General features: G+C 63.1%; 51 protein-coding genes and 1 tRNA gene (1 of these 52 cut by a window edge). 38 read left to right on the forward strand and 14 right to left on the reverse strand.

From position 1 onward, the window contains the following. From GIB19_RS16370 to GIB19_RS16395, 6 genes are all read left to right on the forward strand, one after another. The coding region (locus tag GIB19_RS16370) for an immunoglobulin-like domain-containing protein (RefSeq protein WP_274887220.1) at positions 1 to 3,649 on the forward strand (3,649 nt) is incomplete at its 5' end. A 163-nt stretch (positions 3,650 to 3,812) separates the two neighbouring features. Further along, positions 3,813 to 4,154, forward strand: a complete 342-nt coding sequence (locus GIB19_RS16375) for a hypothetical protein (protein ID WP_027595105.1) — start codon at positions 3,813 to 3,815, stop codon at positions 4,152 to 4,154. Between the two features lie 200 nt (positions 4,155 to 4,354). Further along, complete coding sequence (locus tag GIB19_RS16380) at positions 4,355 to 5,254, forward strand: TauD/TfdA dioxygenase family protein (RefSeq protein ID WP_274887221.1); 900 nt, start codon at positions 4,355 to 4,357, stop codon at positions 5,252 to 5,254. Between the two features lie 18 nt (positions 5,255 to 5,272). Next, positions 5,273 to 6,292, forward strand: coding sequence for an ABC transporter substrate-binding protein (locus GIB19_RS16385; RefSeq protein WP_085273906.1), 1,020 nt, complete (start codon positions 5,273 to 5,275; stop codon positions 6,290 to 6,292). A 6-nt stretch (positions 6,293 to 6,298) separates the two neighbouring features. Beyond that, the gene (locus GIB19_RS16390; RefSeq protein WP_265970040.1) at positions 6,299 to 7,162 is read left to right on the forward strand and encodes an ABC transporter ATP-binding protein; all 864 of its coding nucleotides are present in this window, start codon (positions 6,299 to 6,301) and stop codon (positions 7,160 to 7,162) included. A gap of 14 nt (positions 7,163 to 7,176) precedes the next feature. Next, the gene (locus GIB19_RS16395; protein WP_274887222.1) at positions 7,177 to 8,040 is read left to right on the forward strand and encodes an ABC transporter permease; all 864 of its coding nucleotides are present in this window, start codon (positions 7,177 to 7,179) and stop codon (positions 8,038 to 8,040) included. A 117-nt stretch (positions 8,041 to 8,157) separates the two neighbouring features. On the opposite strand, the gene GIB19_RS16400 is transcribed toward GIB19_RS16395, so the two are convergent. After that, the gene (locus GIB19_RS16400; protein ID WP_027595110.1) at positions 8,158 to 8,718 is read right to left on the reverse strand and encodes a WYL domain-containing protein; all 561 of its coding nucleotides are present in this window, start codon (positions 8,716 to 8,718) and stop codon (positions 8,158 to 8,160) included. Between the two features lie 206 nt (positions 8,719 to 8,924). On the opposite strand from GIB19_RS16400, the gene GIB19_RS16405 reads away from it, so the two are divergent. From GIB19_RS16405 to GIB19_RS16445, 9 genes are all read left to right on the forward strand, one after another. Next, on the forward strand, positions 8,925 to 9,719 hold the full coding sequence (locus GIB19_RS16405) for a tetratricopeptide repeat protein (RefSeq protein ID WP_085273903.1): 795 nt from the start codon (positions 8,925 to 8,927) through the stop codon (positions 9,717 to 9,719). Between the two features lie 287 nt (positions 9,720 to 10,006). After that, entirely contained in the window at positions 10,007 to 10,459 is a 453-nt protein-coding gene (locus GIB19_RS16410) for a MarR family winged helix-turn-helix transcriptional regulator (RefSeq protein ID WP_085273902.1), read from the forward strand. Beyond that, positions 10,456 to 12,543: an FUSC family protein gene (locus tag GIB19_RS16415; protein ID WP_027595113.1), complete on the forward strand. Its 2,088-nt coding sequence runs from the start codon at positions 10,456 to 10,458 to the stop codon at positions 12,541 to 12,543. The genes GIB19_RS16410 and GIB19_RS16415 overlap by 4 nt, the downstream gene beginning before the upstream one ends. Next, positions 12,540 to 12,752: a DUF1656 domain-containing protein gene (locus GIB19_RS16420; protein ID WP_027595114.1), complete on the forward strand. Its 213-nt coding sequence runs from the start codon at positions 12,540 to 12,542 to the stop codon at positions 12,750 to 12,752. Before GIB19_RS16415 ends, GIB19_RS16420 begins: the two co-directional genes overlap by 4 nt. Then, complete coding sequence (locus GIB19_RS16425; RefSeq protein WP_099428035.1) at positions 12,749 to 13,624, forward strand: efflux RND transporter periplasmic adaptor subunit; 876 nt, start codon at positions 12,749 to 12,751, stop codon at positions 13,622 to 13,624. The genes GIB19_RS16420 and GIB19_RS16425 overlap by 4 nt, the downstream gene beginning before the upstream one ends. Further along, positions 13,621 to 15,039 carry an efflux transporter outer membrane subunit gene (locus GIB19_RS16430; RefSeq protein ID WP_027595116.1) on the forward strand — a complete coding sequence of 473 codons (1,419 nt, stop codon included), beginning with the start codon at positions 13,621 to 13,623 and terminating at the stop codon, positions 15,037 to 15,039. The genes GIB19_RS16425 and GIB19_RS16430 overlap by 4 nt, the downstream gene beginning before the upstream one ends. A 628-nt stretch (positions 15,040 to 15,667) precedes the next feature. Then, positions 15,668 to 15,922, forward strand: coding sequence for a hypothetical protein (locus tag GIB19_RS16435; RefSeq protein WP_274887223.1), 255 nt, complete (start codon positions 15,668 to 15,670; stop codon positions 15,920 to 15,922). Positions 15,923 to 15,938: 16 nt separating this feature from the next. Continuing rightward, entirely contained in the window at positions 15,939 to 16,190 is a 252-nt protein-coding gene (locus GIB19_RS16440) for a DUF3077 domain-containing protein (protein ID WP_274887224.1), read from the forward strand. Between the two features lie 294 nt (positions 16,191 to 16,484). Beyond that, positions 16,485 to 18,428, forward strand: a complete 1,944-nt coding sequence (locus tag GIB19_RS16445) for a cytochrome c/FTR1 family iron permease (protein ID WP_274887225.1) — start codon at positions 16,485 to 16,487, stop codon at positions 18,426 to 18,428. A gap of 27 nt (positions 18,429 to 18,455) precedes the next feature. On the opposite strand, the gene GIB19_RS16450 is transcribed toward GIB19_RS16445, so the two are convergent. Both GIB19_RS16450 and GIB19_RS16455 read right to left on the reverse strand, forming a co-directional pair. Then, positions 18,456 to 18,701, reverse strand: a complete 246-nt coding sequence (locus GIB19_RS16450) for a TIGR02647 family protein (RefSeq protein WP_027595121.1) — start codon at positions 18,699 to 18,701, stop codon at positions 18,456 to 18,458. 69 nt (positions 18,702 to 18,770) lie between these two features. After that, positions 18,771 to 19,070: a hypothetical protein gene (locus tag GIB19_RS16455; protein WP_027595122.1), complete on the reverse strand. Its 300-nt coding sequence runs from the start codon at positions 19,068 to 19,070 to the stop codon at positions 18,771 to 18,773. A 147-nt stretch (positions 19,071 to 19,217) separates the two neighbouring features. Here GIB19_RS16455 and GIB19_RS16460 point away from each other — a divergent pair, with 147 nt between their 5' ends. Continuing rightward, positions 19,218 to 19,880 carry a glutathione S-transferase gene (locus GIB19_RS16460; protein ID WP_085273898.1) on the forward strand — a complete coding sequence of 221 codons (663 nt, stop codon included), beginning with the start codon at positions 19,218 to 19,220 and terminating at the stop codon, positions 19,878 to 19,880. A 123-nt stretch (positions 19,881 to 20,003) separates the two neighbouring features. Here GIB19_RS16460 and argH read toward each other — a convergent pair whose 3' ends face one another. Then, positions 20,004 to 21,398, reverse strand: coding sequence for an argininosuccinate lyase (argH, locus tag GIB19_RS16465; RefSeq protein ID WP_027595124.1), 1,395 nt, complete (start codon positions 21,396 to 21,398; stop codon positions 20,004 to 20,006). A gap of 309 nt (positions 21,399 to 21,707) precedes the next feature. Here argH and GIB19_RS16470 point away from each other — a divergent pair, with 309 nt between their 5' ends. From GIB19_RS16470 to GIB19_RS16500, 7 genes are all read left to right on the forward strand, one after another. After that, the gene (locus GIB19_RS16470; protein WP_027595125.1) at positions 21,708 to 22,451 is read left to right on the forward strand and encodes a LytR/AlgR family response regulator transcription factor; all 744 of its coding nucleotides are present in this window, start codon (positions 21,708 to 21,710) and stop codon (positions 22,449 to 22,451) included. A 125-nt stretch (positions 22,452 to 22,576) separates the two neighbouring features. Further along, positions 22,577 to 23,518, forward strand: coding sequence for a hydroxymethylbilane synthase (gene hemC, locus GIB19_RS16475; protein ID WP_274887226.1), 942 nt, complete (start codon positions 22,577 to 22,579; stop codon positions 23,516 to 23,518). After that, the gene (locus tag GIB19_RS16480) at positions 23,515 to 24,282 is read left to right on the forward strand and encodes a uroporphyrinogen-III synthase (RefSeq protein WP_099428041.1); all 768 of its coding nucleotides are present in this window, start codon (positions 23,515 to 23,517) and stop codon (positions 24,280 to 24,282) included. The genes hemC and GIB19_RS16480 overlap by 4 nt, the downstream gene beginning before the upstream one ends. A 45-nt stretch (positions 24,283 to 24,327) precedes the next feature. Beyond that, on the forward strand, positions 24,328 to 25,428 hold the full coding sequence (locus tag GIB19_RS16485) for a uroporphyrinogen-III C-methyltransferase (protein ID WP_274887227.1): 1,101 nt from the start codon (positions 24,328 to 24,330) through the stop codon (positions 25,426 to 25,428). Next, positions 25,425 to 26,663: a heme biosynthesis protein HemY gene (locus GIB19_RS16490; RefSeq protein WP_027595129.1), complete on the forward strand. Its 1,239-nt coding sequence runs from the start codon at positions 25,425 to 25,427 to the stop codon at positions 26,661 to 26,663. The genes GIB19_RS16485 and GIB19_RS16490 overlap by 4 nt, the downstream gene beginning before the upstream one ends. Positions 26,664 to 26,907: 244 nt before the next feature. Beyond that, positions 26,908 to 27,414, forward strand: coding sequence for a disulfide bond formation protein B (locus tag GIB19_RS16495; RefSeq protein ID WP_274887228.1), 507 nt, complete (start codon positions 26,908 to 26,910; stop codon positions 27,412 to 27,414). 231 nt (positions 27,415 to 27,645) lie between these two features. Beyond that, positions 27,646 to 28,116, forward strand: a complete 471-nt coding sequence (locus GIB19_RS16500) for an Rsd/AlgQ family anti-sigma factor (RefSeq protein WP_027595131.1) — start codon at positions 27,646 to 27,648, stop codon at positions 28,114 to 28,116. Between the two features lie 9 nt (positions 28,117 to 28,125). Here GIB19_RS16500 and GIB19_RS16505 read toward each other — a convergent pair whose 3' ends face one another. Further along, positions 28,126 to 28,776 carry an FKBP-type peptidyl-prolyl cis-trans isomerase gene (locus GIB19_RS16505; RefSeq protein ID WP_085273895.1) on the reverse strand — a complete coding sequence of 217 codons (651 nt, stop codon included), beginning with the start codon at positions 28,774 to 28,776 and terminating at the stop codon, positions 28,126 to 28,128. Positions 28,777 to 29,004: 228 nt separating this feature from the next. Between GIB19_RS16505 and GIB19_RS16510 the strand changes: the two genes are divergently transcribed. Further along, the gene (locus tag GIB19_RS16510; protein WP_274887229.1) at positions 29,005 to 30,075 is read left to right on the forward strand and encodes an AlgP family protein; all 1,071 of its coding nucleotides are present in this window, start codon (positions 29,005 to 29,007) and stop codon (positions 30,073 to 30,075) included. Here the strand turns inward: GIB19_RS16510 and GIB19_RS16515 are convergent. Next, positions 30,051 to 30,533, reverse strand: a complete 483-nt coding sequence (locus tag GIB19_RS16515; RefSeq protein WP_274887230.1) for a TIGR02444 family protein — start codon at positions 30,531 to 30,533, stop codon at positions 30,051 to 30,053. The genes GIB19_RS16510 and GIB19_RS16515 overlap by 25 nt on opposite strands. Positions 30,534 to 30,583: 50 nt before the next feature. On the opposite strand from GIB19_RS16515, the gene GIB19_RS16520 reads away from it, so the two are divergent. Together GIB19_RS16520 and GIB19_RS16525 are read left to right on the forward strand one after the other, a co-directional pair. Then, positions 30,584 to 32,494, forward strand: coding sequence for an ATP-binding cassette domain-containing protein (locus GIB19_RS16520; RefSeq protein ID WP_274887231.1), 1,911 nt, complete (start codon positions 30,584 to 30,586; stop codon positions 32,492 to 32,494). A gap of 315 nt (positions 32,495 to 32,809) precedes the next feature. Further along, the gene (locus GIB19_RS16525) at positions 32,810 to 33,442 is read left to right on the forward strand and encodes a LysE family transporter (RefSeq protein ID WP_027595136.1); all 633 of its coding nucleotides are present in this window, start codon (positions 32,810 to 32,812) and stop codon (positions 33,440 to 33,442) included. 31 nt (positions 33,443 to 33,473) lie between these two features. Here the strand turns inward: GIB19_RS16525 and GIB19_RS16530 are convergent, their stop codons facing one another. Together GIB19_RS16530 and GIB19_RS16535 are read right to left on the reverse strand one after the other, a co-directional pair. Next, positions 33,474 to 34,226, reverse strand: a complete 753-nt coding sequence (locus GIB19_RS16530) for a slipin family protein (RefSeq protein ID WP_027595137.1) — start codon at positions 34,224 to 34,226, stop codon at positions 33,474 to 33,476. 2 nt (positions 34,227 to 34,228) lie between these two features. Further along, positions 34,229 to 35,578 (reverse strand): NfeD family protein, encoded by a 1,350-nt coding sequence (locus GIB19_RS16535; RefSeq protein ID WP_099428046.1) that lies wholly within the window; start codon positions 35,576 to 35,578, stop codon positions 34,229 to 34,231. Positions 35,579 to 35,677: 99 nt separating this feature from the next. Here GIB19_RS16535 and GIB19_RS16540 point away from each other — a divergent pair, with 99 nt between their 5' ends. From GIB19_RS16540 to GIB19_RS16550, 3 genes are all read left to right on the forward strand, one after another. Continuing rightward, the gene (locus GIB19_RS16540; protein WP_027595139.1) at positions 35,678 to 36,136 is read left to right on the forward strand and encodes an aminoacyl-tRNA deacylase; all 459 of its coding nucleotides are present in this window, start codon (positions 35,678 to 35,680) and stop codon (positions 36,134 to 36,136) included. Positions 36,137 to 36,197: 61 nt separating this feature from the next. Next, positions 36,198 to 36,440: a DUF2789 domain-containing protein gene (locus GIB19_RS16545; protein WP_085273890.1), complete on the forward strand. Its 243-nt coding sequence runs from the start codon at positions 36,198 to 36,200 to the stop codon at positions 36,438 to 36,440. A 69-nt stretch (positions 36,441 to 36,509) separates the two neighbouring features. Then, entirely contained in the window at positions 36,510 to 37,148 is a 639-nt protein-coding gene (locus tag GIB19_RS16550) for a hypothetical protein (protein ID WP_027595141.1), read from the forward strand. A gap of 6 nt (positions 37,149 to 37,154) precedes the next feature. Here the strand turns inward: GIB19_RS16550 and GIB19_RS16555 are convergent, their stop codons facing one another. Then, positions 37,155 to 37,592, reverse strand: a complete 438-nt coding sequence (locus GIB19_RS16555) for a CBS domain-containing protein (RefSeq protein ID WP_274887232.1) — start codon at positions 37,590 to 37,592, stop codon at positions 37,155 to 37,157. Between the two features lie 256 nt (positions 37,593 to 37,848). On the opposite strand from GIB19_RS16555, the gene GIB19_RS16560 reads away from it, so the two are divergent. From GIB19_RS16560 to GIB19_RS16570, 3 genes are read left to right on the forward strand one after another with little or no spacing between them, the layout of a single operon-like run. Next, entirely contained in the window at positions 37,849 to 39,414 is a 1,566-nt protein-coding gene (locus tag GIB19_RS16560) for an OmpA family protein (protein WP_274887233.1), read from the forward strand. A 21-nt stretch (positions 39,415 to 39,435) separates the two neighbouring features. Further along, positions 39,436 to 41,052, forward strand: a complete 1,617-nt coding sequence (locus tag GIB19_RS16565; RefSeq protein ID WP_274887234.1) for a hypothetical protein — start codon at positions 39,436 to 39,438, stop codon at positions 41,050 to 41,052. Further along, positions 41,049 to 41,882 (forward strand): hypothetical protein, encoded by an 834-nt coding sequence (locus GIB19_RS16570; RefSeq protein ID WP_027595145.1) that lies wholly within the window; start codon positions 41,049 to 41,051, stop codon positions 41,880 to 41,882. Before GIB19_RS16565 ends, GIB19_RS16570 begins: the two co-directional genes overlap by 4 nt. Positions 41,883 to 42,013: 131 nt before the next feature. Here the strand turns inward: GIB19_RS16570 and GIB19_RS16575 are convergent, their stop codons facing one another. From GIB19_RS16575 to GIB19_RS16590, 4 genes are all read right to left on the reverse strand, one after another. After that, positions 42,014 to 43,744, reverse strand: coding sequence for a dipeptidase (locus GIB19_RS16575; protein WP_274887235.1), 1,731 nt, complete (start codon positions 43,742 to 43,744; stop codon positions 42,014 to 42,016). 160 nt (positions 43,745 to 43,904) lie between these two features. Beyond that, a tRNA-Arg gene (locus GIB19_RS16580) sits at positions 43,905 to 43,981 on the reverse strand. Positions 43,982 to 44,169: 188 nt separating this feature from the next. Then, positions 44,170 to 45,033 carry an ABC transporter ATP-binding protein gene (locus GIB19_RS16585; protein ID WP_274887236.1) on the reverse strand — a complete coding sequence of 288 codons (864 nt, stop codon included), beginning with the start codon at positions 45,031 to 45,033 and terminating at the stop codon, positions 44,170 to 44,172. After that, entirely contained in the window at positions 45,030 to 46,628 is a 1,599-nt protein-coding gene (locus GIB19_RS16590; protein WP_274887238.1) for an ABC transporter permease, read from the reverse strand. Before GIB19_RS16590 ends, GIB19_RS16585 begins: the two co-directional genes overlap by 4 nt. Before the next feature lie 300 nt (positions 46,629 to 46,928). Here GIB19_RS16590 and GIB19_RS16595 point away from each other — a divergent pair, with 300 nt between their 5' ends. After that, entirely contained in the window at positions 46,929 to 47,966 is a 1,038-nt protein-coding gene (locus GIB19_RS16595; protein ID WP_265969196.1) for an ABC transporter substrate-binding protein, read from the forward strand. A gap of 36 nt (positions 47,967 to 48,002) precedes the next feature. Next, a complete protein-coding gene (locus GIB19_RS16600) occupies positions 48,003 to 48,908 on the forward strand; it encodes a TauD/TfdA dioxygenase family protein (protein WP_186681832.1) in 906 nt (301 codons plus the stop codon). Between the two features lie 130 nt (positions 48,909 to 49,038). On the opposite strand, the gene GIB19_RS16605 is transcribed toward GIB19_RS16600, so the two are convergent. Next, positions 49,039 to 49,953, reverse strand: coding sequence for a LysR family transcriptional regulator (locus GIB19_RS16605; RefSeq protein ID WP_027595151.1), 915 nt, complete (start codon positions 49,951 to 49,953; stop codon positions 49,039 to 49,041). 193 nt (positions 49,954 to 50,146) lie between these two features. Here GIB19_RS16605 and GIB19_RS16610 point away from each other — a divergent pair, with 193 nt between their 5' ends. The 4 genes from GIB19_RS16610 to gabT form a co-directional block, all read left to right on the forward strand. Further along, positions 50,147 to 52,483, forward strand: coding sequence for a TonB-dependent receptor (locus GIB19_RS16610; RefSeq protein ID WP_274887239.1), 2,337 nt, complete (start codon positions 50,147 to 50,149; stop codon positions 52,481 to 52,483). 17 nt (positions 52,484 to 52,500) lie between these two features. Continuing rightward, on the forward strand, positions 52,501 to 54,177 hold the full coding sequence (locus tag GIB19_RS16615) for an aryl-sulfate sulfotransferase (RefSeq protein ID WP_265969191.1): 1,677 nt from the start codon (positions 52,501 to 52,503) through the stop codon (positions 54,175 to 54,177). A gap of 334 nt (positions 54,178 to 54,511) precedes the next feature. Next, positions 54,512 to 55,954 (forward strand): NADP-dependent succinate-semialdehyde dehydrogenase, encoded by a 1,443-nt coding sequence (gene gabD / locus GIB19_RS16620; RefSeq protein ID WP_027595154.1) that lies wholly within the window; start codon positions 54,512 to 54,514, stop codon positions 55,952 to 55,954. 182 nt (positions 55,955 to 56,136) lie between these two features. Then, positions 56,137 to 56,992: the 5' portion of a 4-aminobutyrate--2-oxoglutarate transaminase gene (gene gabT, locus GIB19_RS16625; protein ID WP_027595155.1), read on the forward strand. Its footprint extends 422 nt past the window's final position; only the first 856 of its 1,278 coding nucleotides appear in the window; the start codon lies at positions 56,137 to 56,139; its stop codon lies off the right edge, out of view.

The following is a 56,992-nucleotide window of genomic DNA, read 5'->3' on the forward strand; positions in this document are numbered from 1 at the left end:
GCCTTCGGTCACCGAAGGCGGTGTGATCACCTACACCGTTACTCTGACCAGCAAAGATGGCCTGCCGATCAACAACCACGGCGCCCTGACCTTCACCTTGAGCGACGGCAAAACCGTCATCAACGTGCCGGCCAACAGTGCAACAGGCTTCGTCAACGTGGCTGCGCCGGATGATGTCTATATCGGCCAGACCTCTGTCGGCCTGGCGCTGCAGTCCGTCGGCGGCGCGGGTGCCAGCAAGTTCGAGCAACTGACCCTGGACAAGACCACGGCCACCACCGTGGTCAACGACGAGCCAGGTGTCGGCACCCCAGGCACTGGCAACCAGGGCGATGTGACCACCATCGGTATCACCGGTACCACCTCGTTGACCGAAGGTGAAACCGGCAAATACACCCTGACCCTGAGCAACCCGGCTAAGGCGGAAGTCACCGTTACCCTGACCTACAGCGGCACCGCTAACGGCCAGGACTACACCGCGGTCACCACCGTGAAGATCCCGACCAACAGCAGCAGCGTCACGTTCGATATCAAGACCATCGACGACAAGCTGGTTGAAGGTACCGAGAACTTCACCGTGACCATCGGCGCTGCCACCGGTGGCAACTTCGAAAACCTGCAGGTCGATAGCACCAAGGCGAGTGTCACCACCAACATCCTCGACAACGACCACCTGCCGGTTTCGACTGGCGGCGCGGTCAATGGCGTGGAAGACACCGACTACCTGTTCACCTGGAACGACTTCAAGGTCACCGATGCCGATGGCAACACCGGCCTGTTCGTGACCATCACCTCGCTGCCGGTCGACGGTAGCCTGAAGTTCTACAACGGCACCGCGTGGGTCGATGTGAAAGCAGGCCAGGTCGTCAGCCAGGCCGACATCACCAGCAACTACCTGAAGTTCGTGCCGAAGGCGAACGAGTCGGGCACCGACGGCTATGGCGGCTCGGGCGTCGGCAACAAACAGGCTGACTACGCGCAGTTCAAGTACACGCCGAACGACGGCACCAACCTGGGCAGCGAAGTGACCATGAAGGTCGACATCAGCCCGGTGGCCGACAAACCGACCCTGACGATTGGCAGTACCGATGTCGCGTCCAAAGGCCTGACCAAGGAAGTCTGGACCACCCTCAAAGGGCTGGGTACCGACGGCAACGGCATCACTGGCGATGCGCTGAAAACGGTCTTCGCCAACTCCGGCAGTGCTACCTCCAGCGCGACCACCACCAACGTGCAGTCCGATGGCAGCGTCACCGCTGGCACCGGTTCGAAGACGTCGGGTCTGCTGTTCCTGGAAGCCGGTAAGACCTACACCTTCAGCGGCATCGCCGATGACAGCCTGGTGGTCACCATTGGTGGCAAGACCGTGGTAACTGCGACCTGGGGCGCGGGTGGCCAGATTTCTGGCACCTTCACCCCAACGTCCAGCGGTTACTACCCGATCGAGGTTTACCACGCCAACCAATCAGGCCCTGGTAGCTATGACCTGAACATTCAGGCGGGCTCCGGTGCCGTCACCGACCTGAGCAGCAGCAACATCCCGATGTACCAGAACGTGACCGAGATGGCCAACGCTGGCCTGGGCGTGTCCGACCTGCACACCGTCAATGGCCAGAGCTACTACGACGGCTACAAGCTCAACGAAGGGCCGGAAGGTGGCTCGGTCAAGCTGGTCGGTATCAGCACCGGCCTGACCGACACCGATGGTTCCGAGACCTTGAGCGTGACCCTCAGCGGCATTCCGAAAGGGACTGTGCTGAGCGATGGCGCGGGCCACACCGTGACTGTCGGCGGTACGCCGGTGGACGTGACAGGCTGGAAACTCAGCGGCCTGACCCTGACCCCGCCGACCTACTACAAAGGCACGTTCGACATCACCGTCACCTCCACGGCCACCGAAAGCCTCGGCGGTTCGGACAGCATCACCGGCAAGATTCCGGTCACTGTCTACGGCGCCACCTACAAGGCGACGGTGGGCACTTCGGGCGATGACACCATCAATGGCAGCGAAGGCAACGACATCATCGTCGCCGACGTGGCTGGCTTGAACGTGGTTGCGGGCAAGAACTACAACATTGCCTTCATGGTCGACAGCTCGGGCAGTATGAGCACCCAGTCCGTCGCTGCGGCCAAGGCGCAGTTGGCATCGGTGTTCCAGACGCTGAAAGCCAGCCTGGGCGCTGATACTTCGGGGACGGTGAATATCTTCATCGCCGACTTCGATACCCAGGTAAACAAGAACGTGGCGGTCAATCTTGCCGATACCGACGCACTGACCAAGCTTCAGGCGGTGCTGGACTCGATGGTGGGTGGTTCAAGCTACGGCGGTGGTACCAACTATGAGGATGTGTTCAAAACCACGGCCAACTTCTTCAAGAGCACCATGGCTACCGGTAACAGCGGTGCAGAGAACCTGACCTACTTCATCACCGACGGTAAGCCGACCTATTACCAGACCAATGAAACGACCAACTACCGCCTGTGGAGCGGCGGCAAGTACCTGGATGACGTAGTCAACGTCAACAACTACAAGGTGGGTGAGACCTTCAGTGTCTGGGCCGACGCAACGCACAAAGTTGAAATCAATAGCGAAGGCAGCCTCAAAGTGCTGACCTACACAGAAAACCGTTGGGGCAACCTGGTGCTTGATTCCACCCGCACGATCGGGACGATTCATGCTCAAGGGGATGGCACCTACGAGTTCTCCGGCCTGGGCGGTACCGGTTATGCCGATTCCTGGAACTACGCGGATTCGGCGAGCAACACATCTGCCAGCTTCGCCCTCTTGGGTGGGACTAACGGTGTAAGCAAGGTTCAGGCAATTGGTTTGAACAGCGATGTCAGCCTGACTGACCTGAAGCCATACGACAGCGCCGGCAAGCCGCAGGCCAATATCGACCCATCCAACCTGGCCAGCGCGATCCTCGGGCATTCCGAGGCGACCCTGCCAGGCGCCGACAAGGTCGATGGCGGCAACGGCAACGACATCATCTTCGGTGACCTGATCACCCTCAACGGTGTCGTCAGCGAGGGCTACCAAGCCCTGCAGGCGTACGTTGCGCAGAAGAGCGGTGTCGAGGCCAGTGCCATCACCACCAACAATGTCCACCAGTACATCACCGAGCACTACACCGAGTTCGATATCTCCGGTGCCAACGACGGCAAGGATTTCCTGTCGGGCGGCAATGGCAACGACATCCTCTTCGGCCAAGGTGGCGATGACACGCTCGATGGTGGCAAAGGTAACGACATCCTGTTGGGCGGTACCGGCAAGGACATCCTGATCGGTGGCCAAGGCGATGACATCCTGATCGGCGGTAGCGGTGCGGACACCTTCGTGTGGAAGTCGGGCGATGTCGGCAACGACGTGATCAAGGACTTCAAGGTGGCCGAGGGTGACCGTATCGATCTGAAGGATCTGCTTCAGTTCGAGAAGGGCAGCACCATCGACAACTACCTGAAGATCACCACGGTGGACGGCACCTCGACGCTGCAGGTCAGCAGCGAGGGCAAGCTCAACGCCACCGGTGGCCTGGCCAACGCCGATGTGACGATCAAGCTGGAAGGGGTCAACTGGTCCAATACCTCGATCAACTCGTTGATCAGCGGTGGCGACCCGACCATCCGTATCGATAACAAAGACAGCTGATGCCCAGCCTACCCGGGCGGTCGAGAAGACCGCCCGGGTAGGTGCCGGCTCTTTCCTGCCTTCCCCTGACAGCGCATACTCGTGCGCCGGGCCTGCGTGCCCGGGAATCTTTGCCTATGCTGCTGTCTACCAACAAGGAACCAACGTGACGAGGGACACCGCCATGTTCTACGTGCAACGCAACGCTAGCGGCCAGTTGCTGCGGGTAGAAGCAGCCTCTTTTGACGAATTCACCGAAATACTCCCTGCTGACCATGCCGACGTTCAGGAATGGTTTGCCGACGACGAAGTGGAAAACAGCCTCAAAGAGCTCAAGCAAAGTGATCTGGACATGATCCGCGTGCTTGAGGACTTGATCGATGTGCTGACCGCCAAGGGTGTGTTCAGCATCACCGACCTGCCGGCCGGGGCGCAGGCCAAGCTGCTTAACCGTTCCAAGGCGCGCAAGGCGCTGGGCAGCCTGAACAACCTGATCGATGAAGAAGAGCAGGGCGGGTTGATCTGACCCCGGATCAGCCCCGATCTACAGTGATATGGTTATTCATTAAAGATATTTAAAATATCTTTCTTATGACTTTATAGTTGCTCCCACTGCGTACCCGTCGACCAATCGATGCGCCGCACGACTTGAACCCACACGGGAAATCCCCGTGCGTTTCTGATCGTTGCGCGCCTTTGACGTCGCGCACTGCGTGGGAGTGAACCATGTCCGCCGCCTCGAACGCCTTGTCGTCCATCGACAGCGCCCAGCCGCAAAACTTTGAAATCCGCCCGTTCTCCGGTGCCGTCGGTGCCGAGATCATCGGCCTGGACCTGACCCGACCGGTCAACGCCGAGGATTTCACCCAAATTCATCGCGCCCACCTCGATCACCCTGTACTGGTGTTCCGCGACCAGCGCATCACCCCGGAGCAACAGATCAGCTTCAGCCGCCGTTTCGGCGAGCTGCAGATTCATGTGCTCAAGCAGTTCCTGCTGACCGGGCACCCCGAAATCCTGATCGTTTCCAACATCGTCGAAGACGGTCGCAACGTCGGCCTGGGCGATGCTGGCAAGTTCTGGCATTCGGACCTGTCGTATAAAGAGCTCCCCAGCCTGGGTTCGATGCTGCATGCCCAGGAGCTGCCCAGCGAGGGCGGCGATACGCTGTTCGCCGATATGCACAAAGCCTGGGACGCCGTGCCCGAAGCCCTGCGCAAGGTAATCGCCGGCCGCGACGCGGCCCATTCCTACACGGCCCGGTATGCCGAGACCAAGTTCGAAGGCAACTGGCGCCCGGCCCTCAGCGCCGAGCAATTGGCCCAGGTGCAGGAAGTGATCCACCCGGTGGTACGCACCCACCCGGAAAACGGCCGCAAGGCGCTGTTCGTCAGCGAAGGCTTCACCACCCGCATCGTCGGCCTGCCGGACGACGAAAGCCGCGACGTGCTGCAGCAGCTGTATGCCCTGAGCGTGCTCGAGCAGAACATCTACCGCCATCAGTGGCAGCCCCACGACTTGGTGTTCTGGGACAACCGTTCGCTGATCCACCTCGCCACCGGCTGCCCCGCGCACCTGCGGCGCAAGCTCTATCGCACCACCATCCAGGGCGATGCCCCGTTCTGACGACTGAGGAAACACACCATGCGTAAATCCATCAGCCGCCTGGCGGCAAGCATTGGCCTGGGCGCGAGCCTGGTCGTCGGCAGCCTGGCGGCCCCCGCCGTGGCCCAGGCCGAAGGCAAAATCCGCATCGCGGAACAATTCGGCATCGTCTACTTGTTGTTGAACGTGGTGCGTGACCAGCACCTGATCGAAAAACACGGTAAAGAACAGGGCGTCGACATTGAAGTCGACTGGGCCCAGCTCTCGGGCGGCGCGGCCATCAACGATGCGCTGTTGTCCGGCTCGGTGGATATCGCCGGTGCTGGCGTTGGCCCGCTGCTGACCGTCTGGGACCGCACCAAAGGCCGGCAGAACGTGAAGGCGGTCGCCTCGCTTGGCAACTTCCCGTATTACCTGGTCAGCAGCAACCCGAATGTGAAGACCATCGCTGACATCTCCGAGAAAGACCGCATCGCCGTGCCAGCCGTGGGCGTCTCCGTGCAGTCGCGCTTCCTGCAGTACGCCGCCGCCCAGCAGTGGGGCGACAAGGAATACAACCGCCTCGACAAGTACACCCTGGCCGTACCGCACCCCGATGCCACGGCCGCGCTGATCGCCGGTGGCACCGAACTGAACGGGCACTTCTCAAACCCGCCGTTCCAGGACCAGGCGTTGGCCAACAAGGATGTACACGTTGTGCTCAACAGCTACGACCTGCTTGGCCCCAACTCGCCGACCCTGTTGTTCGCCACTGAAAAATTCCGCACGGACAACCCCAAGACCTACAAAGCCTTCGTCGACGCCCTGGCCGAGGCCGCAGACTTCGCCCAGAAGGACAAGGCGGCCGCTGCTGACACGTACATCCGCGTGACCAAGGCCAAGATCGACCGCGATGTGCTGATCAAGCTGATCGACAACCCGCAGTACGAGTTCACGGTAACGCCGAAGAACACCTACAAACTGGCGGATTTCCTGTATCGGGTTGGCGCCATCAAGCACAAGCCGGAGTCGTGGAAGGATTACTTCTTCCAGGATGAACGCCCGTTGCAAGGGAGCTGATCGATCATGACCGCCCCATTGCCAGGCCACGCGGCCAGCAACCTGAGCCGTGTCGCCACGCCACCGCTGCTAACGGTGGATAACCTCAGCCTCGAATACCGCACCGCGCAACGCGTGGTGCGGGCCACCCACCAGGTCAGTTTCGAAGTCGACCGCGCCGACCGTTTCGTCTTGCTGGGGCCTTCGGGCTGCGGCAAGTCCACCTTGCTCAAGGCCGTGGCCGGGTTCATCGAGCCCCAGGAAGGGCAGATTCTGCTGCAGGGCCAGCCCGTCAAAGGCCCCGGCCCTGACCGCATCGTGGTGTTTCAAGAGTTCGACCAGTTGCCACCCTGGAAGACGGTAAAGCAGAACGTCATGTTCCCTTTGCTGGTATCGGGCCAGCTCAAGCGTGCCGAGGCCGAGGACCGGGCGCTGCACTACCTGGACAAAGTCGGCCTGGCCGCCTTTGCCGATGCCTACCCACACACCCTTTCTGGCGGCATGAAGGCGCGCGTGGCGATTGCCCGGGCCTTGGCCACCCAGCCGAAGATCCTGCTGATGGACGAGCCGTTCGCCGCGCTGGACGCGCTGACCCGGCGCAAGATGCAGGAAGAGCTGCTGCTGCTGTGGGAAGAGGTGCGCTTTACCCTGCTGTTCGTGACCCACTCCATCGAAGAAGCGCTGGTGGTCGGCAACCGCATCTTGCTGCTGTCGCCGCACCCAGGCCGGGTACGGGCCGAGGTACACAGCCATCAGTACGACCTTGGCAGCCTGGGCGCCGCCGATTTCCAGGCCAGTGCCCGGCGTATCCATCGCCTGTTGTTCGATGAGGCGGACACGCCCGAGCAGGCCGACGACCTTGGCTTCAACGATATCCGTATCGCCTACTGACAGGAGCTTCAGCCATGACCACTACACCTGTACGTCAGGAATACGAGGTGCAGCTGGAGCCGCTGCTCAGTGTGCCTCTGGAACGCCAACTGCCCTTAGCCCAGCGCTTGTGGCAGCAAGGCTGGCTGCGCAAGGCTGTCATCCTGGTGGTGATCGCCGCGCTGTGGGAGGCCGTGGCCCGCTATCAAGGCAACGACCTGCTGCTGCCAAGCTTTCTGCAAACCTCTGCTGCGCTGTGGGACGGCCTGCTCAGTGGCGAGTTGCCCGCCAAGGTCGGCGTGTCGCTGGTGATCCTGCTCAAGGGCTATGTGCTGGGTATTGTGCTGGCGTTCGGCTTGACCAGCCTGGCGGTGTCGACCCAGCTTGGCCGTGACCTGCTGGGCACCTTGACCTCCATGTTCAACCCCTTGCCGGCAATCGCCTTGCTGCCGCTGGCGCTGTTGTGGTTCGGCCTGGGCGACAACAGCCTGATCTTCGTGCTGGTGCACTCGGTGCTATGGGCGCTGGCGCTGAATACGTATGCGGGCTTTCTCGGGGTGTCCGAGACGTTGCGCATGGCCGGTCGCAACTATGGCCTCAAGGGCCTGCGCCTGGTGCTGTACATCCTGGTGCCGGCGGCCTTGCCGTCGATTCTGTCGGGCTTGAAGATCGGCTGGGCGTTTGCCTGGCGCACCTTGATTGCCGCCGAACTGGTGTTTGGCGCCAGCAGCGGCAAGGGCGGGCTGGGTTGGTACATCTTCCAGAACCGCAACGAGCTGTACACCGACAAGGTGTTTGCCGGGTTGGCGGTGGTGATCCTGATTGGTTTGCTGGTCGAGGGGTTGGTGTTCAACACCCTGGAGCGGCTGACCGTGCGGCGGTGGGGGATGCAGCGCTAGCCAGTAAGCCTGCCCCGGCCTCTTCGCGGGCAAGCCCGCTCCCACAGGGGCTGCACGCCTTCAAGGTGGGTGATGACCTTGTGGGAGCGGGCTTGCCCGCGAAGAGGCCGATACAGGCTATGGATTCTGGTACTGAGCCGCCGCATTGCTCAGCATCTTGCCAATCTCTTCGCGCAACCCCTCTGGTTGCTCAACCACCACCCCATCCCCCTGGCTCAGCAGCCACCAACGCAGCGGCCAGCCATCGCTTACCGTGGCCCGCAACCGATGCCCATGCTCCAGCGCCGTCAGCTGCATGTCGCTGCTCAACGGCGCCTCGCGCAACTGCCGCGCCAAGGCATCACTGACCCGCGCCACCAGCTCTACCCCCTCGCCTTGGGCCGGCTGCAGCGCATCACCGCGCAAGTACGTCAGCAAGTCGAAATTGCCGCGCAGCTCGCCCACGGCACTCGACGACCAGTGCCAGCCGAACGGTATGCTCTTGTCATTGCGCTCCAGCGGAAAAATCAGCGACAACTCGTTGAGGTCGCGCTCAACCGTGCGTTTGCTGACATTGAACCCCACATCACGCAGGCGCCACACCAACTCGGCGCTGGTGATGCCTGGGGAGCGGCTGGGCAGTTGGCGCAGCAGCGCCCACTGACGACTGAGGGTGGCGCGAGTGGTGGCGAACGGCAAAAGATAACGTCCTTGTCTAGGCTTGCCGCAATAGGATGGCGGCACGAGCGGGGCATGGCAATTGGCCACAGCCTGCTCAGATCAAGGAAGTCGCATTTGGTTGCCTCGTGCCGAATCGTTCGCGACAGGTTTTGTCGTGACGTCACGCAGAATCACGCCTCATCACAGCCGAGGTCGAGGTTGTGTGTCGTTCAATGAGGATGAACATGTCTGCTGCCAGCAATATCCATTCGCTGCTTGCCCGTCTTCTGCCAGAGCGGGTCATCGCCCCGCCAGCCCCTGCCGGGAGGCGTCATCGGCTGTTTGCCGGGGTCGGGCTGCCCAGCCAGCGGTCGTTGCTGGTCAGCCGCCTGGACGAGGCCAGCGATTTGCAGGGTGTGTACGCCGACCTGCGCCGCCAAGCGCTGCAAGGCAGCGTGGCCGCACTGAATGACCTCGGCTGGATCTGGCTCAATGGCAAGTACTGGCGTGCCGACACCGTGCTGGCCGGCCACCTGTTGCGCATGGCGGCCTTGCAGGGTAACGCCGCGGCCTGGTTCAACCTGGGCCAGCAGCATTACTTCGGCAAAGGCATCGAAACCTCCTACGTGCAGGCGGCCGAGTGTTATCGGCAGGCGTTTGACCGCGGCATGTTGCATGCTGCTGCCGCACTCGGTGACTTGTATGAAGAAGAAGTGTGCGATGGCGACCTGGACTGGCAGGTCGACCTGATACAGGCCTACCAATGGTTTTTGCGCGGTGCCCAGCGGGGCGAAGCGCGGTGCCGGTTCGAGGTGGGGTACCGGCTGATGCATGGCCTGTATGTGGAGGCTGATATCAAAGGCGCGCTTTATTGGCTTGAGCTGGCGGCTGCGGCAGGGGTGATGCAGGCGGCCGAGGAGCTGGCGGTGCACTTCAGCAGCCGCGACCGCGCGCGTTACCTCGACTGGCGCGACCGGGCCGTGCAGATGGGCAGCACGCTGGCGCTGACGATGAAGCTGGAAGACCAGGTCCAGCCCTGATCGTTATAGCTAATTCAGGGCGCAACGCAGTCCCGTGTAGGAGCGGCCTTGCGTCGCGAAAGGGCTGCGAAGCAGCCCCAGATTCTATCGTCTCTGCAGATATTGCTGGGGCTGCTTCGCAGCCCTTTCGCGACGCAAGGCCGCTCCTACACACAGAGCGCGCATGGCCTAGAGACCACGCATGAACAGAATTTCACCCACGCTACCCGTCGCCCACGGTTGACGACAGGGGGAGGGCGAGGCGTATATTGATAGTTAGCAAACTATGAATATCCTTGGTTCCCTTCATGACCCTTGATCTCCTGCGCCTGCAAGTCAGCAGCGGCATGGTGGTTGCCGCTCGCCATTGGCGGCGCATCTGCCACGCGGCCCTGACTGGCTATGGCATTTCTGAAGCCTGCGCCGCGCCGCTGTTGATGATCGTGCGCCTGGGCGACGGTGTGCATCAGGTGGCGGTGGCCCAGGCCGCTGGCCTCGAAAGCCCGTCGCTGGTACGCCTGCTCGACCAGCTGTGCAAAGCCGGGCTGGTGTGCCGCAGCGAGGACCCTCTCGACCGCCGCGCCAAGGCCCTGAGCCTGACCGCCGAAGGCCGCGCCTTGGCCGAATCCATCGAAGCCGAGCTGGTGCGCTTGCGCCGTGAGGTGCTGCAGGGCATCGACCAAGCTGACCTTGAGGCCGCCTTGCGCGTGCTGCGCGCGTTCGAAGCCGCCGGCCTCGGCACACCCGGCGGGGCAGCATGAACGGATTCTTCAGCTCGGTCCCCCCAGCCCGCGATTGGTTCTACGGCGTGCGCACCTTCGCCGCGTCGATGATCGCCCTGTACATTGCCCTGCTCATGCAGCTGCCGCGCCCGTACTGGGCGATGGCGACCGTCTACATCGTCTCCAGCCCGTTCGTCGGCCCGACCAGTTCCAAGGCCCTGTACCGCGCCCTGGGCACCTTGCTCGGGGCCGGCGGGGCGATATTCCTGGTGCCACCCTTGGTGCAATCGCCGCTGTTGCTGAGCGTCGCCATCGCCTTGTGGACCGGCACCTTGCTGTTCCTCTCGCTGAACCTGCGCACCGCCAACAACTACGTGCTGATGCTGGCGGGCTACACGCTACCGATGATTGCCCTGGCCGTGGTCGACAACCCCACCGCGGTGTTCGATGTGGCCTCATCGCGGGCTCAGGAAATCTGCCTGGGCATCGTCTGCGCGGCCGTGGTCGGTGCAATCTTCTGGCCGCGCCGCCTGGCCCCGGTGGTGGTCGGCTCGACCGGCAACTGGTTTGCCGAGGCGATCCGCTACAGTGATACCTACCTGGCCCGTGACGTCGCCGCCGACAAGGTGGGCGGCATGCGTGCCTCGATGGTGGCCACGTTCAACACCCTGGAAATGATGATCGGCCAGCTCGGCCACGAGGGTGCCGGCCCTCACACCCTGAAGAACGCCAGCGAGCTGCGTGGGCGGATGATCCACCTGCTGCCGGTGATCGACGCCCTGGACGACGCCCTGGTCGCCCTCGAAGGCCGCGCGCCCGTGCAGTTCGCCCAGTTGCAACCGTTGCTGGCCGAGGCCCGCGAGTGGCTCAAAGGCACTGCCGACGATGCCTCCCTGGCGCCCTGGGCCGCCTTGCACGAGCAGATCACCCGCCTGCAACCCAGCGCCGCCGCACTGGACCAGCGCGCCGGCCTGTTGCTGTCCAACGCCTTGTATCGCCTGACCGAGTGGGTCGACCTCTGGCAAGACTGCTGCACCCTCCAGCACGCCCTGCGCAAGGACGACGCCACGCCCTGGCGCGCCGCTTACCGCCACTGGCGCCTGAGCCGCCTCACGCCCTTCTTCGACCGGGGCCTGATGCTGTACTCGGTGTTCTCCACTGTCACCGCGATCATCGTCGCCAGCGGCTTGTGGATTTTGCTCGGCTGGAACGACGGCGGCAGTGCGGTCATCCTCGCGGCCGTGGCCTGCAGCTTCTTTGCCGCGATGGACGACCCGGCGCCGCAGATCTACCGGTTCTTCTTCTGGACGCTGATGTCGGTGATCTTCTCCAGCGTCTACCTGTTCCTGGTGCTGCCCAACCTGCACGACTTCCCGATGCTGGTGCTGGCATTCGCCGTGCCGTTCATCTGCGTCGGCACGCTGACCGTGCAGCCGCGCTTCTACCTCGGCACCTTGCTGACTATCGTCAACACCGCCACCTTCATCAGCATCCAGGGCGCGTACGACGCAGACTTCCTGACCTTCATCAACGCCAACCTGGCCGGCCCGGTGGGGCTGCTGTTCGCGTTCATCTGGACCTTGCTGCTGCGCCCGTTCGGCGTCGAGTTGGCAGCCAAGCGCATGACCCGCTTCGCCTGGCGCGACATCGTCGAGATGACCCAGCCCGCCACCCTGGCCGAACACCGCCAGGTGGGCGTACAGATGCTCGACCGCCTGATGCAGCACCTGCCGCGATTGTCGCAGACCGGCCAGGACAGCGGCGTGGCACTGCGTGACCTGCGCGTGGGCCTGAACCTGCTCGACCTGCTGGCCTACATGCCCCGCGCCAACCCGCAGGCCCGTGAGCGCCTAGCCACGGTCATCGAGGAAGTCGGCGCCCACTACGCCGCTTGCCTGCGCGCCAACCAACGCCTGCACGCACCGGCCACGTTGCTGCGCAACATGGAGCGCGCGCGGCAAGGGCTGGCGCTGGACGACCACAACGACCGCGGCGATGCCCGCGTGCACCTGCTGCATGCCCTGAGTGGCCTGCGCTTGGCCTTGCTGCCTGGGGTCGAGGTGATGCTCGAGCCGACCGAACAACCGCAACTGCCCCCCGGCATCGATGGAGCCCCACTGTGATCGGTGATCTGGATATCAGCGGGGTGTTCCTGCCCACGCTGCTGGTGATGATGGTGTTCACCTACCTGCTGTTTCTGGGCGTGCATGCCTTGCTCGTGCGCCTGCATTTTTACCGCCTGGTCTGGCACCGGGCTTTGTTCAACGTTGCCCTCTACGCCGTAATGCTGGGCGCGGTCGACCACTTTTGCCGAAACCTGATGCTGCCATGAAAAAACCTTTGCTGACCCTGGGCCGTGTGGTCCTGACCTTGCTGGTCGTGAGTTTCGCCGCCGTGCTCGTGTGGCAGATGGTGGGCTACTACCTGTTCGCCCCCTGGACCCGCGACGGTCACATCCGCGCCGATGTGATCCAGATCGCCCCGGATGTGTCCGGGCTGATCCAGAAGGTCGAGGTGCGTGACAACCAGGTGGTCAAGCGCGGCGACGTGCTGTTCACCATCGACCAAGACCGCTTCAGCCTGGCCCTGCGCCAGGCCAAGGCGACCCTCGCCGAGCGCGAGGAAACCCTGGCCCAGGCTGCCCGCGAGACGCGCCGTAACCGCAAGCTGGGCAACCTGGTCGCGGCCGAGCAACTGGAAGAGAGCCAGTCCCGCGAAGCCCGCGCCCGCTCGGCGGTCAACGAGGCACAAGTGGCCGTCGATACCGCCCAGCTCAACCTCGATCGCTCGGTGGTACGCAGCCCGGTGGACGGCTACCTTAACGACCGCGCCCCGCGTAACCACGAATTCGTCACCGCCGGCCGCCCGGTACTGTCGGTGGTCGACAGCGCCTCGTATCACGTCGATGGCTACTTCGAAGAAACCAAGCTCGGTGGCATTCACATCGGCGATGCCGTGGACATCCGCGTGATGGGCGACAACACCCGCCTGCGCGGCCACGTACAAAGCTTTGCCGCCGGCATCGAAGACCGCGACCGCAGCAGCGGCGCCAACCTGCTGCCCAACGTCAACCCGGCGTTCAGCTGGGTGCGCCTGGCCCAGCGGATTCCGGTGCGTATCGCCTTCGACGAAGTGCCGGAAGACTTCCGCATGATCGCCGGGCGCACGGCCACGGTGTCAATCATCGAGGACAAGCGCCCATGAAACGCCTGATGCTGGTGGGCATGGCCCTGTCCCTCGGTGCCTGTGCCCTGGTTGGCCCGGATTACGAAGTGCCGAAAGACGCGGCCGTGCAGCGCAGCGACCTCAACGGCCCGCTGCGCCAGGACGCCGACAGTGTGGTATCGGCGCCGGTGCCCGAAGACTGGTGGCAGCTGTATCAGGATCAGCGCCTCAACCAACTGGTGCGCCAGGCATTGAGCGCCAATACCGAGCTGCGCGTGGCTGCGGCCAACATCGCCAAGGCTCGCGCCCAGGTCGAAGTGGCCGAGTCGCAGGGCGGTTTCAGTGGTGGTATCAAGGCTGGCGCCCAGCGCTTGCAGGAGTCTGGCGAGGCCTTTTTGCTGCCCGAGAAGGTACCCGTGGCCAATATCGGTGAAGCCATCATCAGCGCCTCCTACCAGTTCGACCTGTGGGGCACATTCAAGCGCGGCACCGAGGCGGCCAAGGCCAACGCCGACGCGGTGCAGGCCGCAGCAGACACCGCACGCATCACCCTGGTGGCGGATGTGGTCAAGGCCTACACCCAGGTGTGCTCGGCCAACGAGGAGTACCACATTGCGCGCGAGTCGCTGGACCTGCAGGAGCAAGGCGTAAAGCTGAACCAGCGCCTGCGCGATGCCGGCCGTGGCGACGAAACCCAGGTCACCCGCTCGCAGACCCAATTCAAATCCCTGCGCGCTGAGCTGCCACGCTTCAAGGCCGAGCGCGAGACGGGCTTGTATACCCTCGCTGCACTGCTGGCCAAACCGGTCGAGCAGTTGCCCGCCGGCACCGCCGATTGCGCCGAACTGCCGCACCTGGCCCAACTGATCCCGGTAGGCGACGGTGCCGCGCTGCTCAAACGCCGCCCCGACGTGCGCCAGGCCGAGCGCCAACTGGCGGCCGCCACCGCATACATTGGCGTGGCCACGGGCGCGCTGTACCCGGACATCAGCATCGGCGCCCAGGTGGGCACCATCGGTATCCTCGAGAACCTTGGCGAGCCCTCCACCAACCGCTGGGGCTTTGGCCCACAGATCAGCTGGACCATCCCCACCAACGGCACCCGTGCCCGCATCCGCATGGCCGAAGCCTCGACCCAAGCGGCGCTGGCGCATTTTGACGGCGTGGTGTTGAACGCCATCCGCGAGACCCAGACCCGGCTGGCGCAGTACAGCGCCTTGCTCGACCGGCGTGATGCATTGGCCGAGGCAGAGAAGTCGGCCAAGGAAGCGGCGGACCAGACGCACCGGTATTACCAGGCTGGGCGTGAGTCGTTCCTGGCGGATTTGCAGGCGACGCGGACGTATACCGATATGCGCGCGCAGTTGGCGGCGGCGAATAGCCAGGTGGCGGTGGGGCAGATTGGGGTGTTTTTGGCGCTGGGTGGGGGATGGAAGGGGGGCGGCACGCCTTGATCGTTTTGGGGGGCGAAGGTGTTTGGCGATAGAGCTGCGGCGCCTATGAGATCGAGCGCCGCCCGCGCGGCGCTTCGCAGCACAAGGCTGCTCCTACATTTTTTTCGGGCCAGTCACGCCTGTGAAGGCGGCGCGCGACCGCCTTGTTTGTAGGATTCGATATCGTGCCATGCACCAACGGCCCGCGCGCCGATGGGGCAGGAATAACTGGCCCGAAAAAAATGTAGGAGCAGCCTTGTGCTGCGAAGCGCCGCGCGGGCGGCGCTCGGTCTTGAGGGCGCCGAACCTCTAACGTCGAACACCCCGAATACGTAAGACGTTTCCGAATCTGAAACCAAATGCTTCAGCTCTCGCTATCAGGCGAACTATCCTACGCGCCTGTCGGAAGGTGCTGTCTAGGCGGGGAGATGCCCCAGGAATAATGTCCTCGGGTCGCCTCGCAAGGCGATCGGGCGTGAGACACCCGGTTTGCATTCGGTAGCACCGCTTCATGGCGGTCGTGCGCGGGCAGGCTTAGGCCTGGCCGGGGTTACCGTATGTCCCGGGTCTCACTCCGTGCACGACTGCCACCCAATTCCGTGAGACGAGGAGGACGGTAGTTTTTTCTTTCCGCATACGGAGCCCCACCATGAAAAAAATCGTCCCCGACCCACCGCCCTCAACTCTCCTTCTGCTCGACCCACCCCTCATCACGCTCCAAGACCCTCCCTGCGCCGAAACGTGCGACCTGCTGATCCGCGCCCTGACCCTGACTGTGGAGCAGACCACCTCCGCCCTGCTAGACAGCAGCCCTGGCCTGATGCGTGACGCGATGGGCATGAACATTCGCCTGTTGTGCCGGATGATCAACGCCCTGTGCGACCACACCCGCGCCAGCGCCTGAGCCGAGGACCAACACAATGCGCGACGACCCCACAGCGTCTTCCACCGCAGGCGAGGAAACCTTCGACCTGTTCCGCCTGCAACCTGACGTCCCCTTCAACCACGCCTTCTCTCAGTTGTCCGTACTGCTCGGCTGCATCCGCCACCTGACCACCGAAGCGGAAATGGAGAATGACCGCGTGGCCGGCAGCGCAGCGCGGATTCTCAGCGAGATGGCCAAGGCATTGATCGACGATATGGAGCGGGGGATGCCCAAGGCTGTTCAGTAGTTGTCTAGTGAATACAGGGCTGCCTTGCAGCCCTCTCGATGCAATGCTCTGTGCGCACTGGGTTCGACTTTACGGAAATCCTCATAATCGGCTTGATCCTCAAGTTTTTTCTCACTGCGCCATGAAAATTCTGATTTTTAGCATTTTCCCCGATTTTTTTCTGACAATACCTGCGCCTCAGTTTCGACGCCTTCTACAAGAATCAACGCGCCTCCTGGGTTGAAGTTCGTTTGTCACAAGATTTTTCATGAAATCCGCCCGCTACCCTTGAGAGAAATAGAGTGGAAGTGAACAATGTTCTCTTTCGCATTCCCTCCGAGACTGGCCATGAAAACCCGTTCCCGTCTGCTTGCCTGGCTGCCTGCTTTACTGCTTGGCCCAGTGCTGGCGCTGTGCAGCACCGTGGTGCTGGCCGAAGCCCCCGCCGAGGCCGCCAAGGCCTTGCACCTGCTCGATTACATCGGTGCCGACTACCCGCCGACCGTGCGCGATGGCAAGGTGATCGACGAGGGTGAATACCGCGAGCAACAGGAATTCACTGCGTTACTGGCCGAACTGGTCAAAGGTTTGCCGGCGCATGCTGAGCAAACGGCACTGGAGCAGGGCGTAGAGGGTTTGCGCCAGGCCATTGAGCAGCGTCATGAAGGCGCCGCCGTTGCCCGTCAGGCCCGCCAGTTGGGCGCGCGCCTGGCGGTGGCCTACGAGGTTAGCCAGGCCCCGGTGATTACCCCGGACCCGGCCCGCGGGGCCTCGCTGTATGCGCAGAACTGCTCGATCTGCCATGGCGATACCGGCGCCGGCGATGGCCCGGCCGGTGTCGGCCTGGAACCGCCGCCCGCTAACCTGCGCAGCGTCGAGCGGCTTGACCAGTTGAGCCTGTTCGACCTGTACAACACCCTTGGCCTGGGCATCGAAGGCACCGAGATGCCATCGTTCGCCGATCAGCTCGATGAGCGTCAGCGCTGGGACGTCGCTGCCTATGTGGCAAGCTTCACGGCCCAGCCTGAAGCCGCCAAAGGTGACAAGGTCTGGAACCTGGCCGACCTTGCCCGCCAGACCCCGGCTGAAGTCGCGGCCAACGAAGGTGCCAGTGCGCTGGCCGCGTTCCGTGCCCAGCGTGCCCAGCCGCCGCAGGTCAAACGCGGCCCGGCGCAGTTGCTCGAGTACACCGCCAGCACCCTGGATAAAAGCCTGGCCGCCTACCGCGAAGGCGATCACGACCAGGCGTATGACCTGTCTGTGGCCGCGTACCTGGAAGGGTTCGAGCTGGTGGAAAGCTCGCTGGACAACATTGATACCCAAGCGCGCAAAGACACCGAAAAATCCCTCATGGCTTACCGCCAGTCGCTTCAGGATGGTTTGCCGGTGGCCCAGGCTGAGCAGCGCCTGACCGAAGCCAAGACCAAGCTCGGCCAGGCCGCCAAACTGCTGGGCAGCGATGGCCTGAGTTGGTCGCTGAGCTACATTTCCGGGCTGTTGATTTTGCTGCGTGAAGGCCTTGAAGCGATTCTGGTGCTGGCGGCGATCCTGGCCTTCCTGCGCAACACCGGCCAGCAGTCGGCTGTACGCAGCGTCAATATCGGCTGGGGCCTGGCGCTGGTTGCCGGCTTTGCCACCTGGGCCCTGGCGGCTTATGTGATCGACGTGGGCGGTGCCCAGCGCGAGCTGCTGGAAGGCTGCACGGCGCTGTTTGCTGCGGTCATGGTGCTGTGGTTGGGGGTATGGATGCACGACCGCCGCCACGCTGCGGCCTGGCAGGACTACATCAAGAGCAGCCTGGTCAGTGGCGGCGGGCGCTTCGGCTTTGCCATGCTGGCGTTCTTCTCGGTGTACCGCGAGCTGTTCGAGGTGATCCTGTTCTACGAAACCCTGTGGCTGCAGGCGGGGCCTGCCGGGCATCAGGCGGTGTTGGCAGGGGGCGCCACGGCGCTGGTGCTGCTGGTGGGGTTGGCCTGGGTGATTTTGCGCGGTTCGGCCAAGCTGCCGCTGTCGCTGTTCTTCAGCATCAACGCGGCGCTGTTGTGCGCGCTGTCTGTGGTGTTCGCCGGGCACGGCGTCAAGGCACTGCAAGAGGCCGGGGTGCTGGGCACGCGGCCGGTGGCGTTCTTCGAGTTCGACTGGCTGGGCATTCATGCCGATGCCTACTCGCTGGCAGCCCAGGCGGTGGCATTGCTGGCCATCGTGTTCCTGTACGGGCGCTCGCGGTTGGCCGAGAAGCGCAGGGCGGCGGCCAGCTAAGGCCGCCCTCCTGGTATACCTGTTCGATCAGGCCGGTTGTGGCGCCTTGAGAATGTTCTGCAGCAGTTGAACACTGTCGACGGCGTCATGACCCAGGCTGGTCAGGTAGCCACCATCGGGTTGATCGGTCAGCCCTTTCTCGAACAGGCGCTGAGCGGCCGCGATCAGGGCAGGGGAGGCGTGGCTGTTTATCTTGATGCCTTCCTGGCTGCTGTCGTGCTTGAACAGCGCGAGGACTTCCAGTTCGGCGATCAGATCGGGGGTAAAGGACATGGCGACTCCTGACTTCCAGACGAGGATGGCGGCACCGTCATCGGTGCCTGACCTTCGAGTGTAGTCGGGTTATTCGTCGTCGCCTTGATCCATCTCAGGTGGCAGCTCGGGCAGGGCGCGCAGGGCGTTTTCATACCACTCGCTATTGAAGGCGCGGTCTTCCACCAGCATGTTGTCGATCTCGAAGGCCAACACATGGGCCATCAGGTTGAGGATGTCCTCGCGCGCGTAGCCGACCAGGGTGAGCTTGTTGAAGGTGGCTTTGGCGGCAGGCGGCTCGCCGCTTTCGATCTGGTTCTCGATGGCCTGTGTCAGCGTTGCCTCGGCGAAGGCTTCGTCGTCATTGTCGATGTCGGTGGGCTCGCTCATGGCGGTACTCCTGTGATGGGGCATACAGTTTGCCACGCCTGTGCTGGCAATGTCCGGTCATCGACCGGGTGCATGACGCTGGTCAGGCGCTGGCGCAGGGGCTATAAAAGCCGGGCCATCCCCATACGGCCTGGAGGCTGTTACCCCATGCTCAAGCTTCACGGATTCTCGGTCAGCAACTACTACAACATGGTCAAGCTGGCGCTGCTGGAAAAAGGCCTGCCTTTCGAGGAGGTCACCTTCTACGGCGGCCAGGCGCCCAAGGCACTGGAAGTCAGCCCGCGGGGCAAGGTACCGGTACTGGAAACCGAGCACGGCTTTATCAGCGAAACCAGTGTGATCCTCGACTACATCGAGCAGACCCAAGGCGGCAAGGCACTATTGCCAACCGACCCGTTCGAGCAGGCCAAGGTGCGTGAGCTGCTGAAGGAAATCGAGCTGTACATCGAACTGCCGGCGCGTACCTGCTATGCCGAATCCTTCTTTGGCATGGCGGTGGAGCCGTTGATCAAGGAACGCGCCCGTGCCGACTTGCTGGCCGGCTTCGCCACGCTCAAGCGCAATGGGCGCTTCGCACCCTATGTGGCGGGTGAGCAGCTGACGATTGCCGACCTGATGTTCTGCTTCTCGGTCGACCTGGCCTACGCGGTGGGCAAGAAGGTGCTGAACCTCGACTTCCTCGCGGACTTCCCCGAGGCCAAGGCATTGCTGCAGCTGATGGGCGAGAACCCGCACATGGCGCGGATCGTGGCAGACAAGGAGGCGGCGATGCCTGCCTTCATGGAGATGATTCGTAGCGGCAAACGCTAACTGTAGCTAGCGCTGAACCTGTAGGAGCAGCCTTGTGCTGCGAAGAGGCCGGTGCAAACACCTTAGATCCATGGTGTTTTCACCGGCCTCTTCGCAGCACAAGGCTGCTCCTACAACAAGCAGTTAGCGTGAAGCCAGCAGCGCCTGGCCGCGCACCACGGCCGCACGCACCTGCGCCGGTGCGGTACCACCAATGTGGTCACGGGCATTGACCGACCCTTCCAGGGTCAGCACAGCGAACACGTCCTGCTCAATCTGGTCGCTGAACTGGCGCAGTTCGTCCAGGCTCATCTCGGCCAGGTCCTTGCCAGTGTCCACGCCATACTTCACCGCGTGGCCGACGATTTCGTGGCAGTCACGGAACGGCAGGCCACGGCGTACCAGGTAGTCAGCCAGGTCAGTGGCGGTGGAGAACCCGCGCAGGGCCGCTTCACGCATGATCGCGTGCTTGGGCTTGATGGCCGGGATCATGTCGGCAAAGGCACGCAGCGAGTCGCGCAGGGTATCGGCGGCGTCGAACAGCGGTTCCTTGTCTTCCTGGTTGTCCTTGTTGTAGGCCAACGGTTGGCCTTTCATCAGGGTCAGCAGGCCCATCAGGGCGCCGAACACGCGGCCGCTCTTGCCGCGTACCAGCTCTGGCACGTCTGGGTTCTTTTTCTGCGGCATGATCGAGCTGCCGGTGCAGAAGCGATCAGGCAGGTCGATGAACTGGAACTGGGCGCTGGTCCACAGCACCAGCTCTTCGGAGAAGCGCGACAGGTGCATCATCGCCAGGCTCGCGGCAGCGCAGAATTCGATGGCGAAGTCACGGTCCGAAACGCCGTCCAGCGAGTTGCCCGATACGTCCTCGAAGCCCAGCAGCTTGCAGGTGAGCTCGCGGTCGATCGGGTAGGTGGTGCCGGCCAGCGCGGCGCTGCCCAGGGGCATGCGGTTGGTGCGCTTGCGGCAGTCGACCAGGCGCTCGTAGTCGCGGCTGAGCATTTCGAACCAGGCCAGCAAGTGGTGGCCGAAAGTGACCGGCTGGGCGGTTTGCAGGTGGGTGAAGCCGGGCATGATGGTCTCGGCTTCACGCTCTGCCTGCTCTAGCAGGCCCTGTTGCAGGCGGGTGATTTCGGCCAGGATCAGGTCGATCTCGTCGCGCAGCCACAGGCGGATGTCGGTGGCGACCTGGTCGTTGCGGCTGCGGCCGGTGTGCAGCTTTTTACCGGTGATGCCGATGCGATCGGTCAGGCGTGCCTCGATGTTCATGTGCACGTCTTCAAGGTCGACGCGCCAGTCGAAGTTGCCGGCCTCGATCTCGCCCTGGATGGTCTTCAGGCCATCGATGATGGTGTCGCGCTCGGCATCGCTGAGCACGCCGACCTGCGCCAACATGGTGGCGTGGGCGATCGAACCCATGATGTCGTGGCGGTACAGGCGCTTGTCGAAATCGACCGAAGCGGTGAAACGGGCGACGAAGGCGTCGACGGGCTCACTGAAGCGGCCGCCCCAGGACTGATTGGTCTTGTCGGTGCTCATGGATTCACTCATTGCAGGCGTGAACGAAAAAGTGGCGCCGATAATAGCAGGGTTGGGCTGGCTGCCGCAGGACGCCGGTCGAGAGAAATGACGGCAAATGGGCAGGCAAACGAGCAAGCAAGGATTTGCAGGATTGAACGGCAGTGTTCCACGGACCGTCTACAGTTGGACAGAGGACTGGCAGTGAATCTGCCGGCCGAGTGAATCTTTGGCCATTGCACCGGTCTAGAGCGTGACACGCAGTGTCGCTCGAACCACACTTGTCTACGCTACACCTGTGCGAGACTCATTCAGGAATCCAGCGCAATTATGAATGTCCTGATCGTTGATGACGAACCCCAAGGCCGTGAACGCCTCAGTAGGCTACTCGGCGAACTAGAGGGTTATACCGTGCTGGAGCCAAGCGCCACCAACGGCGAGGAGGCCCTGGCGCTGATCGAAAGCCTAAAGCCCGATGTGGTCCTGCTGGACATCGGCATGCCTGGCCTGGATGGCCTTCAGGTCGCTGCTCGCCTGTGCGAGCGCGAAGCGCCGCCCTCGGTGGTGTTTTGCACCGGCGACGATGAATACGGCACAGAGGCTTTCAAGGACAGCACCCTCAGCCATGTGACCAAACCCTTCCAGCCTCAGGCGTTGCGCGATGCGCTGCGCAAGGCCGAGAAGCCCAACCGCGCCCAATTGGCGGCGCTCACCCGGCCGGCCAATGAAGGCGGCGGCCCGCGCAGCCATATCAGTGCGCGAACGCGAAAGGGCATCGAGCTGATTCCCTTGCCCCAGGTTATCTATTTCATCGCTGACCACAAATACGTGACCTTGCGCCACGAGGGCGGTGAGGTGTTGCTCGATGAGCCCCTCAAGGCCCTGGAAGACGAATTTGGCGAACGCTTCGTGCGTATCCACCGCAACGCGCTGGTGGCCCGCGAGCGTATCGAACGCCTGCAGCGCACCCCGCTTGGGCATTTTCAGCTGTTTCTCAAAGGCCTGGACGGCGATGCCCTGACCGTCAGCCGGCGCCATGTGGCTGGCGTGCGCAAGATGATGCAGACGCTCTGACCACGTCTTTGCGCGGCCGCTGCCCACGGCCGCGCATGGGACGTACATAGCCATTGACCCGCATCTGCTGGTGATGCCGCCGGAGCTGTTATCATCGGCAGCATTTCTCTGCATCGGGGCGTTCCATGTCCACTCGCGAAATCCGCATTGCCACCCGTAAAAGTGCCTTGGCCCTGTGGCAGGCCGAATACGTCAAAGCCCGCCTCGAGCAGGCGCACCCTGGGCTGATCGTGACCCTGGTGCCCATGGTCAGCCGCGGTGATAAGCTGCTGGATGCGCCGCTGGCGAAAATCGGCGGCAAGGGCCTGTTCGTCAAGGAACTGGAAACCGCCCTGCTGGACAACGAAGCCGACATCGCCGTGCACTCGATGAAAGACGTGCCCATGGACTTCCCTGAAGGCCTGGGCCTGTACTGCATCTGCGAGCGGGAAGACCCGCGCGACGCGTTCGTTTCCAACCGTTTTGAAAGCCTTAAAGCCTTGCCCGCCGGCAGCATCGTCGGCACCTCCAGCCTGCGCCGCCAGGCCCAGTTACTGGCGCGTCGGCCAGACCTCGAAATCCGCTTCCTGCGGGGCAACGTCAATACCCGCCTGGCCAAGCTCGACGCTGGCGAATATGACGCGATCATCCTCGCCGCCGCCGGCTTGATCCGCCTCGGTTTCGAAGACCGCATCACCGCCAGCATCAGCGTCGATGACAGCCTGCCCGCGGGCGGCCAAGGCGCAGTGGGTATCGAATGCCGCAGTGCCGACAGCGAAATCCATGCACTGCTGGCGCCGCTGCACCATCTCGACACCGCCGACCGGGTGGTGGCCGAACGGGCCCTGAACAAGCGCCTTAATGGCGGCTGCCAGGTGCCGATTGCCTGCTACGCAGTGCTTGAAGGCGACCAATTGTGGCTGCGCGGCCTGGTCGGCCAGCCGAGCGGGGGCACCTTGCTGGTGGCCGATGCCCGGGCGCCGCGCGCGTCGGCTGAAGTGTTGGGCGTGCAGGTTGCCGAAGACCTGCTCGGCCAAGGCGCCGAGGCCATCCTCAAGGAAGTCTATGGCGAGGCCGGGCACCCGTGAGCCCTTGGCGCCTGTTGCTGACCCGGCCTGAAGAGGACTGCGCGGCACTGGCGCAGAGCCTGGCAGCCGCCGGCGTGGCCAGCAACTGCCTGCCTTTATTGGCGATCGAGCCTGTGCGATTGGGCGACGTGGCGCGTCAGCGGCTTGCTGGGCTGGGGCACTACCAGGCCATGATCGTGGTCAGCAAACCGGCCGCCAGGTTGCTGCTTGAGCAACTCGCGCACGCCGGCCTGCAGCCTCCGGCAACCGGCTGGTTTACCGTCGGTGAAGCAACGGCTGCAGTGCTGCAGTCCGCCGGTCTTCAGGTGACTTTCCCTACGCAAGGTGACGACAGCGAGGCCTTGCTCGCACTGCCGGTCCTGCGCGACGCTATCGCGCTTCCTACACCACGCGTCCTTATCGTCCGTGGCGTGGGAGGTCGCGAACTGCTGGCAGAGCGTCTTGCAGAGCAAGGTGCTAGTGTCGATTATCTGGAACTGTATCGTCGCTGCCTGCCGGAGTACCCGGCGGGCACGCTGATGCGTCGCATCGAAGCGGAACGCCTCAATGGCCTGGTGGTCAGCAGTGGGCAGGGTTTTGAACATTTGCAGCAGATGGCCGGCGCCGATTGGCCGCAGGTGGCGCGTCTGCCGCTGTTCGTGCCGAGCCCGCGGGTTGCCGAGCAGGCCAGGGCCGCCGGGGCCCAACAGGTTGTGGATTGCCGTGGCGCCAGTGCCACGGCCTTGCTGGCAGCTGTGCAGCGCAGCGCTGCACCTGCCTCTTAAGGCGCTAAGCTGAACGCCTAGCGCCCCCATGCAAAGGATGGATACGTGAGCGAAACTGTCTTGTCCAATAACGATCAGCCGTCGGCCCAGACGCCGGCGGATCCCGTCACCGCCACACCCGCCAAGCGCTCCGCCACCCGTCTGGCAGCGCTGGCGCTGCTGCTGGGTGCGGCCGGGGTCGCAATAGGTGGCTGGGGTGTCTGGCAGGTGCGGCAACTGCAAGGCAGCGAATTCAACCAAGGGCAGCACCTTGAAGCCCTGAACCAGCGCGCCGAAGCGCTGCAGCAGCGTGAACAGCAGATCAGCGCGCAGCTGGCCAGCTTGCCGGCCGCCAGCGAGCTGGAAGACCGCCGCCGCCTGGTTTCGCAGCTGCAAGGCGATCAGCAACGCCTCAGCCAGCGTCTGGAAACCGTGCTGGGCGAGAGCCGCAAGGAATGGCGCCTGGCAGAGGCCGAACACTTGCTGCGCCTGGCTACCCTGCGCCTCTCGGCGCTGCAGGACATCACCAGCGCCAAGGCCCTGGTCGAAGGTGCCGACGAAATCCTTCGCGAGCAGAGCGACCCCGGTGCCTTCGCCGCCCGCGAGCAGTTGGCGCGCAGCCTGGCAACCCTCAACAGCACGCAGCAGCCAGACCGCACGGGCCTGTTCCTCAAACTGGCTGCACAGCGCGAGCTGGTGCAACAACTCAGCGCCCAGTCGCCTGAGTTCGAGAGCAATGCCGATGCGCTCGGTGCGCTGACCTCCGACGGCGATGGCGCCAGTCGCTGGTCGCAGTGGTGGGCGGAAATCTCGAAGTATTTCCAGATCGACTTCAACGCCGATGACAACGTGCGGCCGCTGCTGGCCGGGCAGTCGCTCAACCAGCTGCGCCTGGCCCTGAGCCTGACCATCGAGCAAGCCCAGTGGGCCGCGCTCAATGGCGAGGCCAAGGTCTACACCCAGGCACTGGATGATGCGCGCAGCGTACTGCTGGCCAACTTCAATGCCGACAACCCACAAAGCAAGGCCATGCTCGACAGCCTCAACGCCTTGGCCGAGCAACCGGTGTCTGTGGTCACCCCTGACCTGAGCGAGAGCCTGGCCTCGGTGCAAGCCTACATCCAGCGCCGCCACCTGCCGGCCGAGGGTGAAGGGGGCAAGCCATGAAGCGGGTCTACCTGCTGGCCGTACTGGCGATCGTGATCGCCGCCGCGCTGGGCATTGCGGTGGCCAAGCACAGTGGCTACGTCTTGATCGCCTATGGCAGCTTCCGCTACCAGTCGGGGCTTTGGGCGGCGCTGGCCGGGCTTGTGGCCGTGATCGCCCTGCTCGGGTTGCTGCGCTACCTGGTTGGCCTGGTGCTGACCTCCAGCGGCGTGGTCAACCCGTGGTCGCGTCGTAACCGCAGCCGGCGCATCCGTCTTTCCATCGAGCAAGGCCAGTTGGACCTCGCCGAGGGGCGCTGGGCCAGTGCCCAGCGCCACCTGCACCGCGCCGCCGAAGCTGAGCGCCAGCCCTTGCTGTACTACCTCGGCGCCGCCCGCGCCGCCAACGAGCAAGGCCGCAAGGAAGACAGCGACAACCTGCTTGAGCGCGCCCTGGAGCGTCAGCCGCAGGCGGAACTGGCCATTGCCCTGACCCATGCCCAGTTGCAGATGGACCGTGGCGACACGGACGGTGCGCTGGAAACCCTGTTGGCGATGCAGGCGCGGCACCCGCATAACACCCAGGTGCTGCGCCTGCTGCAGCGCCTGTACCTGGAACGTGGCGATTGGTCGGCGCTGATTCGCCTGCTGCCTGACCTGCGCAAGGGCAAGGTGCTGCCAGCGGCTGAGCTCGCCGAGCTTGAAAAGCGTGCGTGGGGCCAGAACCTGAGCCTGGCGACAACCCGCGGCGAGGATGCGCAAAGTGCGCGTCAGGCCCTGGAACGTGCCTGGCAGCAACTGACTGCCGCCCAGCGCCAGGAGCCACAGCTGGTGCTGGCCTACGCCGAGCAGTTGCGCCAGGTCGGCGCCCAGGGCGAAGCCGAGCACGTGCTGCGCACGGCCCTCAAGCGTGAGTACGAAAGCCACCTGGCTCGCTTGTATGGCCTAGTACGCGGTGATGACCCGGCGCGCCAGTTGCAAACAGCCGAAGGCTGGCTGAAGGCGCATCCACAGGACCCAAGCCTGCTGCTGACCCTCGGCCGCCTGAGCTTGCAAAACCGCCTGTGGGGCAAGGCGCGGGACTATCTGGAAAGCAGCTTGCAGATGGAGCGCAACCCGGAAACCTGTGCCGAATTGGCCCGCTTGCTCGCCGGCCTTGGCGAGACCGAGCGCAGCAACCAGCTGTTCCAGGAAGGCCTCGGCTTGCTGGATGAGCGCTTGCTGGCGCTGCCGTTGCCAGAAGCAGTGCGCGCCTGAGTTACGCCTAATCGTTTTACCTGGGTTACCCCTTAGTTCGCGCCAGCGTGCGGGCTAAGGGGGCGGGTAACTTGTCCGGCGATATAAGTTAGTTCTGCAGTCCATTTCTTAAGACGTTTCCTACTGCCAGGCAGGAAACTTCCTTTGCTATTCAGCGACTTGTCGTCCCTGTAGTGCCTTGAAACACAGCGGTTACTTCCTCTACCGTTTCAAGCCACTTCATTCCCCGGGACCTCCATCGCCCATGCTGCCGGCCCGTTTACGCACTTTTTTCTTTCCTGCCTGCCTTGCCGCGTTGGCTGTGCTGGCCGGGTCATTTCACCTGGAAAGTGCCCTGGGGCTGGTGCCGTGCCCGTTGTGCTTCAGCCAACGTTTGTTACTGGGCCTGTATGGGCTGCTTTGCCTGTGCGCAGTGCTGCAGGCACCGGGCAGGTCGGGTATCCGCCGTTACTCGCAAGCACTGTTGGCCTGCTCGGCGGCGGGGGCGTTGCTGGCGGCACGGCATGTCTGGCTGCAAGGGGCGGGTGGGGCAGTTCACGTGTGCCCGGCTCCGATCTGGGATGTGTTCGAGCAATCCTGGCGTGAAGCTGCGCGGCAATTGCTGCTGGGTGGCCCGGATTGCAACGCGCTGACCTGGAGCTTTGTTGACCTGACACTGCCTGAATGGAGCCTGCTGGCATTCCTGCTACTGGGCGCGCTGCCCTTGAGCCGCCTGCTGGCGTATCGTTTCCGCACCCTGGCGGGCGATTGACCTGGCGCAAGCCTGGGACGCTATCGCGACCAATGGTGTTGTAACGGGGTATTAAACACTTGTATGAACTTTGTCTGCTGCGTACCTTGATGGTCAGCACGCGCGGGAATAATCTCCCAGCACGCATACCGAAAATACAACTGCTCGATGCCGTCCTGCTGATGTCACCTTTGTGCTGCGCGGTCGTGGTGCGAGGTGCAGCGGCATCTACCCAGAAGGGAAGAGATCGCCATGCTCGATAGTTGTCAGAACGCCCAGGAACGCTGGGGTGGGGTTCACAAGCTGATCGACCGTTGGCTGGAGGAGCGCCATGAACTGGTGCAGGCTTTCCGCGCGTTGCGCGACGCCAAGCCAGCCTTCGCCGACAAGGACAAGAACCGCGATTTTTGCGCGGTGCTGGTCGATTATGTCTCGGCTTGGCATTTCGAAGTCAGCGAACAGCTGGTCAGTGAAGCCAAGGCCTTCGGCGACACTCGCGGCCTTGAACTGGCCACGCAGATCAACCCGCGCATCGATGACAGCACCCAGATCGCGCTGGCATTCAATGACCATTGCGAGAAGGGCGAGTGCACAGACCCCGAGCGCTTCGCCGAAAAACTGGCCAAGCTGGGCGGCCTGCTGCACGAGCGCTTCGAGCTGGAGGATTGCCTGATCGAGGTGTTGCACAACGCGCACAAGGAAGAGGGCACGGTCGAAGCCTGAGGCGTGGCGTCAGTCGCCAACCGCCAGCAGTTCGATCTCGAATACCAAGGGGGTATAGGGCGCGATCAGGTCACCCGCGCCCTCGGCACCGTAGGCTTGCGCCGACGGAATCACCAGGCGCCATTTCGCGCCTGCATGCATCCGAGGCAACGCCACCCGCCACCCTTCGATCACCGAATCCAGGCTGAACCACTGTGGCTGTTGGTTTTGGTCGAACACCGAGCCATCCGGCAACCTGCCCACGTAGCGTACCTGCACCTTGCCACCCGCTTTCGGCTGCGCGCCGGCGCCGCTTTGCAGTTCGCTGTAAAGCACGCCTTCGGGCAGTTCATGCACACCAGCACGTGCCCGCTCGTTGGCCATGAAGCGTGTTTCCACCGCCTTGAGTTTTTCTGCCTGAGCCTGCTCCGCGGCGTTGTCGGCTTGCGCTTCATGCTGCTGCAACACAGCCTGCATGCGTGCCTTGTCGAGCTTGAGCGGTTGCCCTTGATAAGACTGGCGCAGGCCTTCGACCAGGGCGTCCAGTTGCAGCCCCGGCATCTCTTCGCGCAGCCGTTCGCCCAGGCTGGCTCCCAGGCTGTAGGCCAGGTCGTGGTCGTCTGCATTGGCCAGGGCAAAGGGCGCCACCAGGCACAAACCTAAAACAAGAAAACGCGGCATGGACAGTTCCTGCGCAATGAGCGGGCCGTGGCAGCCAACATCGGGGTTGGCCTGTATCTGCCAAATATGAGCAACGCTTAATTCAGCAACTACACTTTCACGGAGCTGCAAGATAACAACTTTGCCCAGGCATGCAACGCGGCGTAAATATTACTGTCAACATGCCCTAGCGGCGGTAGCAGCAGAAGCATAGTATGAGCCGCAATCTCGTCAGCCAGGAGGTAAACCATGTCGGCCAAAAAGAAGCCAGTAAGTACGCCGTTGCACCTGCTCCAGCAACTTTCGGGCAGCCTGCTCGAACATTTGGAAGATGCCTGCTCGCGAGCGCTGGCTGATGCGGAAAAACTGCTGGCCAAGTTGGAAAAGCAACGTGGCAAGGCACAAGAGAAACTGCACAACGGTCGCCTGAAACTGCAGGATGCGGCCAAGGCAGGTAAAGCCAAGGCGCAGACCAAGGCACAAAAAGCTATCGGTGAACTTGAAGGGTTGCTCGACTCGCTCAAGGACCGCCAGACCCAGACCCGTACCTACATCCAACAGCTCAAGCGTGATGCCCAGGACAGCCTGAAGCTGGCCCAAGGTGTGGGCAAGGTGCGTGAAGCCGCCAGCAAGGCACTGGACCAGCGCGCCGTCGCTGCCAAGGCTGCAAAACCAGCTGCTGCTAAAGCACCGGCCAAGGCTGTTAGCAAGCCAGCAGCACGCGCCACGGCCGCCAAACCTGCCGCCAAAGCACCTGCAGCCAAGGCGCCGGCCAGAGCTGCTGCCGCCAAGCCAGCCGCCAAAGCCGCTGCCACCAAAGCGCCGGCCAAAGCGCCAGCAAAAGCCGCTGCCGCCAAGGCACCAACCAAAACCGCCGCCGCCAAACCTGCGGCCAAGCCAGCCGCTAAAGCCGTCGCTGCCAAAGCACCGGCCAAGGCTGCAGCTGCAAAACCCGCAGCCAAGCCAGCTGCTGCCAAGGCGCCAGCCAAGGCCGCCGCTGCTAAACCGGCAGCCAAACCTGCAGCGGCCAAAGCCCCGGCCAAACCTGCAGCTGCAAAACCTGCGGCCAAGCCTGCTGCCAAGCCCGCGGCTGCCGCTAAAGCACCCGCGCGTACTGCCGCCAAACCGGCTGCAAAACCGGCGGTGAAAGCTGCTGCAAAACCGGCTGCTGCCAAACCAGCCGCGAGCAAGCCAGCCGAAACCAAGCCCGCCACGGCTGCCACCAGTGCGCCTGCCGCCGCGACCAACTCGGCCAGCCCGGCCGCAGCACCGTCGGCACCCGCCAGCACCCCGGCTCAGGCGCCGTCTTCGGCATCCTGAAGCCCTGCCGCCGCGACGCGCAATTGATGCAGCGCGCGGTGATCTTGGGCCTGGTCCGGCGCTAGCCGGGCCAGCCAGTCGTCCGTGGGCTCGTGCGAGTCCGCGGGCCACTGTTGCGAGCACGCCTGCAGGCGTTCCAGCAAGGCCTTCTCGGCCTGCAATTCCAACCCCTTTACTTGCTCACGCAACGCTGCCAACTGCGCATCGTTGTGCGCTGCCGTGCGCCATTGCTGGCGCAGGTTACGCAATGGCGTCACCACCTCACGCTGCCAAGGTTCGGCAATGTCGCGCAGGGCTTGTGCGCGCTGACCTGTCGCGGCCACGCCGCGTGCTTGCAGCCAGGTGCCGCAGAGCAACAGGCAAACGTCACCGCCCAACGCTTGCACGTCAAGGCAGGCCTCTTCCACGCCGGCCCTGGCATACAAGGCCAGGGCGTGATTCCACAGGTCGGTGTACATGATTCCACTCACGCTACGGGCCGAGGAAGCTGGTAGACTCCGCGACCATCATGATCAGACTATCCAACCTCACTTTACAGCGTGGTCCGCAGCGCTTGCTAGAAGGCGCCGAGATGACCTTGCACGCCGGCCACAAGGCCGGTTTGATCGGTGCCAACGGCGCCGGAAAATCCAGCCTGTTCGCCTTGCTGCGCGGTGAGCTTTCGCCCGATTCCGGCGATTGCCAACTGCCCGGCGACTGGCGCATCGCCCACATGCGCCAGGAGGTCGACACCCTCGATCGCCTCGCGGTGGACTATGTGCTCGATGGCGACGTGCGCCTGCGCAAGGTGCAGGCCGAGCTTGCCATCGCCGAAACGGCGCACGACGGTACGGCCTTGGCGCGCCTGCACAGCGAGCTGGAAAGTGCCGATGGCTATACCGCCGATGCCCGAGCACGCAAATTGCTGGCCGGCCTTGGCTTCACCAACGAACAGATGGACCGCCGCGTCGGTGACTTCTCCGGTGGCTGGCGGATGCGCCTGAACCTGGCACAGGCACTGATGTGCCCGTCCGACCTGCTGCTGCTCGACGAGCCCACCAACCACCTGGACCTGGATGCCATCCTCTGGCTGGAAGACTGGCTCAAGGGCTACCCCGGCACCCTGTTGCTGATTTCCCACGACCGCGATTTCCTCGATGCCGTGGTCGACCACGTGGTGCACGTCGAGCAGCGCAAGCTGAACCTGTACAAGGGCGGCTACACCGCCTTCGAGCGCACCCGTGCCGAGCGCCTGGCGCAGCAGCAGCAAGCCTACGAGAAGCAGCAGGCCCAGCGTGCGCACATGGAAAAGTACATCGCCCGCTTCAAGGCACAGGCCACCAAGGCCCGCCAGGCCCAGAGCCGGATCAAGGCCCTGGAGCGCATGGAAGAGTTGTCGGCGGCGCATGTCGATTCGCCGTTCGACTTCGTCTTCCGCGAATCGCAGAAAATCTCCAGCCCACTGCTGGACATGTCCGAAGGCCGCCTGGGTTATGGCGACAAGGCCATCCTGGAGAAGGTCAAGCTGCAGCTGGTGCCGGGTGCGCGTATCGGCCTGCTCGGCCCCAACGGCGCGGGCAAGTCGACCCTGATCAAGAACCTTGCCGGCGAGCTGGAGCCGCTGTCCGGGCGCCTGGTACGTGGCGAGAACCTGGCGGTGGGCTACTTCGCCCAGCACCAGCTCGACTCCCTCGACGACAAGGCCAGCCCGCTGTTGCACCTGCAGCGGATTGCCCCGACCGAGCGTGAGCAGACGCTGCGCGACTTCCTCGGCGGCTTCGATTTCCACGGTGACCGTGTCGACGAGCCGGTGGTGAATTTCTCCGGTGGTGAAAAGGCCCGCCTTGCCCTGGCGCTGATCGCCTGGGAACGGCCGAACCTGTTGCTGCTCGACGAACCGACCAACCACCTGGACCTGGAAATGCGCCTGGCGCTGACCATGGCCTTGCAGGAGTTCGCCGGTGCTGTGGTGGTGGTTTCCCACGACCGTCACCTGCTCAAAAGCACCACCGACGATTTCCTGCTGGTGGCTGACGGCAAGGTCGATACGTTCGATGGCGACCTGGAAGACTACAGCCGCTGGCTGGTCGAGTACCGTCAGCGCAACGCGCCGGTCAGCAACAGCCCGGCCAACCCGGACAAGACCGACAAGAAAGCTCAGCGCCAGGCTGCAGCGGCCTTGCGTCAGCAACTGGCACCGCACAAAAAGGCGGCCGACAAGCTGGAAGCCGAGCTTAACCAGGTGCATGCGCAACTGGCTGAGATCGAAACAGCGTTGGGCGACAGTGGCCTGTACGAGGCGGCGCGCAAGGATGAACTGCGCGATGTGCTGGCCCGTCAGAGCAAACTCAAGCAGCGCGAAGGCGAGCTTGAAGAAGCCTGGATGGAAGCGCTGGAAACGTTGGAAAGCATGCAGACCGAGCTTGAGGCGCTGTCCTGAGGCTGAGGTCTTTGGGGCGTAGGGCGGGAGCCTTTTAGCGCTTGTGAGATCGAGCGCCGCTTGCGCGGCGTTTCGCAGCACAAGGCTGCTCCTACATCTGTTCGTGTCAGGCGCAAAGGGGGCTCGCGCCCATGCCACAGGAATAACTGGCCCGTGTAGGAGCAGCCTTGTGCTGCGAAGCGCCGCGCGGGCGGCGCTCGATCTCAACTGCACCCAAAACCCCAAACCCTAAACAAATCTGCAAAATCCGCTGGTTATTTTTTCGCCAACATCTTAGCTTAACGTTTTGCAACATATGTTTGAGCGAGGTGTGTGATGTCGATGGAAGTGTGGTTGGGCTTCTTTGCCGCGTGTTGGGTGATCAGCCTTTCACCGGGGGCCGGGGCGATTGCCTCGATGTCCAGCGGCCTGCAGTACGGTTTCTGGCGCGGTTACTGGAACGCGCTAGGCCTGCAGATTGGCCTGATCGTACAGATCGCCATCATCGCCGCCGGCGTCGGCGCCATCCTCGCCGCTTCCGCCACCGCCTTTACGGTGATCAAGTGGTTTGGCGTTGCCTACCTGGTCTACCTGGCCTACAAGCAATGGCGCGCGCTGCCGATGGACATGAGCGAAGAGTCTGCCGTGCGCCCGATCGGCAAACCGCTGAGCCTGGTGTTCCGTGGTTTTCTGGTCAACGTCAGCAACCCTAAGGCACTGGTGTTCATGCTGGCGGTGCTGCCGCAGTTCATCAACCCACATGAGGCCCTGCTGCCGCAGTACGTGGCCATCACCGTCACCATGATCACCGTCGACATGCTGGTGATGGCGGGCTACACCGGCCTGGCTTCGCGGGTGCTGCGCCTGCTGCGTACACCCAAACAGCAGAAGCGGCTGAACCGCACCTTTGCCGGGTTGTTCATCGGCGCGGCAACCTTCCTCGCGACCCTGCGTCGCGCGCCTATCTGACAGGCCATCGGGGGCGCACAAGCGCCCCCGGTTATTTCGGCTTTTCCACAAAGCCCTTGAGCAAATCCAGCGGCAGTGGAAAGACGATGGTCGAGCTCTTGTCCCCGGCTATCGCCCCCAGCGTCTGCATGTAGCGCAACTGCATCGCCCCTGGCTCCTTGCTGAGCATCTGCGCCGCCTGCATCAGTTTTTCGGACGCCTGCAACTCCCCTTCGGCATGGATCACCTTGGCCCGTCGCTCACGTTCAGCCTCGGCCTGGCGCGCGATGGCACGCACCATCGATTCGTTGAGGTCGACGTGCTTGATCTCGACATTGGCCACTTTGATGCCCCAGGCATCGGTTTGCGCGTCCAGCACCTGGCGGATATCGGCATTCAGTTGCTCGCGCTCGGCCAACAGCTCGTCCAGCTCATGCTTGCCAAGCACGGCGCGTAAGGTGGTCTGGGCCAGCTGGCTGGTAGCGACGAGAAAGTCTTCGACCTGAATGATCGCTTTTTGTGGGTCGAGCACGCGAAAGTACAGCACGGCATTGACCTTGACCGAGACGTTGTCGCGGGTGATCACGTCCTGCGGCGGTACATCCAGCACGACCGTGCGCAGATCGACCCGAACCATCTGCTGGATGACCGGGATCAGCAGGATCAACCCCGGCCCTTTCACCTGCCAGAACCGCCCCAGCTGGAACACCACGCCGCGCTCGTACTCGCGCAAGATCCGGAACGCCGACAGCAACAACACGCCCAGCAGCATCAGCAGGGCGCCGAAACCCAATTGCATGAACATCGTCATTCTCCTTGGGCCGCAGGTGCAGCAGCGCTGACCTCCAGCATCACGCCACGGCGCGCCGTGACTCGCACGTGTTGGCCAGGCTGCAGTGGCGTCGCGCACTGAACCTGCCACTGTTCGCCCTGCGCCTGCACCGAACCGCAGAACGGGTTGTCTGCCAGCACCTGGGTAACCGTGACCAGGCTGCCGACCAAGCCGGCATCGCCGCTGACCAGGGCGCGCTTGCGCGCTTTCAGGGCCATGCCCAGCACGCCACCGATGAACAGCGCCGACAGCACTGCCAGGCTGGCGATCAAGGGCAAGGGGATGCCGAACCCAGGCACGTCGGTGTCCATCAAAATCACTGCGCCGACCACGAAGGCCACGATGCCGCCAAAGCCGACCACGCCAAAGCTGGGCAAGAACGCCTCGGCAATCATGAACGCCAGCCCGAGCAGGATCAGCGCCACCCCGGCGTAGCTCACCGGCAGCAATTGCAGGGCATACAGCGCCAGTAGCAGGCAGATACCGCCGATCACGCCGCCCACGGTGGAGCCGGGGCTCATGAACTCGAACAGCAGGCCGTACACGCCGACCATGATCAGGATCAGCGCCACGCTGGGGTTGGTGATGACGGCCAGCAGGCGTGTGCGCCAGTCCGGTAGGTGTTCGACCAGGCTGGCTGCGCGGGTGTGCATCTGCTGCGGCTGGCCGGCAGCGTCCAGTGTTTTGCCGTCGAGTTGGCGCAGCAGGTCGGGCAGGTCAGTTGCCACGAGGTCGACCACCTTCAGCCGCAATGCCTCGCTGGCCGACAAGCTGACGGCTTCGCGCACGGCCTGCTCCGCCCAATCGGCATTGCGCCCGCGCAGCTGCGCCAGGCCGCGTATGTAGGCAGCAGCGTCATTGACCTGCTTGCGGGCGAGGGTTTGTTCATCACCACTGGGCTTGGCCTTGTCGTCCTTGGGCATGCCCGGGGGGCCGCCGATCTGCACCGGGGTGGCCGCGCCCAGGTTGGTTCCGGGGGCCATGGCTGCGACATGGCTGGCATAAAGGATGTAAGTGCCAGCGCTAGCGGCCCGTGCACCGCTGGGCGCGACGAAGCTGGCAACCGGCACGGGGCTGGCGAGGATGGCTTTGATCATCTGGCGCATGGCGCTGTCCAGGCCGCCAGGGGTATCCATGCGGATGACCACCAGTTGCGCGCCTTGCGCATGGGCCTGGTCCAGGCTGCGCACCAGGTAGTCGGCACTGGCCGGGCCGATGGCATCGTCGATGCTCAACACCCAGACGGCACCGGGCGCTGCCTGGCTGCCCGGTGCCAGCCCAAGCAGCATCAACAGCAACAGCCAGCGCCACCAGCGAGCGGCCACCTGTCGTCACCTCGTTCGTCTCTATTACACAAGTTTAGTCATGCCTGCCGGGCCAGGGCCTAAAATTGAAGATTGGGGGCGCAATACCGGAGGTGCATCATGCGTATGGCAAAGACCCTGCAGGCTCGCCTGGACAAGGCCAACTGCGACTACGACATCATTCCCCATCCACATTCAGCCACCAGCCTGGAGTCGGCACGTACGGCCGGTGTACCCGCCGAGCGGGTCGCCAAGTCGGTGGTGCTCGATGACCGGCATGGCAACTACATCCTGGCCGTGCTACCGGCCAACCGGCATCTGGACATGAGCAAGGTGCGCATGTCGGGCGCCTGGCAACTGACCCGCGAAAGCGGCCTGCCGACGCTGTTCGGCGATTGCGAACGCGGCGCAGTGCCGGCACTTGGCGATGCCTACGATATAAAAATGCTGCTCGACCCGACCCTTACCCGGCAAGGTGATGTCTACCTGGAGGCGGGTGACCACGATCACCTGATCCACATGAGCATGGAGCAGTTCATGAAGCTGGTACCGCACGCCGAAGTGCGTGAGCTGTGCTGATGTTCTCAAGCCAACGCCGGGCGGGCGTCGTGGACGGCCTGACCGGCTTTTAGGAGGAATCATGGAAGCACCGATCCATCCATTCGCCGAGCTGTTCAAACAGCTGGGCTTGCCTGACGATGCTTTGAGTATCGATCAATTCATCACCAGCCACTCGCCGCTGCAAAACGAGATCAAGCTGGTCGATGCCCCGTTCTGGACCGATGCCCAGCGCAACTTCCTCAAGGACAGCATCAACGAAGATGCTGATTGGGCAGTCCCTTTCGACCAACTCAACGAGGCGTTGCGCCGCCCTCGAAAATAAAGCGCCGAGCGGCACCTGACGAGTGATTGGCCGTTGCTATGCTCAGGAAAACAATAAGGGGATAGCGCGATGAAAGATCCCTACGCACCAGGGTTCTGGTGCTCCGTGACGATCCTGGGCACGCTGACGGCCAGTTACTTCTATGGCATCAGGCAGACGCAACAGATGAACCAGGCGGTGCAGTTTCTCTACGCCGCCGCCGCGGTCACCGTGGCGGTTGCGCTGGTGGCGCTGACCTGGATCGCCTGGCAACAGTTGCGCCTGAACAAGCGTGAGGTGATCCAGGGGCGAACGTTGCTGACCATCTGGAACACCAAGGTTGCCCTGCGCCGGGTCGAAACGGTATTCGACCGCTATTTCTGGGGCAGCTACTGGCACTCCGGGCGCACCTTCGAAGAAGTCATGGGTGAGCTCAAGGGCACCCCGCTGGAGCAAAGCCTGGACGCTTTAAAGCGCCAGTGCCGGGCGCTCGACCGTGAAATCCACGATCACCACCACCACTGGCTGGCCAACGCACGGGACCTCTCCAGCGTGGCGGCGGCCATGGCCCGCGAACGCTATCAGCTCGACCTGGGCGAGCCGACGAGCACGGGCAATGGCACCACTGCCGTGCTCAACCGCGACCTTGAAGTGCTGGTATACACCTGGTCGGCGCGCCTGCGCAGCTTCGACCACCAACTGGACGAACTGGAGCGCGCTTACCACTGAGGCGGTTTACTCGCCGCGGATGTACTGCTCCAGTTGCAGGATCAGGTTGGCCTGTTCGGCGATGGTTTCCTTCACCAGGTCGCCAATCGACAACAGGCCCAGCAGTTCGCCATTGCTGACCACCGGCAGGTGACGTAAATGCCGATCGGTCATCTCGTTCATGCAATATGCCAAGCTCTGTGTCGGGTCCACCGTAATCACCGGGGCGCTCATGATCTCACGCACTGGCGTAGCCGCTGACGAGCGGCCTTTCAGTACCAACTTACGGGCGTAGTCGCGTTCACTGACAATGCCCACCACCTGATTGTTCTCCACCACCGGCAGCGCACCGATATTCTTATCCGCCAGCAGCTTCAGGGCCTCCAGCACCGAGTCATCAGGGCCTATGGTGTAAACGGTCTGGTGTTGCGACTTGGTCTTGAGGATTTCTTTGACGGTCTTCATACGGGCCTCTGCGGATGGAATAAGCGCTGTCTCAACGTAAATAAAGCATCCGATACGGCGCTCTGCACGGCAATGCAGGAAACGGCATGGAGGCGATAGAAAAACGTCATGGTTGAATCGATTGTGTACCAAGCACTCCGGCATGCCGTGTATCCGGCGCTGGAGATGCTTACCTGGGTGGGGCAAAATCCCCGATAATCTGTGACAATGCATGTCAAGTTGCCATCATCCAGACCTGTTTCGGCAAGGAGCCGCAATGCAAAGCATGTTTCGCCTCACAGCGCTCAGTTGCGCCTTCATCACCGCTGCCGGTTGCAGCAGCCAACAGATCGACAATATTTCCAAGAGCGTTAAAGACATTGGCAGGGACTACGGCATGCCCGTGCTCTGTGGTGTCGGGGTTGTTGCAGGGGGCGCTGCCGGTTATGCCCTTAAAGGCAAGGACGGCATCTTGCCGGGCGTTGCAGTCGGCGGCACGTTGGGGTGCATCGCCGGTTATGTCTGGCAGTCGCGCTTGCAGGAGCTTGACCGCATCGCCAAGGAAGAGAACCTGAAGATCACCACCGAGAAGTTGACCGTTGCCTCGGCTGCGGTGGTGACCGCCGTCCCTGAACAGGCGGGCCTGGTGACCCAGATCGAAGACACCGGGATGTTCGCCACTGGCTCCGACCAACTGACCCCCAACGGCCAGCGCGCCGTGGCCAAGCTGGCGCAGATGTATGCCAAGCCGGCCGCCACCGACAAGCAGGCCGCCGCCAAGGAGGCGCAGGCACGTCGCTTGTTGATCGTTGGCCACAGCGATGCCGTGGGCAATGCCGATTTCAACCAGAAGCTGTCCGAGCGCCGCGCCAAGACTGTGGGCAAGGTCATGCTGCAGGCCGGCATCCCGGCCAGTGCCATCTATTACCAAGGCGCCGGGGCATCGCGCCCGATTGCCGATAACAGCGACCCGTTGCTGCGTGGCCAGAACCGCCGTGTGGAAATCGTCGAGCTGGCCAACGAACAGGCCCTGGTAATGCGCGCCCAGGCAGAAGCGGGCAACACCCGCTACCTGCACTACGGCACCTCGACCGCTGCCAAACCTCGGCAGGCGACCACTACCGCACAAGCGAGCAGCAAGCCTGCCGCGAGCAAGCCGACCACGGCACAGCGCACGCCGGCCACGGCCAGCAGTACCGCCAGCGCAACCACCAGTACCAGCAGCACCAGCACCAGCACCGCGAAGGCTGTTGCAGCTGTGCGTCCGCAGGTCGATTTCGCCGGTACCCCCGTGGCCAACTACAGCTGGACCATGGCGCAGAATATCAAGCCGAAACAGAGTGGCTTCACGCTGATCAGCAGCGCATACGCCGCGCAGATGCCGATGTCCAGCTGCGAGGCCGACCGCCCACGCAATGCCGGTGAAGTGCTGAGCATGGTCAACGACCAACCTTTGCAGCGCCGTGCCACCAAGGACTACCTGCCGGGTTACAACAACCGGGTCTGGGCCAACCTGGTCAACGGGCACCTGGTGACCGTGTCGCCGGTATCGATCTTGCGTGAGAACGCCATGGTCGACCGCCAGCCGATTCTGCAGTTGGTCGAAGACTACAAACAGCCCACGCAGCACAAACCACGCACCATGAAGGCCGTGGCCAACACCTATGAAGGCGAAAGCGAAGTGCTCTACCGGGTCTTCGCCAGTGATGCCCAGGCATCGATTTCGTGCATGGACATCGTATTCAGCAAAGGCAACGCCGAGGTCAGCCAAGGTGCCTTGTTCTATGCCGCCGGCAGTGACGCGTTTGTCGCTTCCTACAAGCCGATCCCGGCTACCAAATAACCCCAGTCAAGGACGTCCTGAATGGAAGACTTTTCGCTCGCTGCACTTAAATCACTGATTCTCGCCAATCAGTTGCTCTCTGCCGGCCTGCTTTCGTTGCTGATCACTGCGGTGATCGTGCGTAACTATTGGGAAGAGGTTTCCTACTTCCTGACCCGTGTCTGGCACAGCTTCCCCTTGATCGGTACGGTCGCGCGCCTGTCGCGCAAGCCGGCTTCGGTCGACGCTGAAGGCTGGATCAACCACGAAGTCACCCTGTCGAACGTGTACAACAAGAAGTTCAAGCTCTACGCCAAGGACGCGAACGCCTACAGCGCCTACCTGGACTACCTGTCCAAGGCCGGTGAGGCCGGGCGTTCTGCGCGCCCGTGGTGGGTGTTGGCGGTTGTCCTGTTGCTGGTGGTGATCGAGGCCATGGGGTTTGCCTATGTGGTCGCCGGCTGGGTGAACATGGACGCGTCGACCAATGACCGTCACTGGCTGACGGCATTCGTGGCGATTCTGCTGGCCGTTGCGTCGGCGTTTCTGGCCGAGGCTGCCGGGCACGCGGTGCACCACAACAGCCTGGTCGCTCGCGCCCGCCATTGGTGGCAGGGTGAAGAGCCTTCCAAGCGCTCGCGCTCGCTGAAAGCCAACAAAGCCATCAACCTGGAAGACTCCTTCAGCGACTCGGACAAGCCTGACTACGAGCAGTTGCTGGCCCGTGTGAAGGACGTGAACGCCAACGTCACGCGCAAGTTCTTCTGGTTGATCACCTGCGGTGCGTTCGTGGTGGCCATGGCCATTGGTGCCTTCCTCATCCGTTCGGCCACCCTGGACAGCATCGAGACCGAGATGGTCAACGGCATGCGTGCCGAAGCGTCCACGCAAAGCAGCACCGCAGGCTCGCCGTTCGACCTGCCAGCAGAATCCCAGGCCATCAACGATGAAGCGGATAACGCCACCATCGACGACAAGATGCAGGCGATCCGCAAGGCCAGCCTGACGACCTACGTGATGCTGTCGCTGATCTACGTGGCGATCCAAGGCATCAGCCTGTGGTTGGCCAGCCGCTACTTCTTCGCCGGTACGCACTCGCACACCGCCTGGCAGCGTACCCACAAGTACGCCACCTCCGAAGAGATGCTCGATGCGATGGACCAGAAGCGTTCGGCCATCGCCAGCCATGCCGATGACAAGCTGCGTCGCTTGCAGACCTTGTTGTCCAGCCGTGATCACACCGATGCCAATGTGCTGACGGCACTGGATGGGGAAAACACCGCCCGCCGCAATTTCTTGAGCTTCGTCGAACACAAGGCTGACAAGGTATCGGAACAGCCAGAGAAGCCAGCGCGGCCGATTGAAACCGTGGCACCAGCACCCGCGGCTGTAGCCGTCGCTGTCGCAGCGACGCCGGTCGAGCCGCAGCCTGCCGTTGCCCCTGTAGCCCCTGCTGCTGCAGTGGCCGAGCCGGTCGCCACCGTCGCTATCAAGGCCTCCGAGTTCCACGATGTGACTGGCCTGCCGGAAGAAAGCCTGGCCGCCGCCAGCCGTGCGCTGAATGTCAGCGAGGCGCAACTGCGCGACATCCGCGAGCAACAGCAAGCACTCAAGGCGCTTGGCCTGTTCCCGGCGAAGAAGGAGGGCATGCTGTCATGAGGCTTGCCAAGGCCCTGATCCTGGCGCTGGCGCTGCCGTGTGCAGCGCTGGCCGCCGAACGCAACGATCTGCAGAGCTGCTACACGCGCAATGGCCTGGCAGACATCAAGCCTGCAGGTTCCGGCCGCGAGCTGGTGGTGATCATCGATCAGACCATCCCGATGCCAGAAGACCTGCAGCGCAGCGCCTGGGGCCAGATCGACCGGTTCGTGCAGCCGGGCGATCGCGTCAGGCTCTATACCTTCTCGGCGTTCCTGCCGGGTGAGTATCAGCGCCTGGTGTATGCCGGCGAGCTGGACACGCCGTTGCAGGGCGAGGTTCGCGACGATGTGAACATGCGCAAGCTGCGTGGCCTGGACCAGTGCCTGGCGACCCAGAAAAAGGCGTTTCAGACCGGTTTCGGCGGGCTGTTCGTGAAGGGCCTGCGCGAGGCGCGTCAGGACATCCCCAAGAGCGAAATCATGAACACCCTGCGCCGTGTCGGTGAAGACATGGGCAAAGAGCAGGGTATCCAGGAGCGGGTGGTGTACCTGATTTCGGACATGCTTGAGCATTCCGACTACACCAGCTTCTACGCGGCCAACCAGATCAAGCAACTGAACGTTGGCAACGAGCTGAAGCTTGCGCAGAGCAAGGGGCTGTACGCCGACCTGCAAGGCGCACGGGTGTATGTGTCTGGCGCTGGGCTGGTCACCGACGCGGTGAAGCATGCCTACCGCTCTGGCAAGACCATGGATGCGCTGAACGACTTCTGGGCGCAGTACTTGAATGCGTCCAACGCAACGTTGGAAGGCTTTGGCACGCCTAGCCTGAGTACCGACCTTCGGTAACCCGGCCTTCCGGGTAATACGCACCCTTGTAGGAGCAGCCTTGCGCTGCGAAGAGGCCGGTACTGAGTATGCAACTCTGCTAGGTTTACCGGCCTCTTCGCAGCACAAGGCTGCTCCTATAGGTGATTGCGCTACAGCTTCGGCATCTGCCCGATGCGCGCGACCATCTCGCTCACTACCTGCAGATCCAGCATGAACTGCTCCACGGTCTTGAACTCGTTGTCGTTGTGCCCGGTGTATTTCACGTCAGGCATGGCCAGGCCGAACTGCACGCCGTTGGGCAAGTCATGCACCGAGGTAGCCCCCGCCGACGTGCCAAACTCGTGCTTCATGCCCAGGTTCTCGCTGGCCACGGCAAGCAGGGCCTTGACCCACTCGCCCTCCGGGTTGCGGTACATCGGCGCGTCGAGGCTGTAGTCGAAGGCCACCGGGACGTGGCTGGTGCTCTTCCATTTATCCAGCTTGGTCGCCAGGTCATCCTTGATCACGGCAATTTCCTTGCCCTTCGGGATACGCAGGTTGACCGCCAGTTTCAGCCCCTTGTCGTCTACGCCGACAAAGGTCGGCGAGGCGGTCAGCGGCCCCATGAACGCGTCTTCAAAGCCTACGCCGAGCTTTTTGCCCAGGTAGTCCAGGCCCCAGTTGTCGCTGGCATAGCGGGCGGCGTCGGTGAACTGGTTGTGCTTGAGTGGCACCTGCTTGCCTAGGCCATTGATGAACACCAGCATGCGCGCCACCGGGTTGACCCCGGACTCTGGCTCCGAGGAGTGGGCCGAGACGCCTTTCACGGTGAGCTGCACGTTCTTGCCGACCACCTTGGCATCGATGCTGAAATCACCGCCGTTGCCCTTCACATACGCGGCACCGGCCTTGTTCAGGCTGGCTGCCAGTTCGGCAGGCTTGTCGCTGGCCAGGGTGGCGACCGACGTCGTCGGGATCTGGTTGGTGGCCAGTCCGCCGGTGAGGTGGGTGATTTCGGCGCCCTTGCCGGTGGCGGCGCGCTTGGCGAAGCTGGCCATGACCGTGCCGTAGCCTTTCTCGGCGATCACCACAGGGTAGCCGCCGTCCAGCGCCAGGTTGTAGTCGGGCGTCGGGTTGCGCTCGAAGTAGTAAGGGATCGCGTCACCGCTGGTTTCTTCGGTGGTGTCCACCAGCAGTTTGAGTTGTCGGGCCAGCGGCAGCTTCTCGTCCTTGGCCACTTTCAGCGCATACAGCGCCACGACGATGCCGTTCTTGTCGTCTTCGGTGCCGCGGCCATACATGCGGTCACCCACCAGCGTGACCTTGAAGGGGTCGAGGTGAGTGCCATCGTCCAGCTTCCAGTTGTCCGGGTTGACCGGCACCACGTCGGCGTGGGCATGGATGCCGACCACCTCTTTGCCTTCGCCCAGGGTGATCTCGTAGACCCGGTTGTCGATATTGCGGAACGTCAGGCCAAAGCCTTCGGCCAGGGCTTTGATCTTGTCCGCGATCTTCAGGAACTCGGGGTTCTCGTGCTGCGGCACACCATCGACGCTGAAGGTGGGGATGGCCACCAGTTCGCGCAGGGTCTCGGTGGCGGCCTTGCCGTACTTGATACGGGTATACAGGCCCAGCAGGCGGTTGATTTCGTTCTGCTGCTCGTCGGCCAGCGGCTTGTTGGCCAGGTACGCGCTCAGCGTCTCGCCGAGGTTGTCGGCCTTGGCCAGGTCGCTGCCGTTGAGCTTGCCGATGAACTGTTTGAAGTCCGCCAGTTCTGTGCCGTCGTAGGCCTTGATGATGGCCGCGGATTGTTGCTGGGAGAGGTTGGCCTGGGCCGGTACGCTGAACAGGCCGATGCTGGCCAGCAGCAGTGAGGTAGCGGTGAGTTTTTTCAGGTACATGGGCGCGCGCATTCCTTCGCGAGTCATTGTTGGGGGTACCCGTTCGAAAAACGGGAAGGTGCCCACGCTAACACCAATGCTCTGCAGTACGGGAGTACCAGAAACGCGACATGTCGCACAAACGAAAAAGCCCCGGGAAAAATCCCAGGGCTTTCGAAGATGGCGCACTCGGCGGGATTCGAACCCACGACCCCTGCCTTCGGAGGGCAGTACTCTATCCAGCTGAGCTACGAGTGCAACGCGCACGCATGATACCCATCTGTTTCGGTTGCGTCCATCGCCTTGATCTGTAGCTGTTTTTACCCGTGCTTTGGGCATAACGCTTGTAGGAGCAGCCTTGTGCTGCGAAGAGGCCAGTGGCAGCAACACAGACGTGTGCTGTTATCGCCGGCCTCTTCGCAGCACAAGGCTGCTCCTACAGGCCATCAGAGTGCGATCAGCTCGGGCCGCAGCCCTTCCACCCGGCGAACCACGGGTGGCAGGTAACCGCCGGCACCGGTGATCTGGTGCAGCACCTTCTCGCGCAGCCCATGCAGCGCCACGCCTGTGCGCAGGCGCGGGTGTGGCAGGTCGATTTCGACCACCGACTTGATCCGCCCCGGGCGCGGTTCTAGCACGACCACCCGGTCGGCCAGGTAGGTGGCCTCTTCGGCGTCGTGGGTCACCAGCAGGGTGGTGATGCCGGCTCGTTCCCGAATGGCCAGCAGCTCATCCTGCAGTTGCTGGCGGGTCAGCGCATCGAGCGCGCCGAAGGGCTCGTCAAGCAACAGGATCCGTGGGCTTGCCACCAGCCCGCGGGCGATTGCCACGCGCTGGGCCATGCCGCCGGAAAGCTGGTGCGGGTAAGCAGACTCGAACCCGCTAAGGCCGACCAGCAGCACAAATTCATGCACGCGCCGGGCGCGCTCACCCTGGGTCAGCTGTTCGTTGACCAGCCCCAGGGCGATGTTCTGCTCTACCGTCAGCCAGGGGAACAGGCGGTGTTCCTGAAACACGATGCCGCGTTCGCCGCCGATGCCACTGACCGCGCGCCCGTCGACGAGGATGCTGCCGCTGTAGTCGGTGTCGAGCCCCACCAGCAGGCGCAGCAGGGTAGATTTGCCACAGCCAGACGCACCGACGATGGCGATGAATTCGCCTTCGTTGATCGACAGGTTGAAATCGTGAATGGCCTCCAACGGTTGGCCATCGACGCGGAATACCTTACCGACCCCCTCGAAGCTGACCAATGGCGGGGTAACGTCGGGTTGATTGGCCGCAGGCAGGTGCGAGGTGTTGAAGGCATTCATGCGGTTCTCCAGCGCGTGGCGCGCGATTCGAGGCGTTGTCCGAGGGTGCCGAGCAGGGCGCCGACCAGGCCGATCAGGACCATGGCGGCTATCACCTGGTCCATGCGGAACAGCTGTTGGGCGCCGATCATCAGGCTGGCGATGCCGCCGTCAGAAGGCATGAAGTATTCGGCGCCGATGGTGCCCAGCCAGGCGTAGATCAGCGACAGGCGCAGGCCAGCGAAAATCGCCGGGGCAGCGCCGGGCAGCACCAACCGGCGCAAGCGTTGCCACAGGCTCAGGCGCAAGGTGCGGGCGGCCTCGCCCAGCTGAGGCGACAGCCCGGCGATACCGCGCTGGGTGGCGATCAGCAACGGGAAGAACGCCGCCAGGGCCACGAACACAGTCTTGGCGCCTTCGCCCAGGCCGAACCAGGCCGTAAGCAGAGGCACCCAGGCAAACAGCGCCACTTGGCGCACGGCCGTCAGGCTCGGGCCGAACACGCGCTCGGCGCGGTGCGAAAGCCCCAGCAGCAGGCCAACCAGCAAACCCGCGCCACCGCCCAGCACCAGGCCGGTCAAGGTGCGTTGCAGGCTCAGCAGCAACGCCTGTGGCAGCGTGCCGTCCGCCAGCCCGCTGAACAGGGTGTGCAGCACGCCCAGCGGTGACGTGAGGATGTTCTGGTCGACCCAGCCAACGTTGCTGGTGACCTGCCACAGTGCCAGCAGTGCAATCGGCAGCAGCAGGCTTTGCCAACCTTTTGGGATCGGGCCGCGCTGCTGCTCGCCGGTTGCGGGTTGCGGCCAGAACAGTAGGCGTTTCTCCAGGCGCGAGAAGCCTTGCTCCATGAGCGCCCCAACCAGGCCGATCACCAGGATGCAGAGCAGCACCAGGTCGAGCATGAACAACTGCCGGCCCCACACCATCAGGTAGCCGATGCCCTCGCTGGAGGCCAGCAGCTCCACGGCCAGCAACGACGTCCAGCCGGTGGCCAGGGCCAGGCGTACGCCCATGAGGAAGGCGGGCAGGGCGGCGGGCAACAGCAGCCGCAGGAACAACAGGTGACGTGGCAAGCGCAACGCCGCTGCAGCTTCACGCAGTTTGGGTTGGGCATCGCGCACGCCGACCAGGGTGTGCAGGGTGACCGGCACCACCACGGCTTTGACCAGCACCACCAGCTTCAGCAACTCGCCGATGCCGAAAAACAGCATGAACAGCGGAATCCAGGCCAGGGTGGGAATTTGCGCCAGCGCGACGAAGGTGGGCAGCACCAGCGTCTGTGCCCGCCGCGACGACCCCAGCCAGGTGCCCAGCAGCAACCCGCTGACAATCCCGACCGCCAAGCCCCAGAACAGCCGCTGCACACTTATCCACAGGTGCCCCCAAAGCTCCCCAGAGCCAAACTCCAGCGCGCTTTCCCACACCCGCGAAGGCGCCGGCAAAATCTGCTCGCTCATCCAATGTTGCTGGCTGGCGACCACCCACAACACCGCGATCAACACCGGCAATACCCAAGAAAGGTACGCAGCCCTCTGGTAGGAGCGGCCTTGCGTCGCGAAAGGGCCACGAAGCGGCCCCCGAAGCCACCCCCAACTCCTGTTCAGAATTCCATTCATCGGCATCTCTCGAACGAAGCGTTGTTATCTTATGCACTAATGGAATTAAAAATTCATAAGTGCGCATCTCAAGAGATAAGAGCATGCAACCCTTGCATGCGCAAACCCCTTACCGTTGCGTTTTCCTCATATTTTCCATGCGTTCCCCGCAAGCCCCCCTCAGGCCCGCATAACGCCTGATTTATGCCTTCTGGTTACTAAAAAATGAAGTTTTGATCTTTGTAGGTTCTAACCAGACCTGCCTAGCTTCTGGCCAAAGCGCCGGCCTTCGTCGGTGGCAGCCTGCCAAGGAGCCTTGCCATGAAAACCCCACTACGCCACCTGATCACCGCCCTTGGGCTGGTCTTCACCCTCAACGCCCACGCTGCCGAGTCAGCCCAGCCAGCGAGCATCCGCATCGCCGTGCCCGACTTGAGCGCTGGCAGCAAACACAGCGCCGGGGGCGTGGTCGATGTGCTGCGCGACCAGCAATTGCTGGAGAAGGAATTTGCCAAGGACGGCATCCGCATCGATTGGCACTTCTTCAAGGGCGCAGGGCCGGTGGTGAACGAGGCCCTGGCCAATGGCCAAGCCGACTTTGCCTACCTCGGGGACCTGGCTGCGATCGTCGGCAAGGCCAATGGCCTGGATACCCGCGTGCTGTCGGCCGGCGTGCGCGGGGTGAAAAGCTACCTGGGGGTGGTGCCGGGGTCTGGCATCAAGACCCTGCACGACCTCAAGGGCAAGCGTGTGGCGGTGTTCCGCGGCACTGCCAACCAGCTGTCGTTCGCCAGCGCGCTGGCCAGCCAGGGGCTGTCCGAGCGTGACCTGAAGGTGATCAACCTCGACTTCAACGCTGCCAACGCCGCAATCGCCGCCAAGCAGATCGATGCCACCTGGGGCCTGTCGAACCTGCTGGCGCTGCGTGAACGTGGGCTGGTCGAGCTGCCCGTCAATTCCCGCGACCTGCAAGGCGCCGGCAGCACCCAGGCGGTCTTGCTGGGTACCGGCGAATTCATCCGCCAGCACCCAGACCTGGTGCAGCGCCTGGTCAATGCCCAGGAGCAGGCTACCGCGTGGCTGCGTGACGAACACAACCGCGACGCCTATGTCGACCTGGTGGCAAACAACGCCAGCTGGCCGCGCAGCATCCTCAGCGATGACTTGGCCAAGGAAAACCTCGCGCATTACTTCGACCCACGCCTGGACGCTGATTTTCTGGCCCAACTGCAGCAGGGCGTCGACCTGGCCGCCAAAGAGCGCCTGATCCGCCGTGGCTTCCAGGTTGCCGACTGGGTCGAACCACGCTTTCTCGACACCGCACTGCAACAGCAACAGGCCGTCCAGGCCGCCCGCTAACCCTTTGAACCGACAATTACCGCAAGGACCACGACCATGAGCAATGCCGCCCTGGCCACCGCGCCACTCGCCCTTGAACTCGACATCCACCCGGTTGCCGGCCGTATCGGCGCCGAGATCCGCGGGTTGAAGCTGTCTGCCGACCTGGATGCCGCCACGATCGATGCCATACAGGCGGCCTTGGTCGAGCACAAAGTGATCTTCTTCCGTGGCCAGACCCACCTGGACGACCAGAGCCAGGAAGGCTTCGCCAAGTTGCTGGGCGAACCGGTCGCCCACCCCACCGTGCCGGTGGTCGATGGCACCAGCTACCTGCTCCAGCTCGATGGTGCCGAAGGCCAGCGGGCCAACTCCTGGCACACAGACGTGACCTTCGTCGATGCCTACCCTAAGGCGTCCATCCTGCGCAGCGTGGTGGCGCCGGCGTCTGGTGGGGATACCGTGTGGGCCAACACCGCAGCGGCGTACCAGGAGCTGCCCGAGCCACTGCGCGAGCTGGCCGACAAGTTGTGGGCGGTGCACAGCAACGAATACGACTACGCGTCCCTCAAGCCTGACGTCGACCCGGCCAAGCTGGAGCGTTATCGCCAGGTGTTCACCTCGACGGTGTACGAGACCGAGCATCCGGTCGTGCGCGTGCACCCGGTCAGCGGTGAGCGGGCGCTGCAGTTGGGGCACTTCGTGAAGCGCATCAAGGGCTATTCGCTGGCCGATTCGCAGCACCTGTTTGCCGTGCTGCAGGGGCATGTCACGCGCTTGGAAAATACCGTGCGCTGGCGCTGGCAAGCGGGGGATGTGGCGATCTGGGATAACCGCGCGACACAGCATTATGCGGTGGATGACTATGGCACCCAGCCGCGTGTGGTTCGGCGGGTGACGTTGGCGGGTGAGGTGCCGGTGGGGGTGGATGGGCAACTGAGCCGCACAACCCGTAAAGGCTAAGTACTGCCCAGTCTGTGGGAGCAGCCTTGTGCTGCGAAGAGGCCGGTGCTGCCATGCTCATTACGTTTGGCATGCGCCGGCCTCTTCGCAGCACAAGGCTGCTCCTACACACAGCGGGCGATAGGGTTGTTCATAGGTCGGTATCACAGGCAATCAACTGCCTGACCAACCCCTGCGCCAACGGCGACAACCCATACCCCACCCGGCTCACCACCCCATAGCGGGTATAAAACGCTTCTTCGTGCTCCGGCGCCAAGTCCGAAAGTTTCAGCGCCACCAGCCCCCCGTCACGTTGATACGGCCTCAGGTTGGCATTGCAGGCAATGCCGATGGTGTCCGAATGCATCACCACATTCAGCAACGCATAGCCATGTTCGCATTCCACCGTGGGCAGAAAATCCTGCCGTCCGCTGAGGTCGCTGAGGACCTTGCGGATGTTCGGCGGGCGAAAGGTGGTGGCCAGTGGGTACTCGAACAGGTCCCGCGCCTGCACTGCCTGCCGCGTGGTCAGCGGGTGCCCAGCGCGGCAGCAGAAGTGCCAGCGCTGCGGGGCCAGCTTGTGCACGCGGTAATCCGGGTCTGACTCGAACTGGCGCGTGTCGGCGACGAAAAACTCGATCTCTTCGGCGATCAGCTTGCGGTTCAACGCCTGCCAGTTATCCACCTGAAAACACGTGCGCGCCGCTGGGTATTCGGCGACGAAGCGCGCCACTGCCCGTGGCACCAAGCCCCCCGCTGGCGCAGGGCCGGAGCCGAAGCGCACCACGCCGGTGGTAGCGCCGTTGAACTGGTGAATTTCATTGACCAGGTTGTGCGCCCCGTGCACCAGCCGCCGTGAATGCTCCAACACCAGCAAACCCTGGCGGGTGGGGGCCAGCTCTTTGCTGGCGCGGTCCACCAGGCGGCAGCCGATGTTGTGCTCGAGGGTCTGGATGCTGCGGCTGAAGGCGGATTGCGACAGGTTCACCGCCGCGGCCGCGGCCACGAAACTGCGGTGTTCGACCAGGGCAATGTAATGGCGCAACTGACGGAGATCGATATGCATTTTCTACATTAAAACCTTCGGTCAAATGCAATTGCTGATAAGGGTGAGTCCCCTTATAAAGGCTGTTACTTATTCCACTAAATATGAATTACAAATATTTATATCACTTAAAAGAATATAAGCCCGACTGACCGCGATTCGGTTCCGCCAACGGAAATGCTCGCTCAGGGCCCATGCCTCAAGGAGCATCAGCATGTCCCGAGTTTCCCGTTGGCCTGCGCGCGCATCGCGGTTCACCCTGCAACCCTTGGCCGCTGGCGTGTTGCTGGCGGCATCCACTGGCAGCTTTGCCGAAGCGCCTGCCAGCACAGCCCCTGCCGTGGAGCAGGAGGCCAAGCTTGGCACCGTTACCGTCAACGCCCGCCGTCGTGAAGAAACCGCACAGAGCGTGCCCACGCCGATCAGCGTGCTGAACAGCGAAACCCTGGAAACCCAGCGCATCTACCGCGTGCAGGACCTGCAACAACTGGTGCCCAGCACCAACGTCGCCTATGTGCATGCCCGTCAATCGAGCATCTCGATCCGTGGCCTGGGCAACAACCCGGCCAGCGATGGCCTGGAAGGCAGCGTCGGCATCTACCTGGACAACGTCTACCTCGGTCGCCCCGGCATGGCGGTGTTCGACCTGCTGGATGTCGAGCAACTGGAGGTGCTGCGCGGCCCGCAAGGCACGCTGTTCGGCAAGAACACCACCGCCGGTGTGCTCAACATCACCACGCGCAAGCCGACCTTCCACCGCGAGGGCAGCGTTCAGCAGTCGATTGGCGAAGATGGCTACCTGCAGACCCAGGGCAGCTTTTCCGGGCCGATCAGCGACACCCTGGCCGGGCGCATCAGTGCCTACCGCACCGAAGACGATGGCTACGTGAAGAACATCCACAACGGTGACGACCTCAACGGCGGCAAGCGCCAGGGCTTTCGTACCCAATTGCTGTTCAAGCCCAGCGAAACCTTCAACCTGCGCTGGATCGGCGAGTACAACGAAGAAGATTCCAACAACGGTATCCTCAGCTTGTACAGCACCGGCCCGACCATCAACGGCGTCAACCGCTACGAGAGCCTGGCAGCGCAGGCCGGCGCGACGCTGGTGTCGGGCAAGGACCGCAAGGTCAATTTCGATGCCGATCAGCAGGTGACGGTGTTCCAGGGTGGCACTTCGGTCGAGGCCAACTGGACCTTGCCCAACGACTTCACCCTCACCTCGATCACCGCCTACCGCTGGTGGGACTTTACCCCGCGCAACGACGATGGCCTCAACGTGCCGGTGTTCTACAGCGCTGGTGTGTCGGTGCGCGACAAGCAGTATTCGCAGGAGATTCGCCTGGCTTCGCCGACCGGTGGTGCCTTCGACTACGTGCTGGGCGCGTACTACTTCAAGCAGGACCTGGACAATAAGTCCTTCACCTATTACGGCCCTCAGGCAGACATCTGGAACATCACCCCGGCGGGCGCCCTGAACAACGTCAACACCCTCGGTGATGGCCACATCGACACCGACAGCTATGCGCTGTTCGCCCAGGGCACCTGGCACCTTACCGACCGCCTGGACTTCACCGCCGGTTTGCGCGGCACTTACGAGGAGAAAAGCGCCTGGGTGACCCGTGATGCGCCTACGGGGGGCGCGGCGGTCACCGGCGCCGCAGCGGCGGCGCGCCAGGGCCGGGTGGGGGCCTACGACTCGGGGGATCTCAACCAGTACAGCTTCAGCCCCTCTGGCCTGCTGGGCCTGAGTTACCGCTTCAACGACCAGGTACTGGGTTATGCCACCCTGACCCATGGCGAGAAATCCGGGGGTATCAACCTTACCGTCGGCGCCGCGCCGCGCTTGGGCACTGACTCGCTGCTGGTCGGCACCGAGCGGGTCAACAACGCCGAAATCGGGGTCAAGAGCACGCTGCTGGATGATCGCCTGCAGCTCAACGCCAACCTGTTCTGGGCCGAAGTGCATGGCTACCAGGCCAACGTGTATGACGAGGCTAACCGCGTGCAGTACCTGGCCAACGCGGGGCGTGTGCGTTCGCGTGGCCTGGAGTTCGAGGCCACGGCACTGCCGGTGCGCGGCCTCACGGTCAACTTCAACGGCTCGTGGAACGACGTGCGCTACACCGAGTACGACGATGCGCCATGCCCGCCCGAAGTCAGCCTGGCCAATGCCACCGCCACCTGCGACCTGTCGGGCCATCAGGTGGTCGGCGCCTCCAAGTACATCGCCAACCTCAACGCCCAGTACAAGTGGCAGCTGGCCGAGCGCGTCGAGCCCTACGTCACCGCCAGCTACGCCTTCCGTTCCAAGGCGGTGGGCACCATCGACGACTCTGATTTCGGCCAGATCCCCAGCTATGCGCTGGTCAACCTCTCCACCGGCGTGCGCCTGGACCAGGGCGACGGCGTGCTCGACCTGTCGCTGTGGGTGAAAAACGCCGGCGACAAAACCTACTTCACCAGCCTGTGGAACTCCGCCAACGGTGGCTATGCCGGGGTACTCGGCACCCCTCGCACCTTCGGCGCTACCGCCCGTTACGACTTCTGAGCACAAGGAGCTTTGCCATGAATGCTAAAACCGAAACCCCTGCATTGCCCGAAGGCGCCTGCCTCACAGCCAAGGTCCCCGGGCCTGATGAGGCGCTGTTGGGCGACGTGGTGGTCAACCCGTACCGCCTGGCACCGCTGACGGCCATCATCCGCGATGGCGGGCGTACGCTGAGTGCGGCCCATGTGCGCGTGCTGGGCCGCGGCGAGCGGGGTGTAGACATTGCCTACGAGGTGTCGGACCGCTCGCTGTGGACCTATGGCGGCATCCCGGTGTTCGGGTTGTACCCCGACTACGTCAACCAGGTTGAAGTAACCTACAAACTCGATGGCGAGCGCATCCGCGAGCGTTATCAGGTCTATGCGCCGGCAGTGCGCCTGCCGGTGGTGGCGAAGCAGACTGCGGCGCTGCCAGAGGTCGAACCCATCAAGGTAGCGCCCGGCTTCGAAAACCGTCTTTACCTGTTCAACCACCTGCAGGGGGATATCCCGGGCGGCCGGGCCTTCAAGTGGAATGCCCTGGGCGGTGCGGCCGAGTGGGACCAAGTGGGCAACAACTGGATCGCCGACAGTAATGGCGACGTGCGCTGGTACCTGGATATCGAGCAGATTCACGATTCCAACCGCCGGGACGGCCTGGGCGGCACCATGGGCTTCCAGCAAACCCGTGACGGCAAGTTGATCTGGGGCCAGGGCCAGACTTATTCCAAATACGACCTGCTTGGCCGGCGCATCTGGCAACGCAGCCTGCCGGACAAGTTTGCCGACTTCTCCCACGAAATCCGTGAGACCGCCAACGGCACTTATCTGTTGCGGGTCGGTACCAGCGACTATCGCCGGCCAGACGGCAAGCGCGTGCGCTCGATCCGTGACCACATCATCGAGGTGAGCGAAGCGGGTGATGTGTTGGACTTCTGGGACCTGAACCAGATCCTCGACCCGTACCGCGGCGACCTGCTGGAAACCCTTGGCAAGGCGGCGATCCAATTACCCGACGGCGTGCAAAAGCACGAAGACCGGCTGGCCAACGAACTGGCCGAAGGCGACCTGCCATTCGGTGACACCCCAGGCGTTGGCACCGGGCGCAACTGGGCGCACGTCAATGCCATCGACTACGACGCAGATGACGACAGCATCATCGTTTCAGCACGCCATCAAGGCGTGGTGAAGATCGGCCGTGACAAAACGGTGAAGTGGATTCTCGCCTCGCCGCAGGGGTGGCCGGAGCGCTTGCAGGACAAGGTGCTGACGCCGGTGCAGAGCGAAGGCTTCGACTGGTCCTGGACCCAGCACACTGCCTGGCTCACGGGCAAAGGCACGTTGACCGTGTTCGACAACGGCTGGGGGCGCGATTTTGCCCCGACCAAGCTGGCCGGCAATTACAGCCGCGCGGTGGAGTACAAGATCGACGAGGCCAAGGGCACGGTCGAGCAGGTGTGGGAGTACGGCAAAGCGCGCGGTGACGAATGGTACAGCCCGGTGACCTCGGTGGTGGCCTACCGGCCCGAGACCGATACCCAGTTCATCTATTCGGCCTCGGTGAATTTCCTGACCCCAGAGAAACTGACCACCACTGTGCTCAATGAGGTGCGCCGCGGGACGCAGGAGGTGCTGGTGGAGCTGAAGGTGCACAGCCGGCAGCCGGGCAGTGTCGGGTATCGGGCGTTGGTGATCGACCTGGGCAAGGCGTTCTGATCCATCCCGTCTGGGAGGGCCGTCGGTCCTCCCTTCACATTTCTTCCCGCTCGATCGTCTAACCTGTATCGGCCTCTTCGCGGGCAAGCCCGCTCCCACAGATCTCCACAATCTCCTAGGGATGTGCACTCTGTGGGAGCGGGCTTGCCCGCGAAGAGGCCGGCTGCGGTGTAAAAAATCATGAAATTTCCCCAGGCTGTTCAACCATTCGTTCTTTTTTTCGAACAGCCTATTGTCCTACACCCCAGCAGCCGCTTAGCATTCGTTTGAGATTTCAAACGCTCGATGCCCTGCTTTGGGCGCTTTTCAACAATCAACAATTCGGGAAGCCGACATGCAGCTCAAAGACGCTCAGTTGTTCCGCCAGCAAGCCTATATCAATGGTGAGTGGCTGGATGCGGACAATGGCCAGACCATCAAGGTGACCAACCCGGCCACCGGCGAAGTCATCGGTACCGTGCCGAAGATGGGCACCGCGGAAACCCGCCGCGCCATCGAAGCCGCCGACAAGGCCCTGCCGGCCTGGCGCGCCCTGACCGCCAAAGAGCGTTCGGCCAAGCTGCGTCGCTGGTTCGAACTGATGATCGAGAACCAGGACGACCTGGCTCGCCTGATGACCACCGAGCAAGGCAAGCCACTGGCCGAAGCCAAAGGCGAAATCGCCTACGCCGCCTCGTTCATCGAGTGGTTCGCCGAAGAAGCCAAGCGCGTCTACGGTGACACCATCCCAGGCCACCAGCCTGACAAGCGCCTGATCGTCATCAAGCAGCCAATCGGCGTTACCGCGGCCATCACCCCGTGGAACTTCCCGGCGGCCATGATCACCCGTAAAGCCGGCCCGGCCCTGGCCGCTGGCTGCACCATGGTGCTCAAGCCTGCTTCGCAGACCCCGTACTCCGCTCTGGCCCTGGTCGAGCTGGCTCACCGTGCCGGCATCCCGGCTGGTGTGCTGAGCGTCGTCACCGGCAGCGCTGGCGAAGTCGGCGGCGAGCTGACTGGCAACTCCCTGGTTCGCAAACTGTCCTTCACCGGCTCGACCGAAATCGGTCGCCAGCTGATGCAAGAATGCGCCAAGGACATCAAGAAGGTTTCCCTGGAGCTGGGCGGCAACGCGCCGTTCATCGTGTTCGACGACGCTGACCTGGACAAGGCAGTCGAAGGCGCGATCATCTCCAAATACCGCAACAACGGCCAGACCTGCGTCTGCGCCAACCGTATCTACGTGCAGGACGGCGTCTACGACGCGTTCGCCGAGAAGCTGGCCGCTGCAGTGGCCAAGCTGAAAATCGGTAACGGTCTGGAAGACGGCACCACCACTGGCCCGCTGATCGACGGCAAGGCTGTCGCCAAGGTTCAGGAACACATCGAAGACGCGGTCGCCAAAGGCGCCAAGGTGCTGGCCGGTGGCAAGCTGATCGAAGGCAACTTCTTCGAGCCGACCATTCTGGTCAACGTGCCGAAGACCGCTGCTGTCGCCAAGGAAGAGACCTTCGGCCCACTGGCGCCGCTGTTCCGCTTCCAGGACGAAGCTGAAGTCATCGCCATGTCCAACGACACCGAGTTCGGCCTGGCTTCGTACTTCTACGCCCGCGACATGAGCCGTGTGTTCCGTGTTGCCGAAGCGCTGGAATACGGCATGGTTGGCATCAACACCGGCCTGATTTCCAACGAAGTCGCACCGTTTGGCGGTATCAAGGCTTCGGGCCTGGGCCGCGAAGGTTCCAAATACGGTATCGAGGACTACCTCGAAATCAAATACCTGTGCATCAGCGTCTGATCACCGGTTAAAAGGCTTTACCTCTGCCAGCGGGGCGCGAGAGCGACGTCTCGCTGGCCTTTTTTACATGCAGTACCTGGTGGCCAGGGCGTTCACGGCAGTCGATCAACGAATACTGTGCGCGAGCACTCCCAGCCACCCCCGAATAAAAGCGCCATTCTGATCGGCGCAATGAGGGCATTATGAGCAAGACCAACGAATCCTTGATGCAACGCCGTGTAGCCGCCGTCCCACGTGGCGTCGGCCAAATCCACCCGATCTTCGTAGACACCGCGAAGAACTCGACGGTGATCGACGTTGAAGGCCGCGAACTGATCGACTTCGCGGGCGGCATCGCAGTGCTGAACACCGGCCACCTGCACCCGAAAGTGGTTGCAGCCGTGCAAGAGCAGCTGACCAAAGTCAGCCACACCTGCTTCCAGGTGCTGGCCTACGAACCCTACGTAGAGCTGTGCGAAAAGATCAACAAGCTGGTCCCAGGCGACTTCGACAAGAAGACCCTGCTGGTCACCACCGGCTCCGAAGCCGTTGAAAACGCCGTCAAGATCGCCCGTGCCGCCACTGGCCGCGCTGGCGTGATCGCCTTCACCGGCGCCTACCACGGCCGTACCATGATGACCCTGGGCCTGACCGGCAAGGTCGTGCCGTACTCCGCTGGCATGGGCCTGATGCCAGGCGGCATCTTCCGCGCACTGTTCCCGAACGAACTGCACGGTGTGAGCGTCGACGACGCCATCGCCTCGGTTGAGCGCATCTTCAAGAACGATGCCGAGCCTAAGGACATCGCCGCGATCATCCTCGAGCCCGTACAAGGCGAAGGCGGCTTCCTGCCAGCGCCGAAAGAGCTGATGCAGCGCCTGCGCGCCCTGTGCGACCAGCACGGCATCCTGCTGATCGCCGACGAAGTGCAGACCGGCGCTGGCCGTACTGGCACCTTCTTCGCCATGGAACAGATGGGCGTTGCGCCTGACCTGACCACCTTCGCCAAATCCATCGCTGGCGGCTTCCCGCTGGCCGGTGTGTGCGGCAAGGCCGAGT

Source organism: Pseudomonas sp. ITEM 17296 (genome assembly GCF_028895205.1).
GTDB classification, from domain to species: Bacteria; Pseudomonadota; Gammaproteobacteria; order Pseudomonadales; family Pseudomonadaceae; genus Aquipseudomonas; species Aquipseudomonas kermanshahensis.

Coding starts and splice junctions, on each gene's coding strand:
- GIB19_RS16510 (WP_274887229.1), top strand. CDS start 29,005: ATGTCGGCCAAAAAGAAGCCAGTAAGTACGCCGTTGCACCTGCTCCAG.
- GIB19_RS16610 (WP_274887239.1), top strand. CDS start 50,147: ATGTCCCGAGTTTCCCGTTGGCCTGCGCGCGCATCGCGGTTCACCCTG.
- GIB19_RS16440 (WP_274887224.1), top strand. CDS start 15,939: ATGCGCGACGACCCCACAGCGTCTTCCACCGCAGGCGAGGAAACCTTC.
- GIB19_RS16425 (WP_099428035.1), top strand. CDS start 12,749: ATGAAAAAACCTTTGCTGACCCTGGGCCGTGTGGTCCTGACCTTGCTG.
- GIB19_RS16410 (WP_085273902.1), top strand. CDS start 10,007: ATGACCCTTGATCTCCTGCGCCTGCAAGTCAGCAGCGGCATGGTGGTT.
- GIB19_RS16505 (WP_085273895.1), bottom strand. CDS start 28,776: ATGCCGCGTTTTCTTGTTTTAGGTTTGTGCCTGGTGGCGCCCTTTGCC.
- GIB19_RS16435 (WP_274887223.1), top strand. CDS start 15,668: ATGAAAAAAATCGTCCCCGACCCACCGCCCTCAACTCTCCTTCTGCTC.
- GIB19_RS16460 (WP_085273898.1), top strand. CDS start 19,218: ATGCTCAAGCTTCACGGATTCTCGGTCAGCAACTACTACAACATGGTC.
- GIB19_RS16455 (WP_027595122.1), bottom strand. CDS start 19,070: ATGAGCGAGCCCACCGACATCGACAATGACGACGAAGCCTTCGCCGAG.
- GIB19_RS16515 (WP_274887230.1), bottom strand. CDS start 30,533: ATGTACACCGACCTGTGGAATCACGCCCTGGCCTTGTATGCCAGGGCC.
- GIB19_RS16530 (WP_027595137.1), bottom strand. CDS start 34,226: ATGTTCATGCAATTGGGTTTCGGCGCCCTGCTGATGCTGCTGGGCGTG.
- GIB19_RS16615 (WP_265969191.1), top strand. CDS start 52,501: ATGAATGCTAAAACCGAAACCCCTGCATTGCCCGAAGGCGCCTGCCTC.
- GIB19_RS16540 (WP_027595139.1), top strand. CDS start 35,678: ATGCGTATGGCAAAGACCCTGCAGGCTCGCCTGGACAAGGCCAACTGC.
- GIB19_RS16590 (WP_274887238.1), bottom strand. CDS start 46,628: ATGAATGGAATTCTGAACAGGAGTTGGGGGTGGCTTCGGGGGCCGCTT.
- GIB19_RS16585 (WP_274887236.1), bottom strand. CDS start 45,033: ATGAATGCCTTCAACACCTCGCACCTGCCTGCGGCCAATCAACCCGAC.
- GIB19_RS16375 (WP_027595105.1), top strand. CDS start 3,813: ATGTTCTACGTGCAACGCAACGCTAGCGGCCAGTTGCTGCGGGTAGAA.
- GIB19_RS16490 (WP_027595129.1), top strand. CDS start 25,425: ATGAAGCGGGTCTACCTGCTGGCCGTACTGGCGATCGTGATCGCCGCC.
- GIB19_RS16500 (WP_027595131.1), top strand. CDS start 27,646: ATGCTCGATAGTTGTCAGAACGCCCAGGAACGCTGGGGTGGGGTTCAC.
- GIB19_RS16605 (WP_027595151.1), bottom strand. CDS start 49,953: ATGCATATCGATCTCCGTCAGTTGCGCCATTACATTGCCCTGGTCGAA.
- GIB19_RS16520 (WP_274887231.1), top strand. CDS start 30,584: ATGATCAGACTATCCAACCTCACTTTACAGCGTGGTCCGCAGCGCTTG.
- gabD (WP_027595154.1), top strand. CDS start 54,512: ATGCAGCTCAAAGACGCTCAGTTGTTCCGCCAGCAAGCCTATATCAAT.
- GIB19_RS16430 (WP_027595116.1), top strand. CDS start 13,621: ATGAAACGCCTGATGCTGGTGGGCATGGCCCTGTCCCTCGGTGCCTGT.
- GIB19_RS16555 (WP_274887232.1), bottom strand. CDS start 37,592: ATGAAGACCGTCAAAGAAATCCTCAAGACCAAGTCGCAACACCAGACC.
- hemC (WP_274887226.1), top strand. CDS start 22,577: ATGTCCACTCGCGAAATCCGCATTGCCACCCGTAAAAGTGCCTTGGCC.
- GIB19_RS16550 (WP_027595141.1), top strand. CDS start 36,510: ATGAAAGATCCCTACGCACCAGGGTTCTGGTGCTCCGTGACGATCCTG.
- GIB19_RS16380 (WP_274887221.1), top strand. CDS start 4,355: ATGTCCGCCGCCTCGAACGCCTTGTCGTCCATCGACAGCGCCCAGCCG.
- GIB19_RS16595 (WP_265969196.1), top strand. CDS start 46,929: ATGAAAACCCCACTACGCCACCTGATCACCGCCCTTGGGCTGGTCTTC.
- GIB19_RS16545 (WP_085273890.1), top strand. CDS start 36,198: ATGGAAGCACCGATCCATCCATTCGCCGAGCTGTTCAAACAGCTGGGC.
- GIB19_RS16570 (WP_027595145.1), top strand. CDS start 41,049: ATGAGGCTTGCCAAGGCCCTGATCCTGGCGCTGGCGCTGCCGTGTGCA.
- GIB19_RS16470 (WP_027595125.1), top strand. CDS start 21,708: ATGAATGTCCTGATCGTTGATGACGAACCCCAAGGCCGTGAACGCCTC.
- GIB19_RS16600 (WP_186681832.1), top strand. CDS start 48,003: ATGAGCAATGCCGCCCTGGCCACCGCGCCACTCGCCCTTGAACTCGAC.
- GIB19_RS16495 (WP_274887228.1), top strand. CDS start 26,908: ATGCTGCCGGCCCGTTTACGCACTTTTTTCTTTCCTGCCTGCCTTGCC.
- GIB19_RS16415 (WP_027595113.1), top strand. CDS start 10,456: ATGAACGGATTCTTCAGCTCGGTCCCCCCAGCCCGCGATTGGTTCTAC.
- GIB19_RS16565 (WP_274887234.1), top strand. CDS start 39,436: ATGGAAGACTTTTCGCTCGCTGCACTTAAATCACTGATTCTCGCCAAT.
- GIB19_RS16525 (WP_027595136.1), top strand. CDS start 32,810: ATGTCGATGGAAGTGTGGTTGGGCTTCTTTGCCGCGTGTTGGGTGATC.
- GIB19_RS16445 (WP_274887225.1), top strand. CDS start 16,485: ATGTTCTCTTTCGCATTCCCTCCGAGACTGGCCATGAAAACCCGTTCC.
- GIB19_RS16560 (WP_274887233.1), top strand. CDS start 37,849: ATGCAAAGCATGTTTCGCCTCACAGCGCTCAGTTGCGCCTTCATCACC.
- GIB19_RS16405 (WP_085273903.1), top strand. CDS start 8,925: ATGTCTGCTGCCAGCAATATCCATTCGCTGCTTGCCCGTCTTCTGCCA.
- GIB19_RS16390 (WP_265970040.1), top strand. CDS start 6,299: ATGACCGCCCCATTGCCAGGCCACGCGGCCAGCAACCTGAGCCGTGTC.
- GIB19_RS16575 (WP_274887235.1), bottom strand. CDS start 43,744: ATGTACCTGAAAAAACTCACCGCTACCTCACTGCTGCTGGCCAGCATC.
- GIB19_RS16395 (WP_274887222.1), top strand. CDS start 7,177: ATGACCACTACACCTGTACGTCAGGAATACGAGGTGCAGCTGGAGCCG.
- GIB19_RS16450 (WP_027595121.1), bottom strand. CDS start 18,701: ATGTCCTTTACCCCCGATCTGATCGCCGAACTGGAAGTCCTCGCGCTG.
- GIB19_RS16385 (WP_085273906.1), top strand. CDS start 5,273: ATGCGTAAATCCATCAGCCGCCTGGCGGCAAGCATTGGCCTGGGCGCG.
- argH (WP_027595124.1), bottom strand. CDS start 21,398: ATGAGCACCGACAAGACCAATCAGTCCTGGGGCGGCCGCTTCAGTGAG.